The sequence below is a fragment of the Pseudomonas sp. TH41 genome, assembly GCF_016650695.1.
Lineage (GTDB): Bacteria > Pseudomonadota > Gammaproteobacteria > Pseudomonadales > Pseudomonadaceae > Aquipseudomonas.
Genome location: NZ_JAEKFH010000005.1, coordinates 1 through 57,671 on the forward strand (window position 1 = coordinate 1; position 57,671 = coordinate 57,671).

Annotated in this window: 47 protein-coding genes, 2 tRNA genes, 3 rRNA genes and 2 pseudogenes (1 of these 54 running past the window's edge); 23 read left to right on the forward strand and 31 right to left on the reverse strand. The window is 57.2% G+C overall.

What is annotated here, in order from left to right; genetic code table 11:
* Positions 1–51: 51 nt before the first annotated feature.
* From rrf to JFU37_RS18555, 7 genes are all read right to left on the reverse strand, one after another.
* Positions 52–167, reverse strand: a 5S ribosomal RNA gene (gene rrf / locus JFU37_RS18525).
* Positions 168–328: 161 nt separating this feature from the next.
* Positions 329–3,220: ribosomal RNA gene (locus JFU37_RS18530) — 23S ribosomal RNA — on the reverse strand.
* A 235-nt stretch (positions 3,221–3,455) separates the two neighbouring features.
* Positions 3,456–3,531, reverse strand: a tRNA-Ala gene (locus JFU37_RS18535).
* A gap of 30 nt (positions 3,532–3,561) precedes the next feature.
* A tRNA-Ile gene (locus tag JFU37_RS18540) sits at positions 3,562–3,638 on the reverse strand.
* A gap of 82 nt (positions 3,639–3,720) precedes the next feature.
* Positions 3,721–5,259, reverse strand: a 16S ribosomal RNA gene (locus JFU37_RS18545).
* Together the 16S, 23S and 5S rRNA genes with 2 tRNA genes alongside form the textbook arrangement of a ribosomal RNA operon.
* A gap of 677 nt (positions 5,260–5,936) precedes the next feature.
* On the reverse strand, positions 5,937–6,269 hold the full coding sequence (locus tag JFU37_RS18550) for a hypothetical protein (RefSeq protein WP_201117169.1): 333 nt from the start codon (positions 6,267–6,269) through the stop codon (positions 5,937–5,939).
* A gap of 142 nt (positions 6,270–6,411) precedes the next feature.
* The gene (locus JFU37_RS18555; protein ID WP_201117170.1) at positions 6,412–7,368 is read right to left on the reverse strand and encodes an AraC family transcriptional regulator; all 957 of its coding nucleotides are present in this window, start codon (positions 7,366–7,368) and stop codon (positions 6,412–6,414) included.
* A gap of 196 nt (positions 7,369–7,564) precedes the next feature.
* Here JFU37_RS18555 and JFU37_RS18560 point away from each other — a divergent pair, with 196 nt between their 5' ends.
* The 5 genes from JFU37_RS18560 (at position 7,565) to JFU37_RS18580 (ending at position 12,457) form a co-directional block, all read left to right on the forward strand.
* A complete protein-coding gene (locus JFU37_RS18560) occupies positions 7,565–8,518 on the forward strand; it encodes a diiron oxygenase (RefSeq protein WP_201117172.1) in 954 nt (317 codons plus the stop codon).
* A gap of 77 nt (positions 8,519–8,595) precedes the next feature.
* Positions 8,596–9,030, forward strand: a complete 435-nt coding sequence (locus tag JFU37_RS18565) for an MAPEG family protein (protein WP_201117174.1) — start codon at positions 8,596–8,598, stop codon at positions 9,028–9,030.
* 158 nt (positions 9,031–9,188) lie between these two features.
* Entirely contained in the window at positions 9,189–10,346 is a 1,158-nt protein-coding gene (locus JFU37_RS18570) for a M20 aminoacylase family protein (RefSeq protein ID WP_201117177.1), read from the forward strand.
* Positions 10,347–10,402: 56 nt separating this feature from the next.
* Positions 10,403–12,058, forward strand: coding sequence for a sodium:solute symporter family transporter (locus JFU37_RS18575; RefSeq protein WP_201117179.1), 1,656 nt, complete (start codon positions 10,403–10,405; stop codon positions 12,056–12,058).
* 27 nt (positions 12,059–12,085) lie between these two features.
* Positions 12,086–12,457, forward strand: coding sequence for a DUF485 domain-containing protein (locus JFU37_RS18580; protein WP_201117181.1), 372 nt, complete (start codon positions 12,086–12,088; stop codon positions 12,455–12,457).
* Here JFU37_RS18580 and JFU37_RS18585 read toward each other — a convergent pair.
* From JFU37_RS18585 to JFU37_RS18605, 5 genes are all read right to left on the reverse strand, one after another.
* Positions 12,415–13,347, reverse strand: a complete 933-nt coding sequence (locus JFU37_RS18585) for a LysR family transcriptional regulator (protein ID WP_201117183.1) — start codon at positions 13,345–13,347, stop codon at positions 12,415–12,417. The two genes, JFU37_RS18580 and JFU37_RS18585, sit on opposite strands and share 43 nt — an antisense overlap.
* Before the next feature lie 236 nt (positions 13,348–13,583).
* Entirely contained in the window at positions 13,584–14,456 is an 873-nt protein-coding gene (locus JFU37_RS18590; protein WP_201117185.1) for a DNA/RNA non-specific endonuclease, read from the reverse strand.
* Positions 14,457–14,834: 378 nt separating this feature from the next.
* Positions 14,835–15,983, reverse strand: coding sequence for an L-threonine dehydrogenase (gene yiaY / locus JFU37_RS18595; protein ID WP_201117187.1), 1,149 nt, complete (start codon positions 15,981–15,983; stop codon positions 14,835–14,837).
* A 432-nt stretch (positions 15,984–16,415) separates the two neighbouring features.
* Entirely contained in the window at positions 16,416–16,829 is a 414-nt protein-coding gene (locus JFU37_RS18600) for a cupin domain-containing protein (protein WP_201117189.1), read from the reverse strand.
* Between the two features lie 82 nt (positions 16,830–16,911).
* On the reverse strand, positions 16,912–17,673 hold the full coding sequence (locus JFU37_RS18605; RefSeq protein WP_201117200.1) for an SDR family oxidoreductase: 762 nt from the start codon (positions 17,671–17,673) through the stop codon (positions 16,912–16,914).
* A 259-nt stretch (positions 17,674–17,932) separates the two neighbouring features.
* On the opposite strand from JFU37_RS18605, the gene JFU37_RS18610 reads away from it, so the two are divergent.
* The gene (locus tag JFU37_RS18610; RefSeq protein WP_201117202.1) at positions 17,933–19,531 is read left to right on the forward strand and encodes a winged helix-turn-helix domain-containing tetratricopeptide repeat protein; all 1,599 of its coding nucleotides are present in this window, start codon (positions 17,933–17,935) and stop codon (positions 19,529–19,531) included.
* Between the two features lie 21 nt (positions 19,532–19,552).
* Here the strand turns inward: JFU37_RS18610 and JFU37_RS18615 are convergent, their stop codons facing one another.
* Both JFU37_RS18615 and JFU37_RS18620 read right to left on the reverse strand, forming a co-directional pair.
* A complete protein-coding gene (locus tag JFU37_RS18615) occupies positions 19,553–19,891 on the reverse strand; it encodes a GYD domain-containing protein (RefSeq protein ID WP_201117204.1) in 339 nt (112 codons plus the stop codon).
* Positions 19,888–20,562 (reverse strand): cysteine hydrolase family protein, encoded by a 675-nt coding sequence (locus tag JFU37_RS18620; RefSeq protein WP_201117214.1) that lies wholly within the window; start codon positions 20,560–20,562, stop codon positions 19,888–19,890. Before JFU37_RS18620 ends, JFU37_RS18615 begins: the two co-directional genes overlap by 4 nt.
* 118 nt (positions 20,563–20,680) lie before the next feature.
* Here JFU37_RS18620 and JFU37_RS18625 point away from each other — a divergent pair, with 118 nt between their 5' ends.
* The gene (locus JFU37_RS18625; RefSeq protein ID WP_201117215.1) at positions 20,681–21,574 is read left to right on the forward strand and encodes a LysR substrate-binding domain-containing protein; all 894 of its coding nucleotides are present in this window, start codon (positions 20,681–20,683) and stop codon (positions 21,572–21,574) included.
* 45 nt (positions 21,575–21,619) lie between these two features.
* Here JFU37_RS18625 and JFU37_RS18630 read toward each other — a convergent pair whose 3' ends face one another.
* Genes JFU37_RS18630 through JFU37_RS18645 form a run of 4 tightly spaced genes read right to left on the reverse strand, consistent with a single transcriptional unit; the run spans position 21,620 to position 24,686 of the window.
* Entirely contained in the window at positions 21,620–22,351 is a 732-nt protein-coding gene (locus tag JFU37_RS18630) for an MBL fold metallo-hydrolase (protein WP_201117216.1), read from the reverse strand.
* An 8-nt stretch (positions 22,352–22,359) separates the two neighbouring features.
* On the reverse strand, positions 22,360–23,136 hold the full coding sequence (locus JFU37_RS18635; RefSeq protein ID WP_201117217.1) for an amino acid ABC transporter ATP-binding protein: 777 nt from the start codon (positions 23,134–23,136) through the stop codon (positions 22,360–22,362).
* 33 nt (positions 23,137–23,169) lie between these two features.
* A complete protein-coding gene (locus JFU37_RS18640) occupies positions 23,170–23,850 on the reverse strand; it encodes an amino acid ABC transporter permease (RefSeq protein WP_201117218.1) in 681 nt (226 codons plus the stop codon).
* Positions 23,851–23,861: 11 nt separating this feature from the next.
* Entirely contained in the window at positions 23,862–24,686 is an 825-nt protein-coding gene (locus JFU37_RS18645) for an ABC transporter substrate-binding protein (RefSeq protein WP_201117219.1), read from the reverse strand.
* Between the two features lie 134 nt (positions 24,687–24,820).
* On the opposite strand from JFU37_RS18645, the gene JFU37_RS18650 reads away from it, so the two are divergent.
* Complete coding sequence (locus JFU37_RS18650) at positions 24,821–25,711, forward strand: LysR substrate-binding domain-containing protein (protein WP_242485778.1); 891 nt, start codon at positions 24,821–24,823, stop codon at positions 25,709–25,711.
* Positions 25,712–25,787: 76 nt separating this feature from the next.
* Here the strand turns inward: JFU37_RS18650 and JFU37_RS18655 are convergent, their stop codons facing one another.
* A complete protein-coding gene (locus JFU37_RS18655; protein WP_201117221.1) occupies positions 25,788–28,685 on the reverse strand; it encodes a sensor domain-containing phosphodiesterase in 2,898 nt (965 codons plus the stop codon).
* A 575-nt stretch (positions 28,686–29,260) separates the two neighbouring features.
* Here JFU37_RS18655 and JFU37_RS18660 point away from each other — a divergent pair.
* Positions 29,261–30,091, forward strand: coding sequence for an alpha/beta fold hydrolase (locus tag JFU37_RS18660; protein WP_201117223.1), 831 nt, complete (start codon positions 29,261–29,263; stop codon positions 30,089–30,091).
* A 390-nt stretch (positions 30,092–30,481) separates the two neighbouring features.
* A complete protein-coding gene (locus tag JFU37_RS18665) occupies positions 30,482–31,228 on the forward strand; it encodes a hypothetical protein (RefSeq protein ID WP_201117225.1) in 747 nt (248 codons plus the stop codon).
* Here the strand turns inward: JFU37_RS18665 and JFU37_RS18670 are convergent.
* The 7 genes and pseudogenes from JFU37_RS18670 to JFU37_RS18700 form a co-directional block, all read right to left on the reverse strand.
* Entirely contained in the window at positions 31,211–32,581 is a 1,371-nt protein-coding gene (locus JFU37_RS18670; RefSeq protein ID WP_201117227.1) for an LLM class flavin-dependent oxidoreductase, read from the reverse strand. The genes JFU37_RS18665 and JFU37_RS18670 overlap by 18 nt on opposite strands.
* Positions 32,582–32,682: 101 nt before the next feature.
* Positions 32,683–33,447: an ABC transporter ATP-binding protein gene (locus JFU37_RS18675; protein WP_201117229.1), complete on the reverse strand. Its 765-nt coding sequence runs from the start codon at positions 33,445–33,447 to the stop codon at positions 32,683–32,685.
* 25 nt (positions 33,448–33,472) lie between these two features.
* Positions 33,473–34,258: an ABC transporter permease gene (locus tag JFU37_RS18680; RefSeq protein WP_201117231.1), complete on the reverse strand. Its 786-nt coding sequence runs from the start codon at positions 34,256–34,258 to the stop codon at positions 33,473–33,475.
* Complete coding sequence (locus JFU37_RS18685; protein WP_201117233.1) at positions 34,255–35,160, reverse strand: ABC transporter permease; 906 nt, start codon at positions 35,158–35,160, stop codon at positions 34,255–34,257. The genes JFU37_RS18680 and JFU37_RS18685 overlap by 4 nt, the downstream gene beginning before the upstream one ends.
* A gap of 4 nt (positions 35,161–35,164) precedes the next feature.
* Positions 35,165–36,274 carry an ABC transporter substrate-binding protein gene (locus JFU37_RS18690; RefSeq protein ID WP_201117235.1) on the reverse strand — a complete coding sequence of 370 codons (1,110 nt, stop codon included), beginning with the start codon at positions 36,272–36,274 and terminating at the stop codon, positions 35,165–35,167.
* Between the two features lie 35 nt (positions 36,275–36,309).
* On the reverse strand, positions 36,310–37,221 hold the full coding sequence (locus JFU37_RS18695) for a TauD/TfdA dioxygenase family protein (RefSeq protein ID WP_201119470.1): 912 nt from the start codon (positions 37,219–37,221) through the stop codon (positions 36,310–36,312).
* A gap of 156 nt (positions 37,222–37,377) precedes the next feature.
* Positions 37,378–37,801: pseudogene (locus JFU37_RS18700) on the reverse strand (eCIS core domain-containing protein); the annotation flags it as partial.
* Between the two features lie 114 nt (positions 37,802–37,915).
* Here JFU37_RS18700 and JFU37_RS18705 point away from each other — a divergent pair.
* The gene (locus JFU37_RS18705) at positions 37,916–38,401 is read left to right on the forward strand and encodes a DUF6130 family protein (protein ID WP_201117238.1); all 486 of its coding nucleotides are present in this window, start codon (positions 37,916–37,918) and stop codon (positions 38,399–38,401) included.
* A gap of 113 nt (positions 38,402–38,514) precedes the next feature.
* On the forward strand, positions 38,515–39,255 hold the full coding sequence (locus JFU37_RS18710; protein ID WP_201117240.1) for a Mut7-C RNAse domain-containing protein: 741 nt from the start codon (positions 38,515–38,517) through the stop codon (positions 39,253–39,255).
* Between the two features lie 39 nt (positions 39,256–39,294).
* Here JFU37_RS18710 and JFU37_RS18715 read toward each other — a convergent pair whose 3' ends face one another.
* A complete protein-coding gene (locus tag JFU37_RS18715) occupies positions 39,295–39,510 on the reverse strand; it encodes a hypothetical protein (protein WP_201117242.1) in 216 nt (71 codons plus the stop codon).
* A 665-nt stretch (positions 39,511–40,175) separates the two neighbouring features.
* Here JFU37_RS18715 and JFU37_RS18720 point away from each other — a divergent pair.
* Entirely contained in the window at positions 40,176–40,334 is a 159-nt protein-coding gene (locus tag JFU37_RS18720) for a hypothetical protein (RefSeq protein WP_201117244.1), read from the forward strand.
* Between the two features lie 103 nt (positions 40,335–40,437).
* Here the strand turns inward: JFU37_RS18720 and JFU37_RS18725 are convergent, their stop codons facing one another.
* Positions 40,438–42,603 (reverse strand): methyl-accepting chemotaxis protein, encoded by a 2,166-nt coding sequence (locus JFU37_RS18725; RefSeq protein WP_201117246.1) that lies wholly within the window; start codon positions 42,601–42,603, stop codon positions 40,438–40,440.
* Positions 42,604–42,913: 310 nt separating this feature from the next.
* On the reverse strand, positions 42,914–43,765 hold the full coding sequence (locus JFU37_RS18730) for a class I SAM-dependent methyltransferase (RefSeq protein ID WP_201117248.1): 852 nt from the start codon (positions 43,763–43,765) through the stop codon (positions 42,914–42,916).
* Positions 43,766–44,708: 943 nt separating this feature from the next.
* Between JFU37_RS18730 and JFU37_RS18735 the strand changes: the two genes are divergently transcribed.
* From JFU37_RS18735 to JFU37_RS18750, 4 genes and pseudogenes are all read left to right on the forward strand, one after another.
* Positions 44,709–46,451, forward strand: coding sequence for an ABC transporter permease (locus JFU37_RS18735; protein WP_201117250.1), 1,743 nt, complete (start codon positions 44,709–44,711; stop codon positions 46,449–46,451).
* A gap of 14 nt (positions 46,452–46,465) precedes the next feature.
* Positions 46,466–47,788: an ABC transporter ATP-binding protein gene (locus JFU37_RS18740; protein ID WP_201117252.1), complete on the forward strand. Its 1,323-nt coding sequence runs from the start codon at positions 46,466–46,468 to the stop codon at positions 47,786–47,788.
* Positions 47,789–47,865: 77 nt separating this feature from the next.
* A pseudogene (locus JFU37_RS18745) lies at positions 47,866–48,009 on the forward strand (LysR family transcriptional regulator); the annotation flags it as partial.
* A 295-nt stretch (positions 48,010–48,304) separates the two neighbouring features.
* Complete coding sequence (locus tag JFU37_RS18750; protein ID WP_201117254.1) at positions 48,305–49,030, forward strand: alpha/beta fold hydrolase; 726 nt, start codon at positions 48,305–48,307, stop codon at positions 49,028–49,030.
* Positions 49,031–49,210: 180 nt separating this feature from the next.
* Here JFU37_RS18750 and JFU37_RS18755 read toward each other — a convergent pair whose 3' ends face one another.
* Together JFU37_RS18755 and JFU37_RS18760 are read right to left on the reverse strand one after the other, a co-directional pair.
* The gene (locus JFU37_RS18755; RefSeq protein ID WP_201117256.1) at positions 49,211–49,570 is read right to left on the reverse strand and encodes a DUF6124 family protein; all 360 of its coding nucleotides are present in this window, start codon (positions 49,568–49,570) and stop codon (positions 49,211–49,213) included.
* 542 nt (positions 49,571–50,112) lie between these two features.
* Positions 50,113–50,997, reverse strand: coding sequence for a LysR family transcriptional regulator (locus tag JFU37_RS18760; RefSeq protein ID WP_201117259.1), 885 nt, complete (start codon positions 50,995–50,997; stop codon positions 50,113–50,115).
* A 185-nt stretch (positions 50,998–51,182) separates the two neighbouring features.
* Here JFU37_RS18760 and JFU37_RS18765 point away from each other — a divergent pair, with 185 nt between their 5' ends.
* From JFU37_RS18765 to kdpD, 6 genes are all read left to right on the forward strand, one after another.
* Positions 51,183–52,181 (forward strand): NAD(P)H-quinone oxidoreductase, encoded by a 999-nt coding sequence (locus JFU37_RS18765; protein WP_201119471.1) that lies wholly within the window; start codon positions 51,183–51,185, stop codon positions 52,179–52,181.
* Positions 52,182–52,464: 283 nt separating this feature from the next.
* Complete coding sequence (kdpF, locus tag JFU37_RS18770; RefSeq protein WP_201117261.1) at positions 52,465–52,557, forward strand: K(+)-transporting ATPase subunit F; 93 nt, start codon at positions 52,465–52,467, stop codon at positions 52,555–52,557.
* Entirely contained in the window at positions 52,554–54,326 is a 1,773-nt protein-coding gene (gene kdpA / locus JFU37_RS18775) for a potassium-transporting ATPase subunit KdpA (protein WP_201117263.1), read from the forward strand. The genes kdpF and kdpA overlap by 4 nt, the downstream gene beginning before the upstream one ends.
* A 10-nt stretch (positions 54,327–54,336) precedes the next feature.
* Positions 54,337–56,415, forward strand: coding sequence for a potassium-transporting ATPase subunit KdpB (gene kdpB, locus JFU37_RS18780; protein WP_201117266.1), 2,079 nt, complete (start codon positions 54,337–54,339; stop codon positions 56,413–56,415).
* 12 nt (positions 56,416–56,427) lie between these two features.
* Complete coding sequence (gene kdpC, locus JFU37_RS18785) at positions 56,428–57,000, forward strand: potassium-transporting ATPase subunit KdpC (RefSeq protein ID WP_201117267.1); 573 nt, start codon at positions 56,428–56,430, stop codon at positions 56,998–57,000.
* A gap of 18 nt (positions 57,001–57,018) precedes the next feature.
* Positions 57,019–57,671: the 5' end (the start) of a two-component system sensor histidine kinase KdpD gene (gene kdpD, locus JFU37_RS18790; RefSeq protein WP_201117268.1), read on the forward strand. 2,047 nt of this gene lie beyond the right edge of the window; 653 of the gene's 2,700 nt are visible here — the first part of the coding sequence; its start codon is at positions 57,019–57,021; the stop codon falls past the right edge of the window.

The following is a 57,671-nucleotide window of genomic DNA, read 5'->3' on the forward strand; positions in this document are numbered from 1 at the left end:
GGCAAAACAAAACCCCTACCTGCATACGCAGATAGGGGTTTCGGAATTTAATCTTGACGATGACCTACTCTCACATGGGGAAACCCCACACTACCATCGGCGATGCATCGTTTCACTGCTGAGTTCGGGATGGGATCAGGTGGTTCCAATGCTCTATGGTCGTCAAGAAATTCGGGAGCCAGGTCGTTTTCTCTTGCGAGATCACGCTCCAGCGAATGGGTATGTGATAGATCTCGGTGTTTGTGAACAGCTCGAACTTTCGGTTCGTTTCGTCTTCACACACCGCAATCTGGTGCTCTCTCGAGCCTACAAATTGCTTGGGTGTTATATGGTCAAGCCTCACGGGCAATTAGTATTGGTTAGCTCAACGCCTCACAGCGCTTACACACCCAACCTATCAACGTCGTAGTCTTCGACGGCCCTTCAGGGGACTCAAGGTCCCAGTGAGATCTCATCTTGAGGCTAGTTTCCCGCTTAGATGCTTTCAGCGGTTATCTATTCCGAACATAGCTACCCGGCAATGCCACTGGCGTGACAACCGGAACACCAGAGGTTCGTCCACTCCGGTCCTCTCGTACTAGGAGCAGCCCCTCTCAAATCTCAAACGTCCACGGCAGATAGGGACCGAACTGTCTCACGACGTTCTAAACCCAGCTCGCGTACCACTTTAAATGGCGAACAGCCATACCCTTGGGACCGGCTTCAGCCCCAGGATGTGATGAGCCGACATCGAGGTGCCAAACACCGCCGTCGATATGAACTCTTGGGCGGTATCAGCCTGTTATCCCCGGAGTACCTTTTATCCGTTGAGCGATGGCCCTTCCATACAGAACCACCGGATCACTAAGACCTACTTTCGTACCTGCTCGACGTGTCTGTCTCGCAGTCAAGCGCGCTTTTGCCTTTATACTCTACGACCGATTTCCGACCGGTCTGAGCGCACCTTCGTACTCCTCCGTTACTCTTTAGGAGGAGACCGCCCCAGTCAAACTACCCACCATACACTGTCCTCGATCCGGATAACGGACCTGAGTTAGAACCTCAAAGTTGCCAGGGTGGTATTTCAAGGTTGGCTCCACGCGAACTGGCGTCCACGCTTCAAAGCCTCCCACCTATCCTACACAAGCAAATTCAAAGTCCAGTGCAAAGCTATAGTAAAGGTTCACGGGGTCTTTCCGTCTAGCCGCGGATACACTGCATCTTCACAGCGATTTCAATTTCACTGAGTCTCGGGTGGAGACAGCGCCGCCATCGTTACGCCATTCGTGCAGGTCGGAACTTACCCGACAAGGAATTTCGCTACCTTAGGACCGTTATAGTTACGGCCGCCGTTTACCGGGGCTTCGATCAAGAGCTTCGCGTTAGCTAACCCCATCAATTAACCTTCCGGCACCGGGCAGGCGTCACACCCTATACGTCCACTTTCGTGTTTGCAGAGTGCTGTGTTTTTAATAAACAGTCGCAGCGGCCTGGTATCTTCGACCGGCATGGGCTTACGCAGTAAATGCTTCACCCTCACCGGCGCACCTTCTCCCGAAGTTACGGTGCCATTTTGCCTAGTTCCTTCACCCGAGTTCTCTCAAGCGCCTTGGTATTCTCTACCCAACCACCTGTGTCGGTTTGGGGTACGGTTCCTGGTTACCTGAAGCTTAGAAGCTTTTCTTGGAAGCATGGCATCAACCACTTCGTCACCCAAAGGGTAACTCGTCATCAGCTCTCGGCCTTAGACTCCCGGATTTACCTAAGAGTCCAGCCTACCACCTTAAACTTGGACAACCAACGCCAAGCTGGCCTAGCCTTCTCCGTCCCTCCATCGCAATAACCAGAAGTACAGGAATATTAACCTGTTTTCCATCGACTACGCTTTTCAGCCTCGCCTTAGGGACCGACTAACCCTGCGTCGATTAACGTTGCGCAGGAAACCTTGGTCTTTCGGCGTGGGTGTTTTTCACACCCATTGTCGTTACTCATGTCAGCATTCGCACTTCTGATACCTCCAGCAAGCTTCTCAACTCACCTTCACAGGCTTACAGAACGCTCCTCTACCGCATCACCTAAGTGATACCCGTAGCTTCGGTGTATGGTTTGAGCCCCGTTACATCTTCCGCGCAGGCCGACTCGACTAGTGAGCTATTACGCTTTCTTTAAAGGGTGGCTGCTTCTAAGCCAACCTCCTAGCTGTCTAAGCCTTCCCACATCGTTTCCCACTTAACCATAACTTTGGGACCTTAGCTGACGGTCTGGGTTGTTTCCCTTTTCACGACGGACGTTAGCACCCGCCGTGTGTCTCCCATGCTCGGCACTTGTAGGTATTCGGAGTTTGCATCGGTTTGGTAAGTCGGGATGACCCCCTAGCCGAAACAGTGCTCTACCCCCTACAGTGATACATGAGGCGCTACCTAAATAGCTTTCGAGGAGAACCAGCTATCTCCGAGCTTGATTAGCCTTTCACTCCGATCCACAGGTCATCCGCTAACTTTTCAACGGTAGTCGGTTCGGTCCTCCAGTTAGTGTTACCCAACCTTCAACCTGCCCATGGATAGATCGCCCGGTTTCGGGTCTATTCCCAGCGACTAGACGCCCTATTAAGACTCGCTTTCGCTACGCCTCCCCTATTCGGTTAAGCTCGCCACTGAAAATAAGTCGCTGACCCATTATACAAAAGGTACGCAGTCACCCAACAAAGTGGGCTCCCACTGCTTGTACGCATACGGTTTCAGGATCTATTTCACTCCCCTCTCCGGGGTTCTTTTCGCCTTTCCCTCACGGTACTAGTTCACTATCGGTCAGTCAGTAGTATTTAGCCTTGGAGGATGGTCCCCCCATATTCAGACAAAGTTTCTCGTGCTCCGTCCTACTCGATTTCATGACTAAGAGATTTTCGCGTACAGGGCTATCACCCACTATGGCCGCACTTTCCAGAGCGTTCCGCTAATCTCAAAGCCACTTAAGGGCTAGTCCCCGTTCGCTCGCCACTACTAAGGGAATCTCGGTTGATTTCTTTTCCTCAGGGTACTTAGATGTTTCAGTTCCCCTGGTTCGCTTCTTAAGCCTATGTATTCAGCTTAAGATACCTAACTTATGTTAGGTGGGTTCCCCCATTCAGACATCTCCGGATCAAAGTCTGTTTGCCGACTCCCCGAAGCTTTTCGCAGGCTACCACGTCTTTCATCGCCTCTGACTGCCAAGGCATCCACCGTATGCGCTTCTTCACTTGACCATATAACCCCAAGCAATCTGGTTATACTGTGAAGACGACATTCGCCGAAAATTCGCAATTACTCACAAATTTTACCTTAGCCTGAGCCGTTACCAGTGAAAGTAACGTTCAGTCTATCTTTCTATCACATACCCAAATTTTTAAAGAACGATCTAATCTTAAAGATCAGAAATCAACATTCACCATCGTCACGATGGAATGCTCATTTCTAAGCTTTACAAGTCAGAAGCAGTAGTGGTGGAGCCAAACGGGATCGAACCGTTGACCTCCTGCGTGCAAGGCAGGCGCTCTCCCAGCTGAGCTATGGCCCCGTATTTCTACAGGCGTTTCCCACACAAAATTGGTGGGTCTGGGCAGATTCGAACTGCCGACCTCACCCTTATCAGGGGTGCGCTCTAACCAACTGAGCTACAGACCCAATTTCGGGCTGCTTCTTATCGTCTTCTTCAATGAATCAAGCAATTCGTGTGGGAACTTATGGAACAGCTGATGTCGTCGATTAAGGAGGTGATCCAGCCGCAGGTTCCCCTACGGCTACCTTGTTACGACTTCACCCCAGTCATGAATCACACCGTGGTAACCGTCCTCCCGAAGGTTAGACTAGCTACTTCTGGTGCAACCCACTCCCATGGTGTGACGGGCGGTGTGTACAAGGCCCGGGAACGTATTCACCGCGACATTCTGATTCGCGATTACTAGCGATTCCGACTTCACGCAGTCGAGTTGCAGACTGCGATCCGGACTACGATCGGTTTTCTGGGATTAGCTCCACCTCGCGGCTTGGCAACCCTCTGTACCGACCATTGTAGCACGTGTGTAGCCCAGGCCGTAAGGGCCATGATGACTTGACGTCATCCCCACCTTCCTCCGGTTTGTCACCGGCAGTCTCCTTAGAGTGCCCACCATTACGTGCTGGTAACTAAGGACAAGGGTTGCGCTCGTTACGGGACTTAACCCAACATCTCACGACACGAGCTGACGACAGCCATGCAGCACCTGTCTCAATGTTCCCGAAGGCACCAATCCATCTCTGGAAAGTTCATTGGATGTCAAGGCCTGGTAAGGTTCTTCGCGTTGCTTCGAATTAAACCACATGCTCCACCGCTTGTGCGGGCCCCCGTCAATTCATTTGAGTTTTAACCTTGCGGCCGTACTCCCCAGGCGGTCAACTTAATGCGTTAGCTGCGCCACTAAGAGCTCAAGGCTCCCAACGGCTAGTTGACATCGTTTACGGCGTGGACTACCAGGGTATCTAATCCTGTTTGCTCCCCACGCTTTCGCACCTCAGTGTCAGTATCAGTCCAGGTGGTCGCCTTCGCCACTGGTGTTCCTTCCTATATCTACGCATTTCACCGCTACACAGGAAATTCCACCACCCTCTACCATACTCTAGCTCGACAGTTTTGAATGCAGTTCCCAGGTTGAGCCCGGGGATTTCACATCCAACTTAACGAACCACCTACGCGCGCTTTACGCCCAGTAATTCCGATTAACGCTTGCACCCTCTGTATTACCGCGGCTGCTGGCACAGAGTTAGCCGGTGCTTATTCTGTCGGTAACGTCAAAACAATTACGTATTAGGTAACTGCCCTTCCTCCCAACTTAAAGTGCTTTACAATCCGAAGACCTTCTTCACACACGCGGCATGGCTGGATCAGGCTTTCGCCCATTGTCCAATATTCCCCACTGCTGCCTCCCGTAGGAGTCTGGACCGTGTCTCAGTTCCAGTGTGACTGATCATCCTCTCAGACCAGTTACGGATCGTCGCCTTGGTGAGCCATTACCTCACCAACTAGCTAATCCGACCTAGGCTCATCTGATAGCGCAAGGCCCGAAGGTCCCCTGCTTTCTCCCGTAGGACGTATGCGGTATTAGCGTCCGTTTCCGAGCGTTATCCCCCACTACCAGGCAGATTCCTAGGCATTACTCACCCGTCCGCCGCTCGCCACCAGGTACAAGTACCCGTGCTGCCGCTCGACTTGCATGTGTTAGGCCTGCCGCCAGCGTTCAATCTGAGCCATGATCAAACTCTTCAGTTCAAACATCTTTGGGTTTTTAAGAAACCCTAAACTTGGCTCAGCAATCGTTGGTTACATCTTTGATTTCTCGCGGAGTAACTTGTGATGCTGATAATCTTGTTGACTATCAGTCTGACTCCACAAGCACCCACACGAATTGCTTGATTCAGTTGTTAAAGAGCGGTTGGTTGAGTCTTTCGTCTCGACCGAGGCGCGCATTCTACAGCAGCCTCTGTTGCTGTCAAGCGGTTATTTTCCGAAGCTTTCAAAGTTTCCTTTGTAACTTCAACCACTTGCGCTTTCGATCTCTCGTTAGCGGGAGGCGAATTCTACAGCGTTACTCGCTGCTGTCAACACCTCTTTTTCAACTCCTTTCGCGCTTCGATGACCTGAAGCAACTTGCTGCCGAAAACTGCGTAACTCATTGTTTACCAAGGAGTTTTCCGTTTCGACTGCGCCGGAAGTGGGGCGAATTATAGACGTCTGGAATTAGTACAGTATTAAAATACGTGGTCAACCCCCGTTTAGAAATTCTTTTTCCATACCAAAGAACCCAGGTTGCCACTATGAAAGCTTCCAAGGTCCATATAAAGCATCAAGGAAGCAGAGAACCCAAACCACGCCGTCACTGAATCAACCTTTATTGCGTGGACGCTGACTAACCGCTTTTGCCGATGCCTGCCTGTCGCCACCGTCATTTACATCGACTTGACCGACACCACTTCCACAAACCTGAATTTTTTTCTGGCCGCCTTAGTAGCTTCTTGCTCTGCAACCAGGGAGCTCAGTGTATCGGCCTCATGTACCATTTCGTGCATCTTGCCTTCAAATTCATTTCCCACCCGCAGCGTGACTCTCAGCCTGGGCGTGAAGCCTTTTGAGACTTTCTTTTTCTTCGCTGCTTTTACCGGTTGCACGATCACGACATCCGGGACGGATTCTTGTACGTGTGAGTTGATTGCTGGCGCAGGGGGCTCAGAATCACCGAATAGCGCCCGGCGCATCTCTTCTTCCGTCAATTCTGTATTCATACCATTTCTCAGAAGGGCGTTATGTATAACCTGACCGATTCTATCAGCATGGCCGGATTCTGTAGTAAAGCGTCGCCGGGTCAGACCTGAAGCGGTGAAGGCGTTCTTTATCGAGTTGGGCCTCGAGCTTGAGGGCCCCTTCTCATGCTGATTGTCTGCGCCAAGTGCCGGGTGATGTGCCGAACTGGCGTTTGAATGCGCGACTGAACGCTGCTTCGGATTCGTAGCCAACTGCAAAGCCGATTTGCGCCACATTGCCGCGGCCTTCGCGCAGGTGTTGAGCCGCCACGTGCATACGCCAGAGTGTCAGGTATTGCATCGGTGGCTGTCCGACCAAGGTCGTGAATCGCTCCGCGAATACCGAGCGCGACATGCCCACTTCTAGAGCCAGGGCTTCTGCAGTCCAGGCCTCGGTGGGACGAGCATGCAGCAGCGCCAGTGCGCGGCCAACATGCGGATCTCGCAAACCCGCCAGCCACCCGCGACGCTCAGCCGGGAGGCTGGCGACATACTGGCTGACGGCTTCGACGAATAGCAATTCGGATAGCTTGGCGATGACCGTTGTCGAGCCGACGCGCCCCGCCGCAATCTCACTGACAGCGAACCGGAATGAGCTTTCAATCCAGGCTCCCGACGCCGTCGCGCGTACGTCTAATTTCAATAAGGAGGGCAGCGACGAAAGTAACGGACTGAATGGGGTGTCAGAGCCGAGGAATCCGCACAACAGCTGCGTGGCCTCGCCTCCCCCGCCGTACTTGATTCGTGCAATGCCGCCGACTTCTGGCGGTTGAACAACGTCGCTCGCCGGCATGGGCGCAATGCTTAGGTCGCTGCCAAAAGAATGAGCGTCATTGCGCGGAAGCAGAATGAGTTCGCCTGCCCGCACGTCAATGATGGCACCACCGTCGATTCGTAATTGCATGTGCCCCGCGGCGACAAAATGCGACGCGATGATATGTCGCGGTGCCGCCAGGAACGGTTTGCAATCGTCCGCAGAGATTCTTCCGTTGATGCACCAGGGCGCAGTGAATTCCGCCTCGAGGAAGACCCCTCCAGACAACCGAATCACACGCAGGACATCAGAAAGCGCATCCAACAATTGCCAGCCCCTCTTCCGGAGTCCGGAGCATGTAATCAGGCGGACTGGTCATTCATCGCCTGAACTGCGAGGCCTAGATTAGCACCAACGCGGACTCAGTGATCGAGACTTCCCCAGAGGCTTCACCGATGGTCATTGGCGTCGACGTTAACCGTAATTGCCCCGTCCAACTCGACCACGGAAGCAGGAAACCAATATGAACACCGTCGCTACCCTACCCAGTTCAGATTCGGACAACGCCGCCCGTTATGCTCAAATTGTCAGATCATCGAAGAAAGCTGAATGGCAGATCGATCGCGATTTGCTACAGGACCGGAATTTCGATTTCTCGCGAAAATTCTTGCCCGACGGACTATCGCGAATCGACCGCCTGACCTTTCTCGCCGCGGACGAGGCGCGCCTGCTCAGTCAGATTCAGGGCCGAACCTATGCGTATCTCTTTGGCTTGGTCGAGCGTTTTATCAGTGCCAAAATGCTCGATCAAGGTCGTGCCCATGTATTTGACGATCAGCTCGCACTCGAAGCGCTGGTGCGCTTTTCTAACGACGAGATCAAGCACCAGGAACTGTTCCGGCGCATAGAGACGATGATGGGCTTGCAATTGCCCGCGGGATATCGCCAAGTTGCCGATCCAAACGATGTGGCGCGCGCGGTACTCGCGGCCAGCACCTGGTCGGTGCTGGCACTGACCTGTCATATCGAGCTGTTTGTTCAAACGCACTACGCGCAAAGCATCGCCCCGCACGAGGAGTTGTGCCCACTCTTCAAGGATGTCTTCAAATTTCACTGGAAGGATGAAAGCCGGCACGTCGTACTCGATGAACTGGAGTGGAAGGCGGAGCACGCGAAACTCTCGCCAGCCGAGCGCGACCAGGCAGTGAACGATCTGATTACGCTGGTGGCGGCCGTCGACGCAATCCTGCAGGCACAATCGGCCTCCGATGCCGACTACTTTATTCGGAATGTTTCACGATCGTTCAGTGTCGATGAGACAGCGCACATCAAAGCCTCCGTGCTGAGCGCCTACCGCTGGCAATACATTATTTCGGGTGTGCAGCATCCACACTTTGGCCGGCTGCTTGCGCGCATGACAACACCCGCACAGATGTCCAGGATTCAGACCGCACTGGCACCCATCTTGAGCAATTGATCGACAGGGCGCGACCGACCACGCGTCGGCCGCGCGGTTGTGGAATGACGGGCTGAGAATGATTGAGGATGGCAGCCATGACGACACCGATGTGGATGTTGCTCGGATTCGCGACCTGGACTTTGCTGCTGTTGATGGCCACCGTCGGGGTGTATCGCTGGTTCGGAATCCTGTTCTCGAATGTTCCGATTGCCTCGTTCCGAAGCGATCGGCTCGAAGGCGAAGATTGGTATCGGCGCGGAACAAGAGCACACGCGAACTGCGTGGAAAATCTGCCGGTCTTTGCCGCCATCGTGTGGGTGATTTCAACTCTGGGTGTCGACGACCCGGCAGTGAGCTACTTGTCCATAATCGTCCTGATCGCTCGCGTGTGCCAGTCTCTGGTTCACGTATCCCATGTGCAAACCAATACGTTCGTGGCGGTTCGGTTTACCTTCTTTTGCGTTCAGTTGGTCTGTTTTTTCGCGCTCATCGTTATAGCCGCTTGTTACGGCTTAGGAATAGTCAAATAGAGGGATGAACCGCCGATGACTACAGGATGCATCGGCTATGCAATGTACGCATAGCGACGCCTGAAGTTTGCATTGGTCCAAGGCATTTACGGTGCGGCATGATGCGGGCAACAGTTGGCCAGCTCTCCTCTCAGCCTCCAAATCCAGGTTCCATTCATATGTCTATTTGCCCTGAAATCCAAGCCCTGGCCACCGATATGCGCGTCTGGCGCCAACAGCTTCACAGCCAGCCGGAAATCGCCTTCAAGGAACACAGGACCGCTAACTTCGTCGCCACGCATCTGCGCTCATGGGATATCGAAACCCATACCGGTATCGGCCAGACAGGCGTCGTTGGGGTGATCCACGGCAGCCTTGGCCCTGGGCCGAGTATCGCCTTTCGCGCCGACATGGATGCGTTGCCCATCGTCGAGGAAGGTCAGCCCTCCTACCGCTCCCAGCATCAGGGAATATTCCATGGCTGCGGTCACGATGGCCATACCGCCATCCTGCTGGGCACGGCCCGGTTCCTGGCTCAGAAGCGGAATTTTCGCGGCAAGGTGGTGCTGATTTTCCAACCCGCCGAGGAGATTATCCAAGGCAGTCTGGCGATGCTTGAGGATGGTTTGCTGCAACGTTTTCCCTTCGACGAAGTCTATTCCCTGCACAACCACCCTGCGCTGGCTGCGGGCACCATCGGCGTGCGCACCGGAGGCCTGATGGCCTCGGTGGACTTTTTCTCGATCCGCATCACGGGCGTGGGCAGCCACGGCGGTATGCCGCACCTGAGCGTTGACCCGATCGTCATCGGCTCAAGCCTGGTCGGAGCCCTGCAAAGCATCGTCAGTCGTAACGTCGATCCAGTGGAAAGCTCAGTCATCAGTGTCTGCCGCTTCCAGGCGGGAGAGACCAACAACGTCATCCCGGAGTTCGCCCAGCTCGATGGCACCGTTCGCACCCTGTCCACCCGCGTTCGTCAGCAGGTCATTGAGCGCATGCGCGAGGTCTGCCAGGGACTGGCACTGAGTTACAAGTGCAAAATTGATATGACGCTGTCCAACAACACGCCGCCAGTGGTCAACAGTGCAGAACATACCCAGTACGTGATTAGCGCCGCGCACAGTGTGGTTGGAGCCGACAACCTGGTCGACAACGTTGCCCCGATCATGGCGGGCGATGATGTCGCGGTGTTTCTCCAGGAGCGTCCCGGCTGTCACTTCCTGTTAGGGCAGGACGGCCATATGTGTCACCACCCCCACTATGACTTCAATGATGAGGTGGCGAGCATCGGCGTCGCCATGTTCGAGCAATTGGTGCGCTTGCGACTCGGCGCCTGACGCGACAACAACAACAACAACAACAACAACAACAACACACTAGCCTGGAGCCCGGCATGACACCCAGAACGTTGCCTGCTTGTCTTTCACTACTGCTCTTGCTGCTTTCGAACCCCGCCAGTGCGGCTACTGGCAGTAGTTACACCGCCAACTGGCATACGCTGGTGCCCTTTTTCCTGCTGATTACGCTGACCCTTGGCATCACCCGCTGGGCCAGCCGTCGTAACGGCAGCGCCGCTGACTACTACAACGCTGGCGGCGGCATCACCCCCTTGCAAAACGGCTTCGCCTTGGCTGGCGACTATATGTCGGCCTCGACCTTCCTCGGCGCTGTGGCCATGCAGGCCCTGTACGGCTATGACAGCCTGATCTATGGGGTCGGCACCCTGGTCGGCTGGCCGATCCTGCTGTTTTTGGTGGCCGAACCCTTGCGCAATCTTGGTCATTACACCCTGTCGGACGTGGTCTCGTTCCGCCTGCAAAAGCGCCCGGTGCACCTGCTGACCGCCGCCAATTCCCTGGTCATCGTACTGTTCTACCTGGTGGTGCAGATGGTCGGTGCCGGCAAACTGATCCAACTGCTGTTCGGCACCCCCTACCTGTTCTCGGTGGGCATGGTCGGCCTTCTGGTGCTGTTTTATGTGCTTGTCGGGGGCATGCTGGCCACCACCTGGGTGCAAATCATCAAGGCCCTGTTGATTCTGGCGATCGGCAGCTTCCTGTGTTTCATGGTGCTGAAAAGTGTGGGCTTCAGTGGCAACCAGTTACTCGACAGAGTGGTCCATGCCTATCCCCAGGGCTTGGCCGTGCTGGCCCCCAGCAAGTTGATCGCCGACCCGATAGATGCCATTTCCCTGGGCGTCTCACTGATCTTCGGCATGGTCGGCCTGCCCCACATCCTGATCCGATTCTTCACCGTCAAGAATGGCGCCGCCGCCCGCCAGTCGGCCTTCTACGCCACTTGCATCATTGCCTACTTCTACACCTTGCTGGTGGTGATCGGTGCGGGGGCGGCGATCTTCGTCATAGGCAACCCTGCGTTTCTCGACGCCGGCAGCCAGGTCCTGATCGGTGGTAACAATATGGCGGCCATGCACCTGGGCACGTTCTTCGGCGGCGAGCTGTTCCTGGGGGTGATGTCCGCCGTGGCCTTCGCCACCATCCTCGCGGTCGTCGCCGGCCTGACCATCTCCGGTGCTTCGGCGGTCAGCCACGATATCTACACCCACCTGTTCAACCTGCAAAAAAACGATCCCAAACGGGAGCTGAAAATTTTCCGCAGTGCCAGCATCATCCTGATCTTCGTCGCCCTGTTGCTCTCGCAACTGGTGCAGAACCTGAACATCAGCTTCCTCGCCGGCCTGGTGTTTGCGATTGCCGCGAGTACCAACTTTCCGATGCTGATCCTGTCCATCTTCTGGCGCGGCCTGACCACCCGCGGAGTGGTCGCCGCCTGCCTGTGCGGGCTCGTCACCTCAGTGGGCCTGTTGATACTGGGGCCGACAATCTGGGTCGGGGTACTGGGTCACGATACGGCGATCTTCCCCTATTCCAACCCGGCGCTGTTCTCCATGAGCCTGGCCTTTTTCGCCGCGTGGGTCGCCTCGGTCACCGACCGCAGCCCATCGGCCCAAGCCGAACGCGCCAGGTTCGATGCCCAGCACTACCGCTCGCTGACCGGTATTAACGCCAGCAATGCCGTGGCTCACTAACCCCCAACTGCAAACGAGGTCTCTACCATGCCAGCCCTGCCCATTGCCCCAGACAGCGACGCGCCTCTGGCCAACCTGAAAAAGGTCCGACTCCGGTTAAGCCTGGGTCTGACCCTGTTGACACTGAGCGCCTACTTCGGCTTTATCCTGTTGGTGGCATTTGACCCTCATTGGCTGACCCTGCCGCTGTCGACAGAGTCGCGAATGACCACCGGCATCGTAATGGGGATTGGCCTGTACTGGTTCTGTGTCGCCGTTACCGGTTTCTACACCTGGTACGCCAACCACCACATCGATCCGCTGTTGCGTGAGATGCAGCAGGCGACCGACGCTGACGGCACTCGGGCCCAGGTTGATCAACCGTCAACTGCGGGCGCCACGGCCAGCAGTTCGGCGTAACGTGCGAATATCTGATGGGCCAACGTCTTGGCCCCCTTCACCGAGGGGGCCAAAGTGCGTCCCGCAAGACTGACCGAGCCGAAACGCGCGCTTCGTTGCAGCGGCGGACTCAAGGGGATTTCCAGCAACCGACCGCTGCCCAGCGCCTGCCAAAAGGCCGGACGGCTGCCAAAGACCACCGTGTTCCCGGCCAGGGCCAAAACCTCCAGGTCTGCCAGTACATCGGTCTGAAAATGAATGGCAGACTCGATTGAGCCCTGGAAATACGCCTCCAGGTCAGTCATGGCCCAGTCCGACAACTTGATGCAGCCCAAGGGGTAATCCAACAACTCGGTCGCAGAGACCTGGCTTCTTTGCGCCAGCGGATGACTGGCGGCACAAAAGAAACCGCTGCGCCAACAGGGCAGCGTATCGACCTGCAAATCCTGACGATAGGACAGCAGCGCCACATCGCCGAAAAAGATGTCGATCTTCTCCTCCAGCAGCAACCTCAACAACTCTTCATAAGTACCGCCCTTAACGGTCAGCCGCACCTGCGGTGCATTCACGGCAAAATGTTCCAGCAGTGGCGTCTTGAGCAACGCGGCCGCCGTCGGCCCGAAACCCAGGGCAATCTCGCCATACTCGCCACGCCGCACCAACTCGATGTCCCGGCGCAGTTCATTGAGTTCGGCCAGCACCTTGCGCGCCCGCTCAGTAAACACCTCGCCGTAGGGTGTCAGCTCAACGCCGGTTGGCCCACGATCAAACAACCGAACCCCAAGTTCGGCTTCGATCGACTGAATGCTCCGAGACAGGGCCGGCTGACTCAGGTTGACCTCGATACTGGCTCGAGTGAATGTCAGGTGCTCTACCAGCCCCAGAACGTGACGTAGTTTCCTGGTATCCATTTTTCTCTTTCTTGGCGGTCGGATTTACGAAACATTGCCAAGGACGATCCTACAAAAGCCCACCCGCGTCCATATCGATCTGAGCAGGGCGAGGCCAGGATGGGGAGGCGCGCCATCGACAGGTCGCCCTGGTTGTGGCGAGGCAGGAACTTTTGAACCGTTGATATTTTTCCATCAATGACTCACCCCATCGGTTGCCTCCAACCTTTGGGGTGCAGTCCATTAAGTGGCAGCCATCAAGTGCGACCCACGGAACCTGTGACCGGTAGATTGCCCAGCAACTTGAGCCCCGTAGTTTTCACGAAAGCGTCGTAGTCCATCGGTTTCTCAATACGGGTTTCTGCGTTGGGTAATACGTAAGCCCAGGCCCGTTTGGACGATGCGTCGTAAACCAGCTTGAACAGGCGCGTCGGCACCCAGACCTTGTTGTCGCCAATAGTGGTGTGGCCTGAGTCAAAGAGCGGGCCGGTAAAGACAAAAACATTGCCATCGGCTCGTTTGGCAAACTTCCTGACATCAGACTCGACCTTGCTCCAGATCTTCCGGTTGTTGGTGGGGTCTTGCGGCACCATGTTCGACAGCGCAAAGGATTGGGCCATTGCATTGGGGCTCGGTGCATCGGCTGCCGGGGATTGATGACCACGGTCCACGGCCGGATGCTGGCTACGGTAGTCGCTCAACTCTGCCCGCCCACCCTTGGGGATGCGTGGGTCCGGATAGAACTGGTTGGTGCGCTCCTCCCCTTTTGCATCCTGAAGCTGGGCTGCATTCAGACGCTCTACCACCACCAGCGGTGTCTTGCTGGTTTGCGAGTACAGCACCGCGAAGTTGTCGGAACACAGGGCCAAGGGGTTCATGGTTGCAGGCACAGTGGCCATGTTGATCGGTTTGGCTGCCGGGAACAGATCTGCACAGCCGTCGAATGATGCCTGTTTCTGTTTGTTTGAATAGAGGTCCAGCGCCGCGTTCTGGCTGATCGAGCCCGAGCGGGACACTTGCTCCTGATGCTGGGTAGGCGGCTTGAGGAGATCCAGCAGGCTGCGGGCTTCTGCCCCGGTTGAGAGCAAAACAAGGGCCGACAGCCCAACTGCAATTTTGCGTAGGTACATGCTTTAGTTCTTCGAATGGGATTGAGGGATAAGGTACGGCGAGCCCCGATTCATGGGGCCAAGTGGAGGCGGTTGCTGATTATGTTGCGGTGAGCATGCGTTCACTGTCCTTGAACAAAATACCGATGGAATCCGGTCGGCTCCGAGCAGTACGACCGCTGTCGGTCGTGCGGGATTTATTGACCACCACAAATCACATTAGTGCTGAGCAGCGTTCGCATTCTACCCGCCCATTCGCGTCGAAGAAGCGAAAGGAATGGCGAGCTCCTCAGGGCATGCCGGGGTTCAAAGTCGAGTAACCCGTGAAGAACCAAAAAAAAGCCCCGCACTTCAACCGAAGGCGGGGCTTTTGATCTGGCTGGCGTCACTTCATATCGGTTACATCGCCGTATGGAAAATCTGCTCGATCTCGTCCTGATTGGCAGGACGCGGATTGGTAAAGCCGCAGGCATCCTTCATGGCATTGGTTGCCAGGATCGGGATATCGTCGGCCTTGGCGCCCAGTTCGGCGAGGCCGCTCGGAATACCGACATCCGAAGACAGTTTACGGATGGCGGTGATGGCCGCGGCGGCGCCTTTTTCCTCATCCAGATGCTGGGTGTCGACACCCATTGCGTTGGCGATGTCTTTAAACCGGGCCGGGCATACGCTGGCGTTGAAGCTGGCGACATGGGGCAGCAGGATCGCATTACAGACGCCGTGGGGCAGGTCGTAGTACCCGCCCAGTTGGTGCGCCATGGCGTGGACATAGCCCAGCGAAGCATTGTTGAAGGCCATGCCGGCAAGAAATTGCGCGTAGGCCATATTTTCCCGGGCGGTCATGTCGTCACCCTGGGCAACGGCAGTGCGCAGGTTGGCCGAGATCAATTCCACGGCCTTGAGTGCACAGGCATCGGTGATCGGCGTTGCCGCAGTCGACACGTAGGCTTCGATAGCGTGGGTCAGCGCGTCCATACCGGTGGCGGCCGTCAGGCCTTTGGGCATGCCTGCCATCAGCGAAGGATCGTTGACCGACAACAGTGGGGTGACGTTACGGTCGACGATGGCCATTTTCACGTGCCGGACTTCGTCGGTAATGATGCAGAAACGGGTCATTTCACTCGCCGTGCCGGCGGTGGTATTGATCGCGATCAACGGCATCTGCGGCTTGGCGGATTGATCCACGCCTTCGTAATCACTGATGTGCCCGCCGTTGGCGGCGCACAGGGCAATGCCCTTGGCGCAGTCATGGGGTGAACCACCGCCCAGGGAAATAATGAAATCACAGTCGCTGCGACCAAGCAGCTCGAGGCCTTTCTCGACATTGCTGACCGTCGGATTCGGTTTGGCGCCATCAAACAGGGTCGAGTTGATGTCCTGCTGGGCCAGAAGGCTGGCAACCTTGGCGGCCACGCCGGCTTTGGCCAGGCCTGCATCAGTGACGATCAAGGCTTTACGGAAGCCATATTTGCGGATTGCGAGCATCGCTTCGTCGAGACTGCCAATGCCCATCATGTTCACGGATGGAATGAAGAAGGTGCTGCTCATGATAAATCCTCTTTTATTCTGGAAACCCGGTAATCGGGTGAGGTTTTCTATTCATATCGCAGGCTGTGAGGCTCGTCGGATAGTCATCATTGACGAAGTTCAGCGGTGGAGGTGTGCTGCATCAAGTGTTCAGGCGAACAGTGTTTTAAGATGCAGAGATTGATGGGCCATCGCAGCCGGTATCTTTTGATCATGGGATTTAGCCTAAACCTATGACGCCAGACTGGAATGGTCCTTTAGCTTTCATTGGCACCTCCTTTAGTACTGGGAGGTAATGCGCCCCGACAAGGCCGGCGCGAGACCTGTGGCGAGGGAGCTTGCTCCCGTCGGGGCGCGCAGCGGCCTTAAAAAAACCTATTCAATGATTATTCCCCCCAAGTGCCCAGTGCAATTTGAAATCACTGAGCAGCATTTATGAGCGCGTTGATCGGCTCACTTTTTAATAGGTGTGACGAGCGTCTTTTCGTCGGTGTCGAGGACGAACACGGCCAACAGGCGTGCAGGTTCGGTGTCGCTGGCGTTGGCGCTGACTTCGTGCACGGAACCCGGCTCCTCTACAAAGTTTTCGCCGGCGTGGTAGATCTTTTCCGGCTGGCCTTTGACTTTGATGCGAAACGCGCCCTCCAGGACCGTTGCATAGATGAAGGCCGTTTTCGGATGGGTGTGGGACGGCGACGCGGCGCCCGGCCCATACTCGACGACCACACCCTTCATGCTCTTGCCAGGGATGTTGGGAATGGGACGGTCAAACACGACTGTCACCTTGCCGGCGGGCGGCTCAGCGGCCGACGCTGCGCTGATCGACAGTGCTGCGAAAGCAGCGGCCAAGAGAAATCGGGTAACCATGGCAATACTCCTTCGTGGTTAGGTGTTATGACGGCGCGCCCCATTACCGGGGCGACGCCTTCCTGAGATGTCCCTGGAGGACTCAGCGGCCCGCTTCGGCCATTGACTGACTGAGCCAGTCTTCGAAACGGATCACACCCAGGCGCGGGTTCTTGCCGGGTGTCAGCGATTGATCGTCAAGCACGGCGCCGTAGTAGCGCGCGTGTACGTCCGGTACGACCCGGCGAGTATCCTGAGTGGCCCGCAGAAAGCGCCTGATCAGCTCGTCGAGCGGCATGGCCTCGGGCCCCGCCACTTCGACCGTGCCATTGACCGGCGCTGCCAGCACGACGTCGGTGAGCGCCGCCACCACGTCATCGGACGCCAACGGCTGGATCAGCGCTGGCGAAACGCAAAGCTCTTCGCCGACGGTAAACGAATGGGCAATGCCGCCGACAAATTCGAAGAACTGCGTGGCACGCAAAATGGAGTAAGGAATGCCGGATGCCTTGATCAGGTTTTCCTGTGCGACCTTGGCCCGGAAATAGCCGTTCTCGGGAAGCCGTTCGCTCCCGACAATCGACAGGGCAACGTGATGGCGAACCCCGGCGGCCGCTTCGGCGGCCAGCAGGTTACGGCTCGACGTTTCGAAAAACTCGAGGACGGCCTGGTCCTCCCACGACGGAGCGTTCGCCACGTCGATGACGATGTCAGCACCATCCATCGCCTGGGCCAGGCCCTCGCGGGTGATGCTGTTTACGCCCGTGCTGGGGCTGGCTGCGAGCACGTCATGGCCGCGCTCGCGGAGGTTCTTCACAAGTTTCGATCCAATGAGGCCTGAGCCTCCGATGACGACGATTTTCATGGGCTTTCTCCACGTGTCGACTGCAACCATTGCGTCGGTGTAAGGGGAGATTGCCTGCGCGGGTGAACGAAGTCCTTGTGCCTGCTGTGGGTTTCCCTCCACGAAAGCTTGGTTTTACGTCCAAAGACGCCGCAGTCCGGCGTCGTCTCTGCCGCGGACGGTGCGGCGGGTTTAGCGCTGCCGTATCATCAATTTCAAATACTAATCGTCAGTCGCCTGGGACACGGAGTTGAGGGCGCTTCGCCAGGAGAACCTCACTTTGCCATTCGTGTTTGAAGACTACCTGCTCGATGAGGAGCGTCGGGAACTCACCTTGCGCGGGCACGTCGTGGCCGTCGGGCCGCAGGTTTTCGATCTATTACTGCTGTTCGTCAACAACCCCGATCGCGTCGTCAGCAAAGACGACCTGCTCAAGGCGGTGTGGAACGGCCGGATCGTCTCGGAGTCGACGATCACCAGCCACATCAATGCGGTGCGCAAGGCCATTGGCGATACCGGTGAGGAACAGCGCCTGGTGCGCACCGTCGCCCGCAAGGGTTACCGCTTCGTCGGCCAGATCAAGGTCGGCGGGATCGGCGAAGCGCAGCAGACTGACCGGCCTGTCATTTACAAACGCTCGCCCGCAGACTCGAAGGGAATGCCCTCCTCGTCGCTCGTCCTCCCGGACAAACCCTCGATTACCGTCTTGCCCTTCCAAAACTTGAGCGGCGATCCGGAGCAGGACTATTTCGCTGACGGCATCGTGGAAGACATCATCGCTGCCTTGTCGCGTATCCGCTGGCTGTTCGTCATCGCGCGCAATTCGAGCTTCACCTACAAGGGGCGGACGGTGGACGCCAAGGGCGTCAGCCAGGAGCTGGGCGTTCGCTACGTGCTGGAAGGCAGTGTGCGCAAGTCTGGGAACAAGGTACGCATCACCGGGCAGCTCATCGACGCGACGGGCGGGACGCATATCTGGGCGGAGCGCTTCGAAGGCGCGCTCAACGACATCTTCGAGCTGCAGGATCAAATCACCGAAAGCGTCGTCGGTGCCATTGCGCCGCAACTCGAACGGGCAGAAATCGAACGCGCCAAACGCAAACCGACGGAAAGCCTGGACGCCTACGACTACTATCTGCGCGCAATGGAAAAACTGCACAACGGCACCCGTGAAGCCCTCGACCAGGCGCTGCCATTGTTCTACAAGGCTATCGATCTCGATCCGGAATATGCATCGGCCTATGGCATGGCGGCCTGGTGTCACTTCTGGCGCAAGCTGAATGGCTGGATGAGCGATCAGACGCAAGAGATCGCTGAGGGCATACGGCTTGCGCGTTTGGCGGTGACGCTTGGCCGGGATGATGCGGTCGCGTTGACGCGAGGTGGACATGCATTAAGTCATCTCGCCGGTGATGTTGACGGCGGCATTGCCTTGCTCGACAGGGCACGCCTGCTTAATCCCAACCTCGCCCCTGCCTGGTTCCTGGGCGGTATCCTGCGCGCACTGCGCGGTGAAACGGACGCCGCCATCGAGCATCTGAGCCATGCCGTTCGCTTGAGTCCGCTGGATCCGGAAATGTTCAGGATGCAGGTCGGAATGGCGCTCGCGCATTTCTTCGCCGGGCGCTTCGATCTCGCGACGGACTGGGCGGAAAAGGGGTTGGGCAACCTGCCCAGTTTCCTGCCCCCGGTGGCCCTGGTGGCGGCCAGTCATGCCCTCAGCGGACGAATGGATAAAGCGAGGTTGGCGATGCAGCGACTACGCGAGCTGGATCCCTCGTTGCGCCTCTCCAACCTGAAAGACTGGCTGCCGATCCAACGGCCCGAGGATTTCGCGCGCTTCGTCGATGGACTGCGGTTGGCCGGGTTGCCTGAGTGACCGTGGAGCGGTTCCATCCGATCAAGCCAGGACGGCCAGGCTCGCCAGGATTCGGTCAAAGTCTTCATGACTGAACGCCGGAAGCACCAGGGGCTCGACATAGCCATCGCGGCGTGCGGTGAGCACGTACTGCATCATTGCCTGATTATTGGGCATCTCGAATACCTGGACAAAGTCGTACTCCCCAAGGGTTGCGTAAAATGCCAGAGAACGCCCTCCTCGCTCGGCTACACGACGCTCACTCATTGCCCGCCGCGATGGGCTGTCATGTAGCTCGGCCAAGCCTTTGGGCGTGAGCTTCATCAGCGATATATAGCATTGCGAAACACCCTCATCGGTGAGCGGGTCTGAGCACTTCATAGCGTCTGTCCATCGAGTCGAGCCAGTCCTTCCAGCACGGCGGCAGCATCAGTGAGTGCGCCGAAAATTCCGTTCTCCACAGTCACCATGTGCAACGCGGCATCGTGGGCGTACTGGTCACCGCTGGCACAAGCGTCAGAAATAGTCAGGCACTGGAAGTTGCGATCACACGCTTCTCGCAAGGTCGTGTGCACACAGACATCGGTTGTGCAGCCGCTGAATAGCAAATGGGTAATGCCTCGCGCACGCAGAATGTGTTCAAGCTCGGTGTAGGTGAAGGCACTGTTGCAGGTTTTGTCAACGATGATGTCATCGCCCCCCACATCCAGTTCGGCTACCAATTGAAAGCCCGGACTGGAGCGTAGTAACACGTCAGTCCCTTCTAGCCCGGCCTGTCGCCGTCGCCATTTTTCGTAGGGCGTCATGTCAGCCAGGTCCCCCCGATAACCCTGCCGTGTGTGAATGACCTGTATGCCCACTGATCGGGCCTTTCGGATCAACTGGTTTACCGTGGGGAGAATTGCCCTTAAAGGCGTCGGATCGTATCCGCTTCTAGCGAAATAGCCCGTGTTGGACAGGAAGTCCTCCTGAAGATCAATCACCAGCAATGCCGTTGCCGCAGGCACCAATTTGCCGTCGTAGGGATAATTGAAAGGCTGAGCAGTAATCATGGTGTCCTCCAAGGTTTCAATCCAGCCTAGCAATCAGGTATCGTGAGTTAAAGCGATTAATCCTGCACATTATTGTTTTCTTTAGCTAATCAATTGCTACCTGCGCAGAGCCTTTTCAGTGACCAACAAACTGGCGTTTCTTCCCTACCTGCGGGCCTTCGAAGCGGTATCCAGGCTCGGCACGCTGCGCGGTGCCGCAGACGAACTCCATCTCAGCCCAAGCGCGATCTCATTGCAGCTAAAGAAACTGAGCGCAATCACTGGCGTCCAGCTATTCGCGCGTGCTGGCAGGAATGTGACACTGACTGAAACCGGGCATGAGTTTTATCAGTCTGTCTCGGAAGCCCTAGGCACCTTGGCAGACTTGGTACGAGTTGCGGTTGAGCGGGAAGGCGAGCCTAAGGAGCGCTCACTGTCGATATCACTTCCGCCCTCTATCGGCATCGCTTGGCTGACTGCCGCGATTGTCGAATTTGCGATCAGCCGCAATATGACCAACCTGTCGATTAACCAGGCTGTTAACTGTGCAGAAGTAGATTGGCACTCCAATGATATTGCCGTCGTCTACGACCAGCCGCCATTCCCCGGCAGGCGCTGGGAGCTGCTCAGTGAAGTCCGGCTCTGCGCGGTGTGCTCCCCCACCCTGCTCGGTCGAATGGATTTGTACAGCCGGGATCGCAAGCTCCATGGCTTCGCGCTTTTGCATGAAGATGGTGGCGAACAGTGGAGCAGATGGTCACTGGCTGCACGGGTAAAGCTCTCCGACAACATCCGGGTAAAAGTACCTTCCGCTGCCCATGCGATAGCGGCAGCTGTCCAGGGGAAAGGCATTGCCTTGCTCTCTGACGTGGTCACGCAAGCTCACTTGGCCGAGGGCAGTCTGGTTCGGCCATTCGCAACGACGTTAGAGGCAACCAACGCTTACTTTCTCGTGTGGAAGGTAGAAAGCAGTGCCGCCGAACTCACCACGGCGCTCGCCGAATATCTCCAGGGATACCTGAAAAAAAGCTAGAGAAAGCTGACACCGGGGCTGCCTGATCGGCTACGACCCACCCGATTAGATCGTCGCCTTGGCCGAGGTGCCCTGTAGATATTGCCTGGCAATTTCTTTCATCTGCGTTGCCGACATGGCCGGGCCATGCCCACCGTAAACGCAATTCACCTCCATATCGATCAACCGTTGCATGGTGTGGCGGTAGAGGGCCCGATCGGAACACGGAAGGTCATCGACCAATCCGCCGACATAGATAACATCACCACTGAACAGTAGGCCGGCCTCCTCGTCGAGCAGACCGATAGAACCGTGGGAGTGGCCCGGCAAATGAAGTACCCGCAGCCGCTTGTCCCCCAAGTCGATAACGTCCCCCTCGTCCACGGTCTGAGTCAAAGGGGCTGGCCTTATATGATGGTGTTCAGGCGACCAGCTCAGGCACGGTGCTTGCGACACCGCACCGGACAAACCGCGGAATACGTCGGCCAGCGTGTCTTGATCCGCCATCCGGGCGAAAGCCGCCTCCTCGGCGGCATGCCCAAGGCGGGTTTCGAACTCATGGAAACCGCCGACATGATCGGCATGTATATGAGTTGCTACCGCGATAACCGGCTTGTTCACTTCCAAGTCGAGACACGGCCGTAACGGACGCAAGCCCATGCCAAAATCGATCACCAGATCGGCATCCCTCCCTCGCAGGTGAAAGAAGTTGGCCGCAAAGTAGCGATGCACATGAGGCTCACTCAAACAGGTGAGGTCCTTGCCCACCTGCTGTCTTTCATACCAGTCATCCCCCATGCGACACCTCAATGCAGTAATTGGCCAAGAAAGCGCTGGGTTCGCTCATGACTCGGTTGGGTAAATATTTGCTCCGGCGTGCCGTATTCGACGATCTGCCCTGCGTCCATGAAGATGACTTTGTCAGCGACCTTGCGAGCGAATCCCATCTCGTGAGTCACGCACACCATGGTCATCCCCTCTTCAGCCAGTTGAACCATGGTGTCGAGCACCTCTTTGATCATTTCAGGGTCTAGGGCCGAGGTCGGCTCGTCGAACAGCATAACCCGCGGGTTCATGCACAAGGCTCGTGCGATAGCGACGCGCTGCTGCTGGCCACCGGATAATTTCGCGGGGTAACAGTGGGCTTTGTCGGGTATACGCACGCGCTCCAGGTAATGCATCGCCAGCTCGTCAGCTTCCCGACGAGACATCTTTCGCACCCAACGTGGGGCCAGGGTGCAGTTCTCGAGAATGGTGAGGTGGGGGAACAGATTGAAGTGCTGGAACACCATACCCACCTCACTCCTGACCCGGTCGATGCGCTTGAGTTGGCCGGTCAGTTCCACGCCGTCGACCACTATGCGTCCTTCCTGATGTTCCTCCAGCCGATTGATGCAGCGGATCAGGCTCGACTTGCCGGAGCCGGACGGCCCGCAGATCACCACACGCTCGCCCTGATGGACATCCAGATCAATATTTTTGAGTACTTGAAAAGCACCGTACCACTTGCCAAGACCGCGGATTTGCACCGCTGTAGGCCGGGCCTCGGCAGGTTCGGCTGGTATTTCAATGGACAGTTTCATGAGTGTGTCTCCTGTATTGCCCCGTAGCGGCCCTTAGCGGTAACCACTGGAAAGAACGCGCTCGACACGCATCTGAAGTCCCGTCAATACCGACACCAGCACCATGTAATAGACCAGCGCAGCGCTGTACCACTCCAGGAACTGGAAGCTGGTGGCGATCGCAAACTGGGTGGTGGTCATCAGTTCATTCAGGGAGATGATGGTCGCCAAAGAAGTCGCCTTGAGCAGTGAGATGAACTCGTTGACCAAGGCGGGTAGCGCAACGCGAAGGGCTTGCGGCAAAACCACCAGCATGAACACTTGCCAGCGGTGCAGGCCCAATGCCGCTGCCCCTTCACGCTGGCCGCTACCCACGGCAGCGAAAGCGCTGCGGAATATCTCGGTCAGGTAGGCAATCTGAATCAGCGTCAGGGCAATGAATGCGGCCAGGAAGGGCGTGAACCAGCCGCCTCGAAAACTCGGGAACAGTTGCGGTAATCCATTCCAGATAAACAGTAAAACCAGCAACGCCGGCGCACCGCGAAACAGCCAGACATAACCTGCCATCGACCAGCGGATTCCGCGCCGTGGCGACGTCGAAAAGGAGCCGGTGAATAGCGATACACCCATCGACAGCGCCATGACACCAAACGACAACACCATGGTCAGCAGTGCCCCTTTGGCAAGAGGCCAGCCGAATACAGCATCCAGGAACAGCGAAGAATCAAACACCATGACGCTCATCCTTACTGCTGGGCCAGTTGGACGTCTGTCGACATGGCCGGCAGATTCCATTTGGTGAGCAGGGCCTTGAGTTCACCGCTCTGCTGCAAAGCACCCAGTGCCCCCTTGAGTGCCTGTAGATCGGCAGCGTCCTTGCGCAGGTAAAGCCCAAAGAGCTCCGCGTCGGGATAGGTGTAGGTAATTTGTAATTGTCCGGGCAGTTGGCTGCTGCGATAGGCTGCGGTCGTATCCTGGGTGATAGTGGCTGCCGCGCGCCCCACCAGCACCTGCTGAATGACCGCAGAAGCCGACGGATAAGTCTGCATGCTGATGGGCTGGCGGCCATTTTCTACCAGCTGTTTGTTGAGAGCGGTCACCGTGCCCTCATAGGTGGTGCCGGCTTCGATGGCGATAACCTTACCGCTCAGATCTTCCGGAGTTCGCGTGTGCTCATCCCGTGTCGACGTCACCATAACCTTGGCGGACTTGAAGTAGCCGACGCCGTCGTAGCGCTTCAGGCGATCGGTAGTAATCGTCATGCCGCTGGCAACCAGGTCACAACGTTTTGAGTCGAGCGACGGTAACAAACCTTTGAAATCGCCCACCACCAACTGGGTAGCCACTCCCCAGTGTCTGGCCAGTGCATTCATCACATCAACTTCGAAGCCGACCATCTGAGTGTCACCAGGCTTGGCGTAGAACTCCATCGGAGGAAACTCGCCGGCAGTACAGACCTTGAGCGTATCGCCCTGGATGAACGAGGGTTTCATGCTGGCAATGTCGGCCGCGCCAGCCATGCAACTGGCAAGCCCCAGGCTCAGAAAAATTGCTCCCGCTACGTACTTCATGACGTTTCTCCGATTTATTGTTGGTGGTTTGGAGGAAGTATTCAGTGTTGGTGCGGGAATGTTGCTGGTCGCCAAGCGACCAAACAAGCTAAACTTTTTCCATGGTTATAGTTTAGAAAAACTACAGTATAGGTATGCCCTTGGTTCTTCCTCCGCTCCATAGTTTTCGGGTGTTCGAAAGTGTCGCAAGACTGGGCAACATTGCCGCCGCCGCAGTGGAGCTACACGTGACGACTGGCGCGATCAGTCAACAGTTGCGCAGTCTGCAAAACGGTCTGGGTATCGAACTGTTTGAAAAGCGCGGCCGACAGTTGGCCCTGACGGACAATGGCCGGCTGCTGCAACGACGGGTAGCGAGAGCGATGGGCGAAATTGCCGAAGGCGTACGAGAGCTATCAAGTGCTCAACAGGGCGAACGACAGAAAATCGAACTGACCTTGTCCATTCCAAGCGTGCATGGCGTGACCTGGCTCGCCACTAAACTGTTCGCCTTCATGGAAGAAAACCAACACATCAAACTGAACGTGATCAGCTCGAGCCATTTCAACAAAATCGACTGGCGGCGCGCCGATCTGGCCGTGATCTATGGCGTTCCACCCTGGCCTGGCTTCTTCTGGCGATTGCTGCACGGAATCCGCATGACGCCGGTGTGCAGCCCTCAGCTATTGCGCGGCCCCAAGGCCATTCGCAACGTTGCCGACCTGGCCCACTATCGCTTGCTGCATGAAGATGATGGCGCGCAATGGCGGCGCTGGCTGTCCGAGGCACGCAGCGTCCTGCCAGGTGATTCCGATATTTACTTCGATGACTTCGGCATGGTCCTGCAAGCAGCCCGCGATGGTTACGGCGTGGCACTCAGCGATGAGGTGGTGTCCGCCCGCGACTTGGACGAGGGGCGCCTGGTACAACCGCTGGCCCTGGCCGTGCCTGCCTTGCAAAACTATTACTGCGTTTGCAGCGAAGGCAATCGCGATCGTGAGGAAGTGAACAGCTTCATCGAGTGGTTGATTACGAAAACAAGCTGATGCCTGCACGGCTTTTGCCGAGGGCATCAGAATGATCACTGGCCGGACCGCCTCGGTCTCGAAACGTCAACAAACCCTAGCGACTGACCAGCGAACTCGCCAACAACGCCTGCAACCCCAACGGCTTGGCAAAGTAATAACCCTGGGCCTGCCCAGCGCCCATTTCGCGCAGCAAGTCCAGTGTCGCTTCATCCTCGACACCTTCAGCCACCACACTCAGGTCCAGCGATTCGGCCATCCGCACAATCGCCCGGACGATCGCGCGACTGCGGGAACTGGTGGTCAGTTCGAGGATGAACGACTTATCAATCTTCAAGCCGCTGAAACGGTATTGATGCACATAGCTCAGGGATGAAAACCCTGCACCGAAGTCATCGAGCACCACCGACATGCCGTTGTCGGCCAATTGCTGCATGGTCAGTCGGGCAATCGCCGGCTCAGCTACCAGCGCACCTTCGGTCAACTCCAGGCAGATCCGCGACGGCGAGACCCGGTGCTGCGCCAACAGTGCAAGCACATCACTGGCGAAGTCCGGACGCGTCATGCTGTAGCTGGAGCAATTGACGTGCACCGGCGGCCAATTGGCGTGCTGGGGTTGTGCGAGGATCACTGCAATGCTGGTGAGCATGTACAGGTCCAGTCGACCGATCAGGCGCAAACCCTCGACATCCGGCAAAAACTCGCCCGGCGCGATCACCCGACCGCCCGGCTGATGCCAGCGGATCAGCGCTTCAAGGGCTAACAGTTCGCCGCTTTCAACGCTGACAATCGGCTGGAAATACGGCAGCAGTTCGTCGGTACGTTTGAGCGCATTGCGCAAGGCCCCTTCACGCTCAACCTGGTCCGAGACTTCACGGCGCACTTCCTGGTTGAACACCGCGTAGCTGTCGCGCCCGGCACTTTTGACCCGGTACATCGCCGCATCGGCATCGCGCAGCAAGTCGGCTGGCTCGTGATGGAACTGACTGTCGGCGCTGACAATACCGATACTGCAGGACGAAAAAACTTCATGGCCATTGATGAAAAACGGCCGATCAAACGCCAGCAGAATCCGTTCGGCGATTTCGATCACCACGTCCAGCGGTGCCTCGGGAGCGAGCACCGAAAACTCATCACCGCCCAGGCGCGCCAGCATGTCGGTGTCGCGCAGACAACCGCGTAAACGGTGGGCGGCCTGCATCAACAGCAGGTCGCCAAAATGGTGACCGAGGCTGTCATTGACCATCTTGAAACGGTCGAGGTCGATGAACATCACCGCCAGGTGCCCGCCTTCGCTGCCGAACCGCGACCAGGCCAGATTGAGGCGCTGTTGCAGGTAGGTACGATTCGGTAGCCCGGTCAGCGCGTCGTGGGAGTTTTCGTGTTGCAACTTGGCATTGGCGTGATCGAGCTCGCGGGTGCGGTTCTGCACTCGGGCTTCCAGCTTGAGGTTGGCGGCATGGATCGCTTCGGCAGCCGTGCGTCGCGACAGCGCTGTGTCAATGTGACGCGACACGAACGTCAGCAGCTCCTGGTCACGCAGGGTATACCGCACCTGCGAGGTATAGCTTTGCACCGCAAGTACGCCACGCACCACATCGCCATCAAACAACGGAATGCCCAGCCAGGAGTGGGATCGGACCGCCTCACAGGCAATCTCGATTTCACCGTGCGCAGACAATCGGGCCGCCTCGTCGGCGTCAATCAGGCAAGGTCGACGCTGACGGATAACGTACTCAGTCAAGCCCCGGCTCCCACTCCGTGCTACTGGGCGGGTCTTCTGCCGCTCATCGACATAATACGGAAAGGTCACTTCACTGATCGCGTCGTCGAACAGCGCGATGTAGAAGTTCTGGGCGAACAGCAGATCACCGACGATCCCATGCAAGGTTTTAAACAACTCAGTCATGTCGCCAGGCTGGCTCGACAGTTCAGCAATCTGGAACAGCGCGCTCTGCAGATGTTCGGCGCGCTCTCGGTCTGCCACTTCCTGCCTCAATGCGTCGTTGAGTGCCGAAAGCTCCAGGGTGCGCCGCATCACCGTCTCTTCCAAGTCCTCGCGGTGCAGAATCCGGTCCAGCGCCATGGCCACGTGGCGGACCACCACCAGAAACAGCGCGCGGTCTTCAGCGCTGTAGGTACGAGAAACGTCGTAGACCTGCATGGCAAGCATGCCAAACACTTCATCCGAGGCATTTTTCAGCGGTGCGCCCATCCAGAACTCAGGACGATCACCCACGCAGTAGAAACGGCCCTCGGCCTGAGCCGCGCGAATGCCGGCGGCGTCGATCAGCAACGGCTGGCCAGTGGTCAACACCTGGCCGGTTAACGACAGGTGCGAAGGGTCAAGGTATTCGTAGTTTTCGGACTCCAGGGCATCAACGTCGATAATGTCGACGTAATACGGGTAGTCAATCTTGCCTGTGTGCGGGTCATACAGCGCGAGATAGAAGTTCTCGGCGTCGATCAGGCTAGCCAGCAGCCGGTGAACCCCCACCAGAAACACTGACCGGTCACGGGTCGAACTGGCCAGGTAGGTAATTTCATACAGCACTCGCTGAGTTATCTGCGCACGGGCCAGGGTATTGGTCTGTAGCTGAATGCCCAAGCGCAGGGCAAACTCGGCGAGCGCTGTTTGCGCTGCATCGTTGACGGGTGCGAGTAGCCAACCCAGCACGCTTTCGCCTCTACCGGTAGGCCAGCGGTGCAAACGCCAGGTCGTGCAAAAAGCTTCGAACTCTTCATTTGCCACGCTTGATGGCCATTGCACCCGTGGGTCGCCCTGCCCGACCAAATGCATTTGTTCACCGGCGCGGTAAACCACCCATGCAGTGGTATGGGCCCAGTTGCGCGCTGAGTCCAGCAATTGCTCGATCGTTTCCTCGTTGCCAGCGTATGCCATGCCGACTTTTTCCGAGTTCCCTTTCAGTTGAGATGCGGCCACGTCGCAGTCTTTCGATTGCCGCGGAGAGTCGGTCAATGGGCGAAAACTCATCAGCGCTCCCTGAGCCAAAAACGGCGGTACTCACTTATTGTTTGCTAGCAATATGCCAGCGATCTTCTCATTTAAAGCTTATAGATGTGTTTTTCAATCGTTTTATTCCCTTTAGTGCCAGCTATGGGACGGACAACCCTTTCTACAGTGCTGTGTTCGATAGCCCCAAATGACGCGACCGCAACGAAGCTATCGGCACGCCGGCAACGTTATTTAATCTGCAGCCTACACTGATCTGGCAGCGTGGGTTGTCCCACCAAGCCACCTGCCTTTTTGGCGCAAACAGGCTGGCGTTAAATAAAGATAAAAGCATTCTCTATCTCAACACCGTTGGAGACGGGCGACCATTTATGTGTCGCTTCCAATCACTCCGATGCAATGGTCGCGCTTGATGAGCATGGACAAGTCAGAGCGCGCGTCGCGAGATAAATCTCCAGCGTCGGGCCATATGGACAAGTTCAGCAGTAATGGCCGCACGTTTGTTGGTAACGCTTTCCAGCTTTTCCGAGTTGACGCAGGCCGCCAATAAGCACTCTGCAACACATCACAAACCAGATCACGCGGGGATACACGCCATGAACTCAATTACGACCAAAGACGGCACAAAGATTTTCTACAAGGATTGGGGTCCGAAAGACGCGACGCCCATCGTGTTTCACCACGGCTGGCCATTGAGCGCGGACGACTGGGACAACCAGATGATGTTTTTCTTGCTCAAAGGCTACCGGGTGATCGCGCACGACCGCCGCGGTCACGGGCGCTCGACCCAAACCTGGGAGGGCAACGAAATGGACACCTATACCGCTGACGTCATCGAGCTGACCGATGCGCTCGACCTTAAGGGTGCGATCCATGTTGGCCATTCGACCGGTGGTGGTGAAGTAGCGCGCTACGCCGCTCGAGCCAAACCGGGACGCGTTGCCAAGGCCGTACTGATCAGCGCGGTTCCCCCCATCATGGTTAAGTCGGATAAGAACCCCGGCGGTTTACCGCTGGAAGTGTTCGACGGGTTCCGTTCGGCATTGGTCGCCAGCCGCGCGCAGTTTTACGTGGACGTACCGTCGGGGCCGTTCTACGGTTTCAATCGACCCGGGGCCAAGGTGTCACAAGGCGTCATCGACAACTGGTGGCGTCAAGGAATGATGGGCGGTGCCAAAGCTCATTACGACTGCATCAAAGCGTTTTCCGAGACCGACTTCACCGAAGATCTGAAGGCGATTCAGGTGCCAACACTGGTCATGCATGGAGAGGATGATCAGATTGTGCCGTTTGCCGACTCTGCGCCGCTGTCGGCCAAACTATTGAAGCACTCCACTCTCAAGACGTACCCGGGCTTTCCTCACGGTATGCCGACTACCAATGCGGATCAGATCAACGCCGATTTGTTGGCATTCATTCTCGGTTGAGCATCTATCTGACTTTACAGATGACTTTAAATTCTCATTGCTCGCCAGAGACGCTCCGGCGTCTCTGGAAGCATTCCTTTTTACTGCGCGTTGAAACGAGAGCAAAGCCTCATCTGAGTGGACCATGCGCCTACGACAGGCTCGCCCTAAGCTCATCAAAGCCCAGGTTGTACCGGTTGCGCGCAAATGGCTCGGCTTCCGCCCCTCCCTGCCCGACTCGTTGCCGGTCATTGGCCCTTCGCCGAACGAACCACGCGGACCACCTATAAAACGGACGACTTGATGTATCCACTGATTCATCGAGGGGTGATAGCGATCTAACATTAAAAAAACAGCTATCGTCATGAGTGTCGGTCTATCCGAGACCCGTAGCGTACTGATGGAGTTCTTATGCAAAGGACCAATCTTACTGCTGTTTTCACCACCCTTCTCGCGGGAACCCTCCCAACAATTTCTAGCGCTGCACCTCCTACAGATCCGGTTTTTACCTTTGGCTTGCTGGGAAGCTATAGCGTTCTCGAATTCACAGGTCACAGAAGCTCGAACACCGAACACATGCCGGAAGGAGGATTATTTCTCAACTTTGGCAACAAAATGACGGCTCAAACCGGCTTTGTCTATCAGGCAGAAATAAGTGGGCAGTACTCTGAAAAACAGAACCAGAGAGTAAAGGATGGCCAAGCCGACCTGGATCTTGGCTGGCGGACTGAGTTGAATGCGCGCAACTCAATAGATCTATTGCTGGGCGGAGGATACAAATGGAATCAATTTCAACCGGAGTCTAACAAGTACGACATTGACCTCACCAGCCGCACTTCTTTCGCCAAAATCGCTGCGGGCTACAATTATCGGTTCAACACCGCAACACTGCGTTTTGAAGCGGGCATTCGAAGGGTCATAAATGGTGATTCTCAGCTAAAGCTCCATGGAATCAACAGCGAGAGTCTTGATTTAAAAGATAACAACAACCCTTTTGCCGAGCTGAGTTTTCTGTTTAATCAACAAGGGTCGATTCCGGTCATAGCATCCCTATACTACAACCGCTTCAAATATGACCTGGATGGTCAATTTGCAGTGACCGACCTCGACAAACAAACCAGGGATGAATATGGCCTAAAATTAGGCTTGGTCTTCTAACGCAACGATGGATCTTTCCGAGGGTCCGGACTTCAGGGCAAAACGCGAAACCGGGCGACTCAGACCATAATGCTCGCGCAGCGTACTACCCGCATATTCACTGCGAAACAGGCCACGCTTGCGCAGAATCGGCAGCACTTCATCGAGGAACACTTCAAAGCCCTCGGGGAACGCTGGCGGCATCACGTTGAAGCCATCGGCAGCGCCACTGCGGAACCACTGCTCAATCAGGTCGGCAATCTGCACCGGCGTACCTACCGGCACCCAATGCCCGCGAGCACCGGCCAGGCGATTGATCAGCTGGCGCAGCGTCGGTTTCTCGCGGTCGACAATGTCGATGATCAGCTTGAAGCGACTGGACTGGCTCTCGCTGCTGTCGAAGTTGATCAAGTGGCGCGGGAATGGCGCATCCAGATCGTGACCGGACAGGTCGACACCCAACAGGCGGCGTAGCTGGCCTAGTGAGACGTGCGGCAGCACCAGTTCGTTGAGCTCGTCGAACTTGCGCTGGGCTTCGGCTTCGGTGCTGCCAATGTACGGGCTTATGCCCGGGAGAATTTTCAGCTGACGAGGGTCGCGCCCCACCGCCCGCGCCCGAGTACGGATATCGTTGGCGAATTCGGTCGCGCTTTGCAGGGTCTGGTGCGCGGTGAAAATCGCTTCGGCATGCCTGGAGGCGAAATCACGGCCATCCTCGGAAGAGCCGGCCTGCACCTGCACCGGTCGACCCTGTGGGGAGCGTGGCGAGTTGAATGGGCCTTTGACTTGGTAGTGAGTGCCCACGTGGTTGATCGAATGCACCTTGTCACTGTTGGCAAACACCCCGGAAGTCTTGTCCAGCACCAGCGCATCGTCCTCCCAGCTGTCCCACAGGTCACCGACCACCTGCACGAATTCTTCGGCCTGGGCATAGCGGTCAAAGGCAGACGGATGTTGGTCCAGGCCAAAATTGGCGGCTGCTGCAGCCATGGAAGTGGTGACGATGTTCCAACCGGCGCGGCCCTTGCTGAGGTGGTCCAACGCACTGAACGAGCGGGCCAGATTGTAGGGCTCGCTGTAGGTCGTGCTGGCCGTGGCGATCAGGCCTATGCGTTGGGTCACCGCGGCAATTGCCGCCAGCCAGGTAATGGGTTCGAAACGAATACGCAGACCTTCACGCCCGCTTTCAGCCAGTGACGGCGAATCAGCGAAGAAAATCGCATCAAGCTTCTCGCGTTCAGCGCGTAGCGCCAATTGCTGGTAATAGCCGATATCCATGGAAAATTCCGGCACCGACTGCGGGTGACGCCAGGCGGCTTCGTGATGGCCGTTCGGGTAGATGAACAGGTTGAGGTTGAGCTGGCGTTCGGACATTTCCGTTCCCTGAAAAAAGTGTGAGCCTGAAAAATACAAGACTGCGCGCGGCGTCAGGCGTAAGCCCACGCGAGGGGAAAATAGAAACAGAGCGCAGAGGCTCAGTGCAGCTCGGCGAAATCGCTCAGCACATCGTCGCGCAGGGCGATGAAGCGGCTGTCACTGCGGTTGCGCGAGCGCGGCAGATCGATGTTGAGAATGCGCCGGATGCGGCCGGGGTTGGGTTGCATCACCACCACGCGATCACCCAGGAATACCGCCTCATCAACATCGTGGGTGACCAGGATCATTGTGATTTTTTCCTTGACCCAGATGTTTTGCAGCTCGCCCTGCAGGCGTGCACGGGTCAAGGCATCGAGGGCACCCAGCGGTTCATCCAGCAACAGCACGCTCGGTCGATTGACCAGGCCGCGGGCTATAGCCACGCGTTGCGCCATGCCGCCGGATATCTGATGCGGGAAGGCTTCGGTAAAGTCTTGCAAGCCGACCAGTTCGATGTGCTCGCGCACGGTGTCGCGTTTCTGCCCGGCGCTCAGGGGTGAATTCTTGAGGCCAACAGCGACGTTCTGCTCGACGTTGAGCCAAGGGAACAAGCGGTGATCCTGAAATACGATGCCGCGCTCCAGGCCAGTGCCTTCGATGGGTTTGCCATCCAGCAGGATGCGCCCGTCGTATTCTTCGTCCAGGCCAAGAATCAGTCGCAGCAGCGTGGATTTGCCGCAGCCGCTGGCGCCGACAATGCTGATGAACTCGCCAGGAGCAATGTCGAGCTGGATGTTGTCGAGTACTTGCAATTGAGTCGAACTACCCGGTCGGGAAGCGAATCGCTTGCTGATGTTTTCCAGGGTCAGGCTGTTACTGAGCATGTTGCGATCCTTTTGAAAGAGCCAATCAACGAGGAGCGATGCCATATAGGCGCTGCATCCGCCGCTCAAGTGTCCGGGCCAATGCGTTGAGGCCCCAGCCCACCAGGCCGATAATCACCATTCCAAACAACACCAGGTCCATCATGAAATGTTCGCTGCCATCAATAAGCGTGTTACCGATCCCCTCCCCCGATACCAGCAGGTATTCGGCGCCGATGGTCGCCAGCCAGGAATAGACCAGCGCCAGGTAAATCCCCGTGAAAATCGACGGCAACGCGGCGGGCAGCATCACCCCGACGATGGTTTGCCAACGGGTGAAGCCGTACACCCGCGCCACTTCCAACAGGTTGGGCGGGACGTTGCGCAAACCGTCACAGGTATTCACCACCACAGGCACCAGTGCTGCCAATGACAGGAACACCACCTTGGCCACATCGCCCAGGCCGAACCACACCGAGATCAACGGGATCCAGGCGAACAGAGAGATTTGCTTGAAGGTATTGAAGCTCGGCCCGACCAGGCGTTCGAAGTAACGTGACAGGCCCAACAGACAACCCAGTACCAGGCCCAGCGTGGTACCGATAAAAAAGCCACTGAGGTTGCGCGCCAGGCTGGCAGAAATTGCCCGCCAGAATTTGCCCGAAGCCATTTGATCCCAGGCCGTTGCGGCGACTTTTTCTGGCGAAACGAACAACCCCGATTGGCTCCAGCCCTGGTTCGAAGCCAGCCACCACACGGCAATGACGGCAATTGGCAAGACCCAACCGCGATATCGGCGGCTACCGCTACCTGTTGACATGATCGCACTCATGACAGGCGCCCCCCGGCCGTTGGCCGACCACGATTGAGGCGTCTCTCCAGGTATTCGAAACCGCGGTCTATCAACAGACCGAGCGCACCCACCACCACAACGGCCGCCATCACCAAGTCCAGTTGAAATAGCTGGCGCCCGTAGACAATCAGGTAACCCAACCCCTCACTCGATGCCACCAACTCGACCACTACCAGCGATAACCAGGCTTTGGTGAAGCCCAGACGCAAACCGGTAAACAGCGTCGGGATAGCCGCCGGCAAGACGATGGAGGTGACGCTTTGCCAACGACTGAAACCGTAGGCCCGGCCGACTTCCAACAACCCTTTGGGCGCTTGGCGGAAAGCCTGCAAGGTGCACAGAGTGATCGGCACCAGGGCCGCCTTGGCAATCAGCACATACTTGAGCGTCTCGCCGATGCCGAACAGCAGCAAGGCAAACGGTAGCCAGCCAAGTACCGGTATTTGCACCAGTGCGTTGAAGGTGGGTAAGAGATAATCCTCCAGAGTCCTGGAAAGTCCCATGGCCAGGCCCAGAGCCATGCCGATGAAGGCGCCCAATGTAAATCCGACGACAACCCGCTGCAGGCTGGCGGATGCGTTCAGCCAGAGATCACCGCTGGTAACCAGGTCTGACAAGGTCTGGTAAACGTAGACTGGCGGTGGTAGCACCTGCTCTGAAAGCCAGCCGCGTTCAACCCCCAAGTACCATAAGCCAAGCAGCACCAGCGGCAACAGCCAGGGTAAGGCCAGGTCACCCAGACTGAAGGGCCAGGCTGACCTGCGCGGCACCTCGACCTTGCGTACTGGGCGGGCCGGTGACGGTGGAAAACGTTTGACGTTATCGCTCGGTATTGCCGACGCCGCGTACTGCTCCAGTCTGACGGTCTGTGCCCTGGCCATGTGCCTAGCTCCCTTGCTTGCTGGTCGCGACCGCTACTGCATTACCAGCCGGCTGTTTGCCATCCGGACCGTAGGGCGTCCAGTAGTTTTCGAGCCCCTTGGTTTTGAGGGATTTTTGCAAATAGCTGGTCTCGAACCAGCCATCGATACTGACCGGGCGACGGATGAGCTTTTCTGCCTTGGCTTGATCCGCCACGGCCTGATAGCGGCTAAGCAGGAAGTTGTCGACCAGAGGCGAGGCTCTGTCCCTGATGCTTACCCCGGTAAAGTCGGCGCGTAGTGATTCAACGGGATCATTACTCTTGGCCCACTCAGTGAAGACAGCGTCTCGATGGCTGTCTTCCGAGGTCCATTTCGCCGCATCAACCAGCGTATCAACGACCTTTTGCACATTGTCCGGATGTTCTTTTTCATAGGTACCCCGAACCACCAGTGCAGTCTGGCGGGTGTAACGCACATCCTGAGTGGGATTGTCGTAGACGATGTCGATCAGGCCTTGATCACGCAGCTTGAACAACTCGCGCCCGCCGAATGCGGCATCTACCCCATTGGATACCAGTGCAGCCTGAGTGCTGCCGGTATCGAGGTTGATGACCTTGATATCGCGTTCTGTCAGACCATGCTCCGCCAGGAGGTTGATCGACACTAGGTGGCCGTTGGTTCCACGAAACAGCGCCACCTTTTTCCCTTTCAGGTCATCAATGCTTTTGACATCAGATCCCTTGGGAACGGCCAGGTAAAGATTGGCACGTACGCCCAGTGCGGCCAGCAGTTTGGTGTCCAGCCCGTTGGAGCGCCCGACGACTGCGGGCAGATCGCCCTGGTAGGCGAAGTCAAGTTGCTGGTTCGACAAGGCTTCGTTTACCGCGGGGCCAGCCCCCTTGAAAAAGAACCATTGAACTTCGGTCCCGGTTCCAGCGAAGGCCTTTTCCAGCAGTTGCTGATTGCGCACGATGCCCAGGGTCGACCCACTGAACGTCACCGGGTCACCGCCGCCAGCTGTCGCTACACCAATACGCAATACATCGGCCTGGGCCAGGGGGATGGCAAGAACCGTAGCCAGTGCTGCAGCGATGCTGCATTTGAGAAACAGGGGAATACCGTTGAGTTCCATGTACAAGCCTTCCTTGTGTCAATGAGACTCGCTTGTCAGGCGGCGAGATGTTTTTTGTCAGCTTCGGTTTTCGGCGAGCGAGTATCCGGGCTTGGCTTGAGTGCTTGGCTCAAGCGACCATCCACCCCGACCGGCACATCACCATCGATGGTGGTCCGGCGCACGATGCGCTGCGCATCTCCGTAGTCGTTGATCGCGATGTGCTGGGTGGCGCGGTTGTCCCAGATCACCACATCGCCCTCCTGCCAGCGCCAGCGCACGGTGTTGTCAACATGGGTAATACGGTCGTGGAACAGGCGAATCAGTTGTTTCGAATCGCTATTGCTTACGCCCTGTATCTGTTTGACAAAGTGCCCCAACAACAAACTTCTTTCACCCGACTCCGGATGCACCCGCACCAAAGGATGTTCAGTCTCGTAGACTTCAGCGGTAAACTGTTCGCGGTAACGTTTGATACCCGATTCATCGGTATTACGCGGCGCCGCATAGTCATATAAGTTGGTGTGCAACGCGCGTAGATTATCTGCCAGTTGCTTCAATGGCTCGGGCAAGTCGGCGTAGGCCGCCGCGGTATTGGCCCACACCGTGTCGCCGCCATAAGGCGGAATAACCACACCGCGCAAGATGGATATCTTCGGGTAATTGGCAACAAAGGTCACATCGGTGTGCCAGGAATTGGCTCGGGTTTCCTTGGCGTCCAGGTGCAGAATGGCGGCGCTTTGTTCAGCAGAACGCACGGTCGGATGCGGCACCTGATCACCGAAGCGCCGGGAAAAAGCTTCGTGCTCGGCGTCATTCAGATGTTGGTCGCGAAAGAACAGCACTTTATATTTCAGCAGTGCCTGATTTATAAAATCGAATGTCTCAGCACTGATGTGTCCACCTAATTTCACGCCTTCCAGTTGCGCGCCAATTCGACCAGCGACCGGTTTAATTTGAATTGTCATCGAGCTACCTCCTGTCTCACGAGTTGTTGTAAGACCAATCATAAAGACATAAAAGCAGCTACGACCAATCACAATTTAATATAAAGATATAAGTACGCCTATATAACTAAGCCTTTATCAAACTTAGCGAAAAGCTATAAGCGGGTGGTTATTAGCTCATAACGTTTTAGTTGGTTGTATGGCATAAGCCGGCGCCTCCACAGCATTGAAATCTTGTGTATACCGCTGGGCAAACCCTTCTACCCCCCCACTCCTGATACTGCTGCACATGCTTTAGTTCGTGAGAGCAGAGCGCGATGTTCTGTTCTGCGGTTTGAGCGTCCCGGAAGACGATAATGTCGATCAGCGTCACGGCACCGACATCGGGGTTTTGCAGCATGGCAGTGGCGGCGTTGAATTGGCCGTTGTCGCTAACTTTGTAGCGCGCGGTATCGAGGACGCTGGGGTCGTACCAGCGCAGCAACTGTTCCCGGATGTGCGGCGGAATGGGTTGGATGCCGGCGCTGGCCGCGTCAGCGCGGGCTTGGGTCAGCCACAGCGCCAGGGCCGGTGCCGCGATCTGGTAGATGCCATCAGGCACAACAGCGGTCAGTCAGTGTCGATGAAATAAGTGTGCAATTCTGATTTTAAATAAACACTGGGCAATACTCGGTTTGATCTAGGCTTGAATAAAATCACGCGGGAGAAAAACACCATGTCCCTCGCTCCCGGAAATCTATTCGCCCTTGCTTTGGGTGTCTTCTTTTGCACAGCAGCGTGCGGTCAAGGGGCAGCAGACACCAATCACCCACCGGCAATACTTCCATTGGAATCTGAGACGGCGCCAACACTCATTGCCTATCCGCCGCTCGCCGAGCCGCTCGCTCGCGGAGTCGTCATTATCCAATATCGAACAGAGCACGCCAGGATCATGCCGGTATTTGGTAAAGCGGCGTCTGATGTATCACCACGTCTCGGCCACCTTCACGTGACCGTCGACGACTGGAAAGGTACCTGGGCGCACACCAGTGAAGATCCAATTATCTTGGTCGGGCTGACGCCTGGCACTCACAAGGTTCTTCTTGAAGTGGCCGACCCGACTCACAAAATCCTCACCAGTACGATAGTGAGTTTCATAGTTCCGGAGAAGAAACCAACGGACGTCCCTCACATTGACGATGGTCACGCAGTAAAACCATAACTGTTGAGTGTTTATAGCGAACGGCTGTGGTGTGGATAGCCCCAGATATCGCTCAATGGCATAGATGTCCGGACTAGACCCGGTCATCTTGCAGCCCTGCCATACTGTTCAACATGACCACTGCAACCTTCCGCTTCTACGAGGAGCTCAACGATTTCCTGCCCGCTGAACGGCGGCGGCAGTCATTCACCTGTGAGTGCGCGCGCGGGGCGACGGTCAAGCACATGATCGAGGCGCTCGGGATACCGCACACCGAGGTCGAACTGGTGCTGCTCAACGGCGAGTCGGTGGGCTTCGAGCGGGTGATCCTGGACAGTGACCGGCTGGCGGTGTATCCCAAGTTCGAAGCGCTGGACATCAGCCCGCTGCTAAAGATTCGTGCGCAACCTTTACGGGTGCTGCGCTTCGTCGCTGACGCGCACCTGGGCGGGCTGGCCAGCCTGCTGCGCATGAGCGGCTTCGACACCCTCTACGACAATGGCTTCGAGGATGGCGAGATCGCCGAGATCGCTGCGCAGCAAGGACGCATCGTGCTAACCCGTGACCGCGACCTGCTCAAGCGGCGGATCATCAGCCACGGCTGTTACGTGCATGCCCTGAAACCGTCGCTGCAGCTGCGCGAATTGTACGAGCGCCTCGACCTGGCGCGTAGCGCGCGACCCTTCAGCCTGTGCCTTCATTGCAACCTGCCGCTGCGCGAGATCAGCCCGGAACTGGCCCGGCCGCAGGTGCCCCCACGCGTTAGCGCCCTCTATTCGCACTTCCTGCACTGCGACGCCTGCCAACGGGTTTACTGGGAGGGTTCGCACTGGCGTGGCATGTGTGCACTGCTGGCGCCTCTGCTGGACCGATAGCCGGGCACATCAGGCCGGCTGCGTTGAACCGGCGGCCGGTCACGCTAATTTGATGGCGCCGCCCTGGATGTCGTCGCGCGCCAATCGCAAGTCAATGGCGTCCTGATTGAGCCGGTGAATCAGGTTGAGCAACCGCTGGCGCAACACCTCGTCCTCGAGCTGCTCTGCTGCGCGCATTACATCCAGCGCCGCGACCTCGTTGTTGGTGGCGACTGAGTCGAGCAACTTGCGCATGCTTCGTGATGGCCGATTCATTTCTGACACCTTCGGTTTCCGTGATGCGGATCATACGGCTCGAATGTTTCGCCAGTGTTTCATTTGCAAAGAGAGTGTTTTGCGCCATCGGCGCCGGCTGAATGACCGCTTGGAAGTCCGAAACCACGGGTTCCAGATACTGTTTTTTCAACGATCTGCCGGGCCCCAAGCTCTTCAACCTCCCGAATCACGCTGCCAAGAATGCCGATCCCTTCATGAATCTACTGTGCTGTCAGGCCGGCATAGCCCAAAATGAGTCCTGCCAATCGCTCGTACTCTGCCGACGCGGGTTCGGCAAACAGCGGCGAGAGCGCCTTGGAGAACGTTCCGACATAAATGACACGAGCATCCACGTCCATCGATTGCAGCGCGTCGATGGGACGCTGGCCATAGCGAAACTCGCCGCCGTAATCGTCCTCAATAATCCAAGCGCGCTGTCGACTCGCTCAACTCAGCAGTTCGAGGCGACGAGCGACAGGAAGCACCGCCCCCATGGGAAACTGGTGCGACGGTGTGACAAAGGCCAAGCGCACGCGATCATCTTCGGGCAGGGCGCTGGTATCCAGTCCAGATACGTCTACGGATATTGGACCGAGCTTCCAGCTTCCGCGGGAGCAACTCATGGATAACATCGGGCCGCCGCATCAACAGCAAAAGGTTTGCAGATGAAAATCACGTTTGGCTGCAAGGTCTGGCTTGGCGAAACTGCAATCTTGTTTCCCAATCTGGAAGACGCTAAAGCTTACATTGCCCAGCTCGAAGAGCGGATAGAGGCAGCCTCTCATACATTTACTCAAGATGCTGTAAACGCGGAGGGAAGATAAAGCATCTCGTCAAAGGTCATCTATGAGGCCAGCTTACCGCTCGAAAGGGACTGTCGAATCGAAACACTACACCTGAGTGCGACATGCCCCCTCTCATACAGATTCAAGCCGCCGCCACTCGTTCGACGTTGCTACTCACCTCAAACTGCCCCACTAATTTTTGCAGTTTATTGGCATTGAGCCTCACTGTTTCCGCACTGTTTTGCAGCACGACTACCGTCTGGCGCATCTCTGTGGAAGAGTGATCGACCTTCTTTATCGTCTTGCCGTAGTCGAGGCTACGCTTATTGAGTTGCTGAATAATCGCAAACATACTTTCCACCGCTTGATGCAACTGCACGTTTTCCGAGGATGCATCTTCGGCCAGGCGCAGGTTGTTATCGACGTCCTTGACGCCCTCCTCCATGAAGCTGACGGCTTTTTGCGTTTCGTTCTGCAAGCCTTCGACCATCTGCCGAATGTCGTCGGCAGCTCGCGACGTGCGTGAGGCTAGACTGCGTACCTCGTCGGCGACTACCGCGAAGCCTCGCCCATGTTCGCCCGCGCGTGCGGCCTCAATGGCCGCATTGAGTGCCAGCAGATTAGTCTGGTTCGTGATGTCGCTAATCAGGCCGGTGATGTTGCCGATCTGAGTCATCCTGCTGTCGAGTAACTGCACGCTCGAAGAAGAGCGCTCAACCACATCCCGAATGGACTGCGTCCCTTCCTGCACGGCGAGAAATTGCTCGCGGGCACGGGTGACGACTTCATCCATCGCCTGCTTCATTTGTTCAGCGCTCGCAGAGGCTTGCTGGATCTCGCCCAATTGGTCTTCGACGATAATCATCATGCGATGCACCGCTTCGGCGACCTCGGTGGAGGTGATGCTGGCTTCCTGGCTGCGCCCCAGCATCATTTGATTGGTGGTGCCGACGTTGCGGCTGGCCTTCACTACTTGCCCGACAACCGAGTCCAGGTGGTCGATGAAACTGTTTATCCAGCGCCCCATGTCACCCGTCTCATCGTTGGCCATTCGCTTGATATCCAGACGCTGACGAAGGTTGCCCTCGCCTTCGGCGATGGTCCTGATCACACTCGTCATCTCACTCAACCTAGCCGCGAGACGTTTGGGCCCGAGCAAGCTGAACAGGGCCGTGGCGCATACCATGCTCAAGACTTCGACGGTATCGATCAGGTTCTGCGCCAGACCGCTGTAGTGCTGGACCATGAAATTGCAGGCAAAGAGTCCGGTCATGGTCGCGATGTAAGGTTTCATCAAACCGTAGCTGAGCGAGCGCCGACGGTAGACCTCCTCCAGATCAGCCTCACACATCATGCCCCAGCGGTCCTGTGATCCTGGCAATTGGAACGTCACGCCTTTACCGACCACTGGAATGTGCCGGTAGTCCGAGTAACCGGGATACGTCACGTACAGATTGGAGCCGCAGCGGATGGTTTCTCGTACGCCTGGGTGCAGTTGCTGTGTCGCCGGGTCGGTAAAGCGCAATTCCAGTTCGGTATGTCGTTGGATCTGCACCGTCTTCCAGGGTGTGTGTACGCCACTTTTCAGATTTTCACCGTGGGTGAACGTACCGTCCTCGAAACGTGAACGCGACAACGCAGTCCCCGGTTCGATAGCGGGATCAAAGCGTGATTGCGCCATGAACAGATAGTTATCGCCCGACTCGGCAAAAATGTGCCCGGCCTCACGCTGAATAAGATCGCCCAGCACATCGTTTGGTACGCGACCGCAGAGGCAGCCAAGGACTTTGTTATCTGCCTTCAGGGGGTGATAGAACATCAATGTAACTTCATCGTGGAAGCGCGAAGACGATGGGCCGATTTGCAAGGTCAGTGGATCGCTGTAAGGGCCATGGAGAAACGGCGCTTTCAATCCTTCGGCCAATGCACGCGTGTTTTCAAGCTGACGTTTGCCGCGTCCGTTCCAAGTCGAGGCGATGACGGTGCCGCTGACATCAATGACAAACAACTCCGAAAAATCGTCTGCCTGGATGAGCGTGTCCATCAATGAACTGCTGTCGAGATGGTCGAAATCACGACCGAGGTTTACCGCCAGTTCAGCCAGGTGCTCCCATTGCTCACGCGTCCAGTTTTGCAGCAACTGCACCCGGGTTTCAGCGACGGCTTCGAACGTTTGTTCGATCACCGGGTAAGCCGATTGATTGAGCCAGCACGACCAGCCCATCATTATTTTTCCAGTCTTGCCGAACCAGGGTAGCCAGCGCTTCTCGCTAGAGGACAACAGCATGAAATTACTTGATAGCGACATCCACTTCACTCACTGCGACATTCGGATGCCAATTCGATAGCAAATACCAAGCCAGCTCGTAAGCCCGCTAACCAGTGTAGGTAGGGAGGTCATTCTGGAGAGGGACCGCTCCGCAGGCTCTTGCTCGTAAGGCTGGAATGCGAGACTTGATGCTTCAACTCAGTGCGCCAGCCCCGGCACGCTCTATTAAAGGGCTGTTTTCAGATAAGTTGTCGATTGGCGTGCAGGCGCTCGCCGCACGTTACCGTATTTGCTCAGCACACTCAGCTGAGCTGCTGCAGCGGCCGTAATCAAGTGTGCAGACAGCAAGCTATGGTTTTATCAAAAGTCCCTGTCCTGTAGGCAGGCTGGCGATCGCAATATCCCTTTTTGCAGCCCATTGATCCATCCCGTCCTTTTGCGGCTGATAGCCAAAGTACGCGTAGTCATCCAGTAAAATGACCGCTCCCGAAACCAATCGATCCCATAGAAACTCAATGGCAGCCACTTCTGGCTGCACGCAATTCATATCGATGTGCAAGTAAGCAATCTGTGTCGAGTCGATCTGAGTCAGCGTTTCAGGAATTGAGCCTTGAATGATATTTACATTTGACCATTCCGAGAAATTTTCTCTTACCGCGCCAATGTTTGATGTGTAAGTTCCGTCGTCAATCCACTTTTGGCTTTTACCAGAGACACCGCCCTCTTTCTCTTTATCAGATAAATACCGGTCATCGATGCCCGAGTAAGTGTCCAGAAGATGGAACATTTTGCCGGTGCTGTCCCAGTCCAGGTCTTTCATGATCGCTGAACTTAAAAAGCCGTAATTGACACCACATTCGACAAAATCACCTTGGCGTTTCGCTGCGGTCCGTGCTGCCCAAAGCCCTAGATGAACGCGCCAGTACCATTGATAGTCGGAGCCTGAGGCCTCTACGCCCCGGTCATACGCAACGATGTAACGCGGATCACTCATGAAGTCGTGATTGTGCACCGTCCTCAATCCATCCGAATTGAATTCTCCCTTTACTTTAGGAAGTAGAGGGTCTGAATTCGGTTTATAAGGACGACCTTCTCGAACCCCCCAGCTCAGGTAGTGAACTGCAGGATCGATACCTGCCAATCTTACGTCAGGGTGTAGATACAGGTATTGCTCAGCAGAAAAATCTATAGGCAAACTCATTCCATATCCTTGTTAGCCATTAAACAGCTCCATTTCCGATGCGCAATGCAAGGGTAAATACCACTCAGCATTCATAAACCGGCGCGGGGCGATACTACATTAACGGCGCATCACCCTCCATGCAGAAAGCCAACAGGTAACGGTTCTAACGTACATGCCCGAACGTAGGAAATTAATAGCCTTCGACCAGGTGTTAAATGTCTGCTTTCGGGAGGCAGAAACTTCCGCTTTGGGTCCAGGTTGTGTGAAAACGCCAGTGATTGTCTAACCTTCTGATCGTCGGCATGCAGCAGATCGAACAGAGCATTGATCAATATCTGTCGGCAATGGATTCGGCAGATCGAGCAACGCCCGAAGTGGCCGAGGCCGAAGCAGATCGGCTGGTTGGCCACCGGCATGAGCTTCGAGTTCAAGCGTCCTGTGTACGATGCGGAGCACCAACCACTACACAAGAAATGTGAATTTTTAAACCTTCAAAAGTTACGTTAATTTCATCTCGTGCAACATTTTGATACGTATACTTTCCCCCGGAAAGCGATGCGTGACAGCTAGATCATGGCGGTGGCAACTCACAGGCTGACGGTTTGATAGCGTTACAGCCGGGGGTTATCACTTCGCTTTTCCAGCCCAGAACCCCATTTCAACCCACCAAAGGAGCGTCCGGCCATGGACCCTGCCCATTCTCGGTGGGTCATGCATACAGAAGCCAAGCGCTATAAAGCCGTGCGTAGCGTTTACGCGGCAATGTCCCTTGCTGATTAAACGTGCCGTTTCTGCTTCTGCCTTCAGCGTTCGTTTGCGTGACCTCACTCCGCTGTTTTACCAACCCTCAAGAGTGTGCTGTGCTTTGACTGCGTACTGAGCAGATTTAGACGCGTGCGCTCAAAAAAGTGTTGGCTTGTGGTCATGAACCTTACTCAGAACGCTGTTGGAATCACTGAATATGAACAAGATATTCCGTCATTACATCCCGGCCACGACCCTGCGATTACTGCCTAACCGCTGGGATCTGGTCGCCCTGCCGCTGGTGATCGGCTTCTTGCTGTTTTTCTCGATAGCCGCACGGGAAACCTGGGCACCGATGTCCACCTTGCAAGGTGAAGTCATCTCACTCGACCCGGCCAGCCTGCCCGAATATGCGATGCGCACCACCCTGCGCATGCTTGCGGCGATGGCTGCGTCCCTGGTGTTCACCCTGCTTTATGGCACATTGGCTGCCAAAAGCCGACGGGCCGAAAAACTTCTGGTACCGGTGCTGGATATCCTGCAATCGGTGCCCGTGCTGGGCTACATCTCGTTCACCGTGACGTTTTTTCTGTTGTTGTTTCCAGGGCGGGTGCTCGGCGCTGAGTTCGCCGCCATTTTTGCCATCTTCACCAGTCAGGCCTGGAACATGACGTTCAGTTTCTACCAGTCATTGCGCATGCTGCCCCGTGACCTGGAAGAAGTGTCCAGCAACCTTCAACTCTCCGGCTGGCAAAAGTTCTGGAAGCTCGACGTGCCATTCGCCATTCCGGGACTGGTCTGGAACATGATGATGAGCATGTCCGGTGGCTGGTTTTTCGTGGTGGCCTCCGAAGCCATCACCGTCGGTGACAAGTCCGTGATGCTACCGGGCGTGGGTTCGTACCTGGCCGTCGCCATCCAGCAGCAAAACCTGCATGCCGTGGGTTACGTGATCCTGGCGATGATCGCGGTCATCCTGATTTACGACCAGTTCCTGTTCCGGCCACTGGTGGCCTGGGCCGATAAATTCCGCATGGAAAACACCGCCTCCCAGGCCGGCGCGCCGGAATCATGGGTGTTGAAACTGATCCAGCGCACCCGCATGGTCCAGCGCATTTTGCGCCCCATCACCCGCACCATCGGCCGAATCGGCAACCGTCGCTTCAGCCTGCCACGCTCAACCCGTAGCGCTACGCTATCGAACCCGGCCACTTCACGGCTGATCGATTGGGTGTGGGGCACGCTGATTGCCGTGTTGACCCTCTACACGCTGTACCACATCGCCCTCTACATGAGCAGCGAAGTGACACTCGGCGAGGTCGGTCACGTGCTGGGCATGGGCCTGATTACCCTGCTGCGTGTGGTGTTGTTGATTACCGTGGCCTCGCTGATCTGGGTGCCGCTGGGCGTGATGATCGGTTTGCGCCCGCACCTGGCAGAAAAAATCCAACCGCTGGCGCAGTTCCTCGCGGCCTTCCCCGCCAACTTGCTGTTCCCGGTATTTGTCATCGTGATTCTGCGTTACCAGTTGAACCCGGATATCTGGCTGAGCCCGCTGATCGTGCTGGGTACGCAGTGGTACATCTTGTTCAACGTTATCGCCGGCGCCAGTGCATTCCCGAACGACTTTCGCGAGGCAGCGACCAACTTCCGCATTCGCGGCTGGCTGTGGTGGCGCAAAGTTATGCTGCCGGGCATCTTCCCGTATTACGTGACCGGAGCAATTACTGCCTCGGGCGGCGCGTGGAACGCCAGTATCGTTTCCGAATTCGTTTCATGGGGACAGGACAAGGTCGTGGCACACGGTCTGGGCGCTTACATCGCCCAGAACACGGCCGCCGGTGACTTCCCTAAAATCACCTTGGGCGTGGTGGTGATGTCGCTCTTTGTCGTGGCCTTCAATCGTGCGGTATGGCGGCCGATGTACGCCATTGCTGAAAACAAACTCCGTCTCAATTAACGGGATTCGATGTCATGAATACCTTTACAGAACACACACAGGCATCCCCCGAAATCTACGCGCTGAACAACGTGAGCCGGGCGTTTGGTAAGGGCAAGGACGAGTTGCAAGTGCTCAGCGATGTTGACCTGACCCTGCGCGAAGGCGAAATCGTCGGCATGCTGGGCCGCTCCGGATCGGGCAAATCCACGTTGCTGCGCATCATTGCCGGCCTGATACCGCCGTCGTCGGGAGAGGTCCGGTACAATGGCGCCTTGCTCACCGGGCCGGCCGAAGGTGTTGCGATGGTCTTTCAGACCTTTGCGTTGTTCCCTTGGCTGACCGTACTCGAAAACGTAGAAGCCGGCCTTCAAGCACTACAGGTTGAACGCAAGGCCGCCCGCAAGCGCGCACTGGCGGCAATTGACCTGATCGGCCTCGATGGTTTCGAAAACGCCTATCCGCGTGAATTGTCCGGCGGCATGCGGCAGCGGGTCGGCTTTGCCCGCGCCCTGGTGGTCAACCCAACCCTGCTGTTGATGGATGAGCCATTTTCCGCACTGGACGTGCTGACTGCCGAAACACTGCGCACCGACCTGCTGGACTTGTGGAGCGGTGAACAACTGCCCATCAAATCCATCCTGATCGTGACCCACAACATCGAAGAAGCCGTTTTGATGTGCGACCGCATCCTGGTCTTGTCATCAAACCCCGGGCGCGTCGTCGCCGAAATCAAAGTGCCTTTCGAGCATCCGCGCAACCGGCTGGACCCGACCTTTCGGCAAATGGTCGACGACATCTATGCCTTGATGACAGACCGCCGCAGCGCCGACGCCAGCAGCGGAAAAGCCGAACTGAAAATGGGCAGCCCGCTACCGGAAGTCTCCACTAACCTCATCGCCGGCCTGATCGAAACCCTGGCGGCCGAGCCCTATAACGGTGAGGCAGGCCTGCCCGACGTCGCAGAACGGCGCTTGCTGGAAGTGGACGACCTGTTCCCGGTCGCTGAAATGCTGGAACACCTGGGCTTCGCCGAACTCAAGGGCGCCGACATCTCCCTTACCGAGGCCGGCAAGCTATTCGCTGACTACGGCACCCAAGAACGCAAAACCCTGTTTGCCGAACATCTGGTCAAACACGTGCCACTGGCCGCCCGCATTCGGCAGGTCTTGCAAGAACGAAACGGCCACCGCGCGCCGCGGGTACGTTTTGAGCAAGAATTGGAGGACTCACTGACCGATGCGTTTGTGGAAAAAACATTGGAGAGCGTGATCACCTGGGGGCGATACGCTGAAATTTTCTCCTATGACGACCACACCGAGACGTTCAGTCTGGAAGATGTTGAAGGCAGCCTATAGCCCTTTACGCGGCGGGTCTCGGGGTTGCGAGTTGCGAGGAGCTCACTTCAAATTATGAACGAAGAGGCTAATACAGCATGAAGCCCCTGGATCTGACGCGTTTCGATCTCAACCTTCTGGTTGTACTTGAGGCGCTATGGACCGAAAAGCACGTCGGCCGCGCGGCTGAAAGATTGCATTTGTCCCAGTCCGCAACCAGCCACGCCTTATCGAGGCTCCGTACAGCGGGTCGCATTGCAGATGCAGGAGACCGCGCAGCTGAGCCTTTTTGAGCTGCCGTTGGTGCTATCCACTTGGGAGGTACTCGTTATTCGAGCACGAGGGCGCGCCAACGAGCCCGCCGTTGAGTGGATTACGAACATGATGATTGCCGACTGAACATCGGCGCTGGCTTGCCGTGGCCGGAGCAACCCGGCGCCATGAATCTCGTGCATCGACAGGGTGTGTAAATGCCATTGGATCGAATGCCTCGGTCCTCCTAGAGTTCGGTCGTCGTTTACCCGCCAGGAGTCCCTCATGAAAACCGAGCCGACGTTGGTCATGGTCCCTTGCTTCGCAGGGGCCCCGTGGCAACTTGACCCGTTGACCCACTTGCAGAGCCGCGCCATGCGTACCCTTCGTTTGCCGGACGACGTATGCGAGCTGGAAACATTGGCCGACTTCATCGCTGACCAGGTGAAGGACCTCGAGAGCTATGTGTTGGTTGGCGATTCGTACGGCGCGGTATCCTCGATCGCGGTTGCGACACGGCAGCCGAAGGGCCTTAAGGGCCTGGTGCTCTCTGGGGGTTTTGCCAAGAGCCCGATTACGTCGCCCCTGCTCAAGACGCTGGCAGCGCTTGTACCGTTCTTTCCCGGGCCCTTTTACCGACAGACGACCCTTCGGGTCCACGCAGCGCAGTTGGCTTCGTCGTTTGACAAGGAGGGGGAGATCCCCTGGTCAACCGGAAAGAGCCGCGCCTTCTTCGTCAAGGAGACGCCCCACAAAGCCTACGTCAACCGCATGCGCTCGATCGAGAAGGTGAACTATACGGCCCTGCTGAAGAAGATCGACGTTCCGACGCTGATCCTGACTCCCGAGGAAGACAAGCTGATCGGCGAAGAAGCCGCGGGGATCCTCCTGAAAGGCATAAAGGGTTCGCAGGAAGTCATCATGCCGCGCACCGGCCACATGTTCAGGTTCTCGCATCCTGGCGCCTACTCTCTCGAAATCAGGAAGTTTCTGGAGCGGGCATCGCTTTAAGCAGATTCACTGCGAGCAACGACGATTAACGCTGCTTATCAGAACTTTGAAGAAAAGGAACGTGGCTCGAATGTAGGAGCGAGCTTGCTCGCGAAGAATTTGAAAGCAACGCGTTCATTCAGGACGAACGCGTTATCGTTAACGTCCTTCGCGAGCAAGCTCGCTCCTACAAGTGCGTGTCTATTCAGGCGGGTCGATTTGATCCAGCACACGGTTCGCGGTGATCTCTGCCAGCATCACGCTGTTTGAAATACCCAGCAGGGCATTGCGCGAGCCGCCTTCCAGCTGATCCACCAGGTAATGGACCATGACATCGACCGAGGCCAGCGTCTCGACCAGGTAAACCATCAGGGTTTCGGTCGTGACCTCTGGGTCCACAGTAAACAGGCTGCTGGGTGTGCGCGGGGTGGCCTTGATGTCGGCCGTCGAGGGGAAGTGAAAATCCAGGGCGCGTTCAGCGGCCTCGTTGAGTTTTTTTGAATCGGGTTCGTACGGGGATGCCGGATCGGTGTCTGGCGGGTTCGGAGTAGGTTTGAACATAGATGCTTCCCTTTGGTAGTAGGGCTGCAACCATCTCGCGACTAAACGAAAGGGTGGCAGCTGTGCGCAAGTTAGTCGACCGGCAAGGAAACACAAAAATCCGGCGCGTCCGAGGACGCCATGCGCACAGCTACCATCAAGCGCAGGCGAATACCTGACTGATGATGCTTGTACGACCGCATTACCTTAGCCGGGCGACTAAACCCGATCACTGATGGTCAGTGACGGGAATCAAGTTACCGAGCGAGCCCAAGGCGCACAAGCCGGCGGATTCTGGCGTAACCGTAGGCAACGGCGCAAGGTTTTGTAGCTTTCAGGAAGTAAGCTTGAGGGCGCTTAAACAAACTCCCTCCGGCAATGTTTATTGGTCTGACACACACCTCCTACACGAGATGAATCTTGAGCATTGAGGAAGGTTCGGCAATGGCGGCAATACGGATGGAAGCGTCACCGTGACCTGGCGCAAGTTGCTCAGGCCACGGTAGCGAACAGCTTGCTTGATGCGCCCCTAGCCAGCGCTGATGTTGCCGCAGAAAAGAGGACTATTTCGTGTGGGTTGTGTGGGTTTCGAACGCGGCGACGATGGCATCAATCATTGCCGCGATGCGCGCGGTATGCCGGAGGTCTTGATGCGTGACGAGCCAGACTTCATAGACCGCCCCACGTGCGGGTTCCGGCCCTATCTGCACAAGGCCGTCGTGTTCAGCGAGATGGATCGGAAGCTCACCAATGCCGAGGCCGGCCTTTACCGCAGCACGCAGCATGAGGCTGGAATTGAAGGTCGATACGATTCGCCCCGCGTGTATCGGTTCGCCAGCAAGCGTCGGTGCTCGATTGCCGGTCCAGCTTCCCTGATAGAGGACCAGATCGTGGCCCGCAAATGCGGCGCCAGCGGTGGGCTTGCCGTGCTGCTCGAGATAGGCATTCGAGGCAAAGAGCGCCATGGGCCAGCGAGCAAGGCGCCGCGCGACAAGATCGGGGTTGTCCGGTCTGACTGACCGGACCGCGATATCCGCTTCACGCTTTGCCAGATTCAGCATGCGCGTCGAGGTGTCCAGCAGGACGCGCACTTCGGGATGCGCAGCATGCAGGCGTTCGATGGCGGGAAGCAGGAATTCGAGCGCGGTCGAGTCGGTACTGGTCACTCTTACGTCCCCCGCGAGCCGCGTGTCCGTGCCTTGAGTTTGTCTGACCAGTTCGTGTGCGGAGTGCTCCATTTTTTCCGCTGACCTCAGCGCGACCTCGCCTGCGGTGGTCAACGCGTAGCCTTCAGAGGTGCGCAGAAAGAGCGTTGCACGTAGCGCGTGCTCGAGTGCCGCAATCCGTCTGCCAACCGTCGCCTGATCGAGATTGAGCGCCCTGCCCGCTCCACGGAGCGTTTTTTCGCGCTCCACCGCTAGAAACACTCTCGCATCATCCCAATTCATCACGCCTCCTTCTGATGCAAATTTGCATCCCACCACATGAATATTGCTGCACGCCAGCATCAGTGCCGAAATCTATACTGCGCCGACTTGGGGGCCAAGCTCAATGATCCGCACGGATCAATCGAACATCATCTTTTGAAGGAGTGGTAGCTATGTCTGCTTCAACTTATCGCGTTCCGGCGTCCATGACGGCCATTGAAATTACACAGCCCGGCGGACCTGAGGTCCTGGTGCCGACGACGCGTTCGGTGCCGACGCCAACCGCCGATCAGGTGCTGATCCGCATCCACGCCGCTGCCGTAAATGGCCCAGACGTGTTCCAGCGCAAAGGGTTGTATGACCCACCCGCTGGCGTTACTGACATTCCAGGGCTGGAAGTGTCAGGTCAAGTCGTCGCCGTTGGCGCCAACGTGTCCAACTTCGAGATCGGTGAGTTGGTGTGTGCTTTGATTCCCGGCGGTGGTTACGCAGAATTTGCAGTCGCGGATGCCTGCAACACGATGCATATCCCCAAAGGCCTGACGTTGGTGGAAGCGGGGGCCATGCCCGAAACGTTCATGACGGTATGGCTGAACGTTTTCCAGCGCGGCAAGCTGGTTGCGGGTGAATCGGTGTTGATCCATGGCGGTGCGTCAGGGATCGGTACCACGGCGACCATGCTGGCGAAGGCATTCGGCGCTTCGAACATCATCACGACAGTGGGCTCGCAGTCTCATCGCGAGGCCAGCCTGGCGCTAGGCGCAGACCTCGCGATCAATTACCTCGAGGCAGATTTCGTCACCGAAACCAAGCAGTCCACCGATGGAAAAGGCGTCGATGTGATCCTCGATATCATTGCCGGTGACTACGTGCAGAGAAACTATGACGCCGCCGCCATGGACGGCCGGATCCTCCAGGTGGGTGTGATCAAGGGCCCGGCGAAGGACCTCGACGTCGTACCGATGATGATGAAACGTCTGACGCATATGGGCTCAACATTGCGATCGCGCACATCCGCGGAAAAGGCAACCATCATGGATGAACTCGAGCAGCAGGTCTGGCCGCACATCGAGAGCGGCAAGATCAAGCCGGTTATCTACCAGACCTTTGCGCTTGCCGACGCTCGTGGCGCTCACGAGCTGATCGATTCCGGCACACACTTTGGAAAAATTGTCCTGACGACAGGTGCCGAACTGATTGGCTGAAACCTGGCTCGTTGCGAAATCGGCAAGGCGCTTGCCGGTTTCGTGGTGGACTTGAAGTACAAGCGTGACGGGTGCGGCGCCAGCCGTACTCGAGCGGGGGCCTTTATAAGATCTTTATGCTCTTGCCCCTAATCCTTTTACCAACTTACCAAACGTCCATTTAGGCTTTCCTCATCGCGGGAGGAAATGCCATGGACTTCATCTTTTTGGTACTCGGTGCCCTGTTTTTCATCACCCTGGTCGGCCTGGCGTGCGGCTGTGCGGCGCTCGACAGGAGACGGTCATGACAGGCTTCTATCTGTTTGGCAGCATCATTGCTGTCGGGTTGCTGGTTTACCTGGTTGCCGCGCTGCTGTTTCCGGAGGACTTCCTATGACGACTCAAGCCTGGGTCCTCCTTGGGGCCTTTCTGCTGGCGCTGGGTCTGTTGGCCTGGCCACTGGGGTATTGGCTGACCACCGTGATGGAGGGCCGGTTTGCCTTCGGCTCGCGGATCGAATCGCCGCTTTATCGCCTGGCCGGCGTCAAACCTGAAACGCAAATGGGTTGGCTTCAGTACGCCTTGGCCCTGATCCTCTTCAACGCGCTAGGGTTACTGGCCGTCTACGCATTACAACGACTACAGGGTGTTCTGCCCTTCAACCCTCAGGGATTTGGCGCCGTGACGCCGGACTCTTCGTTCAATACCGCCGCCAGTTTCGTCACCAACACCGACTGGCAAGCCTATAGCGGCGAGTCGACGATGAGTTACCTGACCCAGATGCTCGCGCTGACGGTGCAGAACTTCCTGTCAGCCGCCACCGGCATCGTGGTGGCCGTGGCGCTGATTCGCGGGTTCGCCCGCCACAGCGCAACCCATATTGGCAATGCATGGACTGACCTCACGCGCATCACGTTATGGGTGCTGCTACCGCTGTCGCTGATCTTTGCGCTGTTCCTGGTCAGCCAGGGCGCGATCCAAAATCTTGACCCCTATAAGGACGTCACGACACTGGAGGTCATGCAATACCAGGCCCCTGTGCTCAATGATGCCGGGCAGCCTACCCTCGATACCCAGGGCAACCCGGTGACCAAGGCCGCCAGCACTGACAAGCAGACGATTGCCATGGGGCCGGTGGCGTCGCAAGAAGCAATCAAGATGCTGGGCACCAATGGCGGTGGTTTCTTCAACGCCAACTCGGCGCACCCCTATGAGAACCCGACTGCCGTCACGAACTTCTTCCAGTTACTCGCGATTTTCCTGATCCCGACCGCGCTGTGTTTCGTCTTTGGCCACATCGTCGGTGACATACGCCAGGGCTGGGCGCTGCTGGCGGCGATGACGGTCATCTTCGTGATTGCCGTCGTTGCTGTTACCCACTACGAACAACTGGGCAACCCACAGTTTTCCGCGATGGGCATCGACACGGCAGCGGGCAACATGGAGGGCAAGGAGCTGCGCTTCGGCATCAGCGCATCAAGCCTGTTCGCAGCCGTGACCACGGCGGCTTCATGCGGCGCGGTCAACGCGATGCATGACTCGTTCACCCCGTTGGGCGGCGCGGTGCCCTTGGTGCTGATGCAACTGGGCGAGGTGGTGTTTGGCGGTACCGGTTCGGGTCTGTACGGCATGCTGGTGTTTGCCATCCTCGCTGTGTTTATCGCCGGACTGATGATCGGGCGTACACCTGAATACCTGGGCAAGAAGATCGAAGCCTACGAGATGAAAATGGTCGCCATTGCGATTTTGGTGACGCCGTTGCTGGTGCTGTTCGGCACCGCCATCGCGGTCATGGCCGAGGCCGGCAGGCTGGGGATTGCCAACCCCGGTGCCCATGGGTTCTCGGAAATCCTCTACGCCTTCACCTCGGCGGCCAACAACAATGGCAGCGCCTTCGCCGGCCTGTCGGCCAACACCCCGTTCTACAACACGATGCTGGCGATCGCCTCCTGGTTCGGTCGCTTCGGCGTGATCGTGCCGGTGCTCGCTGTCGCCGGCAGCCTGGCCGCGAAGAAACGCCTGGCCGTCACCGGCGGCACGATGCCCACCCACGGAATGCTGTTCGTGGTGCTGTTGATCGGCACGGTGTTGCTGGTCGGCTTGCTGAACTACGTGCCGGCGCTCGCGTTGGGGCCCGTCGTCGAACACCTCATATTGATCAAGTGAGACCACGAACATGACACGCCAAGCGTTCTCCTTGTTCGACCCGAAACTGATTGCACCGGCCATGGTCGAGTCCGCGCACAAACTCGACCCCAGGATCCAGTGGCGCAATCCGGTGATGTTTGTCGTCTACATCGGCGCGATCATCACCAGCGCCCTGTGGGTCCAGGCCCTGCGTGGCCAGGGCGAAGCCAGCGCCGGGTTTATCCTCGCGATTGCCTTGTGGCTGTGGTTCACCGTGCTGTTCGCCAACTTTGCCGAAGCCCTGGCCGAGGGCCGCAGCAAGGCTCAGGCGGCTTCGCTGCGGGACCTGAAAAAGGAAACCTGGGCCAAGAAATTGCGCGAACCGCACTACGGCTCCGAGTGGCAATTGGCGCAATCGAGCGGTCTGTGCAAAGGCGATGTAGTGGTGGTCGAGGCCGGCGACCTCGGGGACTCGATCATCCCTGCCGACGGCGAAGTGATCGGAGGCGCGGCCTCGGTGGACGAGTCCGCCATCACCGGTGAATCGGCCCCGGTGATCCGCGAATGTGGCGGTGATTTCTCGGCGGTCACCGGCGGTACCCGGGTGCTCTCGGACTGGATCGTCGTGCGAGTGACCACCAACCCGGGCGAAACCTTCGTCGACCGTATGATCGCCATGGTCGAGAACGCCAAACGGCAAAAAACCCCGAATGAAATCGCCCTGTCGATCCTGTTGGTGGCGCTGACGATCGTGTTCCTCGGGGTGACGGTGACGCTGCTGCCCTTCTCGCTGTTCGGGGTTGCGGTGGCCCATTCCGGGGCGCCCGTCTCGATCACCGTCCTCATCTCGTTGCTGGTCTGCCTGATTCCCACCACCATTGCCGGTTTGCTCTCAGCGGTCGGAGTGGCGGGCATGAGCCGCATGATGGAAGCCAACGTCATCGCAACGTCCGGCCGTGCGGTGGAGGCTGCCGGTGACGTGGACGTTTTGCTGCTCGACAAAACCGGGACCATCACCTTGGGCAACCGTCACGCCTCGGCATTCTTGCCGGCGCCTGGGGTCAAGGAAGCAGAGCTGGTGGACGTGGCGCAACTCGCCTCCCTGGCCGACGAAACCCCCGAAGGCCGCAGCATCGTGGTGCTGGCCAAACAACGCTTCAACCTGCGTGAACGCGACATTGCCGCGCTCGACGCCCACTTCGTGCACTTTTCCGCGCTGACCCGCATGAGCGGCGTCGACATGGGCAGCCGCCAAGTGCGCAAGGGCGCCGGCGAAGCGATCCTGCGGCATGTCCAAAGCCTGGGCGGCCACTTCCCGGACGCCGTGCAAACCATCGTTGAAGAGGTGGCGCGCCGGGGCAGCACCCCGCTGGTGGTGGCCGACGGGGCCAAAGTGCTGGGCGTGATCGAACTCAAGGACATCGTCAAAGGCGGGATCAAGGAGCGTTTTGTCGAACTGCGGCGCATGGGGATCAAGACCGTCATGGTCACGGGTGACAACCGGGTCACCGCCGCCGCCATCGCCGCCGAAGCCGGTGTCGATGACTTTCTGGCCGAGGCCACACCGGAACAAAAACTGGAACTGATCCGTAGCTACCAGGCCGAAGGCCGGTTGGTGGCCATGACCGGCGACGGCACCAACGACGCCCCGGCACTGGCTCAGGCAGATGTCGCCGTGGCGATGAACTCGGGGACTCAGGCCGCCAAGGAGGCCGGCAACATGGTGGACCTGGACAGCAACCCGACAAAGCTGATCGAGGTGGTGGAAACCGGCAAACAGATGCTGATGACGCGTGGCTCGCTGACCACCTTCTCGATTGCAAACGACATCGCCAAGTATTTCGCGATTGTACCGGCCGCCTTTGTCAGCACGTATCCACAGCTGGCGGCACTCAACATCATGGGCCTGACCAGCCCGAACTCCGCGGTGCTGTCAGCGGTGATTTTCAACGCGCTGATCATCATTTTCCTGATTCCCCTGGCGCTCAAAGGCGTGAAGTACCGCCCTGTCGGTGCCGCCCTGCTGCTGCGGCGCAACCTGTTGATCTACGGACTGGGTGGGGTGATCGTTCCATTCATTGGCATCAAAGTGATCGACATGGCGTTGTCCGCCGTCGGTCTGGTTTGAGGGAGCACTGTCATGGCATCTCTGCTGCGTCCGGCGTTGACCTTGCTGATTGTATTTTCACTGGTCACCGGCCTGGCCTATCCACTGCTCACCACCGGGATCGCCCGGCTGGTCTTTCCCCAACAGGCCGCGGGCAGCCTGATCGAAAGAGACGGCAAAACCGTGGGCTCGCTGTTGATCGGCCAGGGTTTCAGCGATCCGAAATACTTCTGGAGCCGCCCTTCCGCCACCAGCCCCATGCCCTACAACCCGCTGGCCTCGAGCGGCTCGAACCTGGGCCCGTTGAACCCGGCATTGGCGGACGCGATCAAGGGGCGGATCGCCGCCCTACACGCGGCGGATCCAGGCAATACCGCCACGGTGCCCGCCGACCTGGTCTACAGTTCCGCCAGTGGTCTTGATCCGCATATCAGCATTGCAGCAGCGCTGTACCAGGCCGGCCGGGTTGCACGGGTGCGCAACCTGCCCGTCGAGCGGGTTCAGCAGCTGATCAGCGAGTATTCTGAAGGCATGCTGCTCGGGTTTCTTGGCGAGCCCCGGGTCAACGTACTGGCACTGAACCTGGCACTCGATGCAGCCCATTGAGTACACACGGTGAGCTTGATGGCCGAACAACGTCCCGACCCGGACCAGCTACTGGCCCAGATTCGCGAAGAAGAAGCGCAAGCCAAACGCGGTCGGCTGAAGCTTTTTTTCGGTGCCAGCGCCGGTGTCGGTAAAACCTACGCGATGCTGGCAGCCGCCCAAACCGCGAAACTGCAGGACATCCGCGTGCTGATCGGCGTGATCGAGACCCATGGTCGCGCCGAAACCCAGGCGTTGACAGTGGGCCTCGAACAGCTGCCCCTCAAGCAAGTCGTCGACAAGAACCGCACACTGACCGAGTTCGATCTGGACGCCGCGCTGTTGCGCAAACCGCAGCTGATCCTGATCGACGAACTGGCTCATTCCAACATCATCGGCTCCCGGCATCCAAAGCGCTGGCAGGACGTGGAGGAACTGCGTGGCGCCGGTATCGACGTCTGGTCGACCATGAACGTCCAGCACCTGGAAAGCCTGAACGACATTGTCGGTGGCATCACCGGTATTCAGGTCTGGGAAACGGTACCAGACCATGTTTTCGACACGGCCGATGAAGTGGTCATCGTCGACTTGCCACCCGATGACCTGCTGCAGCGTTTGAAGGAAGGCAAGGTCTATCTGGCGCAACAGGCTGAGCGCGCGGTGCAGAATTTCTTTCGCAAGGGCAACCTGAT

Bases quoted from the DNA above. Each gene is read 5' to 3' on its own strand.
- JFU37_RS18730 (WP_201117248.1), bottom strand. From the start codon at position 43,765: ATGAGTTTGCCTATAGATTTTTCTGCTGAGCAATACCTGTATCTACAC.
- JFU37_RS18565 (WP_201117174.1), top strand. From the start codon at position 8,596: ATGACGACACCGATGTGGATGTTGCTCGGATTCGCGACCTGGACTTTG.
- kdpA (WP_201117263.1), top strand. From the start codon at position 52,554: ATGACGACTCAAGCCTGGGTCCTCCTTGGGGCCTTTCTGCTGGCGCTG.
- kdpB (WP_201117266.1), top strand. From the start codon at position 54,337: ATGACACGCCAAGCGTTCTCCTTGTTCGACCCGAAACTGATTGCACCG.
- JFU37_RS18585 (WP_201117183.1), bottom strand. From the start codon at position 13,347: ATGGATACCAGGAAACTACGTCACGTTCTGGGGCTGGTAGAGCACCTG.
- JFU37_RS18605 (WP_201117200.1), bottom strand. From the start codon at position 17,673: ATGAAAATCGTCGTCATCGGAGGCTCAGGCCTCATTGGATCGAAACTT.
- JFU37_RS18570 (WP_201117177.1), top strand. From the start codon at position 9,189: ATGTCTATTTGCCCTGAAATCCAAGCCCTGGCCACCGATATGCGCGTC.
- JFU37_RS18650 (WP_242485778.1), top strand. From the start codon at position 24,821: ATGCCCTTGGTTCTTCCTCCGCTCCATAGTTTTCGGGTGTTCGAAAGT.
- JFU37_RS18655 (WP_201117221.1), bottom strand. From the start codon at position 28,685: ATGAGTTTTCGCCCATTGACCGACTCTCCGCGGCAATCGAAAGACTGC.
- JFU37_RS18715 (WP_201117242.1), bottom strand. From the start codon at position 39,510: ATGAATCGGCCATCACGAAGCATGCGCAAGTTGCTCGACTCAGTCGCC.
- JFU37_RS18720 (WP_201117244.1), top strand. From the start codon at position 40,176: ATGAAAATCACGTTTGGCTGCAAGGTCTGGCTTGGCGAAACTGCAATC.
- JFU37_RS18690 (WP_201117235.1), bottom strand. From the start codon at position 36,274: ATGGAACTCAACGGTATTCCCCTGTTTCTCAAATGCAGCATCGCTGCA.
- JFU37_RS18740 (WP_201117252.1), top strand. From the start codon at position 46,466: ATGAATACCTTTACAGAACACACACAGGCATCCCCCGAAATCTACGCG.
- JFU37_RS18670 (WP_201117227.1), bottom strand. From the start codon at position 32,581: ATGTCCGAACGCCAGCTCAACCTCAACCTGTTCATCTACCCGAACGGC.
- JFU37_RS18710 (WP_201117240.1), top strand. From the start codon at position 38,515: ATGACCACTGCAACCTTCCGCTTCTACGAGGAGCTCAACGATTTCCTG.
- JFU37_RS18685 (WP_201117233.1), bottom strand. From the start codon at position 35,160: ATGGCCAGGGCACAGACCGTCAGACTGGAGCAGTACGCGGCGTCGGCA.
- JFU37_RS18550 (WP_201117169.1), bottom strand. From the start codon at position 6,269: ATGAATACAGAATTGACGGAAGAAGAGATGCGCCGGGCGCTATTCGGT.
- JFU37_RS18590 (WP_201117185.1), bottom strand. From the start codon at position 14,456: ATGTACCTACGCAAAATTGCAGTTGGGCTGTCGGCCCTTGTTTTGCTC.
- JFU37_RS18725 (WP_201117246.1), bottom strand. From the start codon at position 42,603: ATGTCGCTATCAAGTAATTTCATGCTGTTGTCCTCTAGCGAGAAGCGC.
- JFU37_RS18620 (WP_201117214.1), bottom strand. From the start codon at position 20,562: ATGATTACTGCTCAGCCTTTCAATTATCCCTACGACGGCAAATTGGTG.
- JFU37_RS18675 (WP_201117229.1), bottom strand. From the start codon at position 33,447: ATGCTCAGTAACAGCCTGACCCTGGAAAACATCAGCAAGCGATTCGCT.
- yiaY (WP_201117187.1), bottom strand. From the start codon at position 15,983: ATGAGCAGCACCTTCTTCATTCCATCCGTGAACATGATGGGCATTGGC.
- JFU37_RS18755 (WP_201117256.1), bottom strand. From the start codon at position 49,570: ATGTTCAAACCTACTCCGAACCCGCCAGACACCGATCCGGCATCCCCG.
- JFU37_RS18750 (WP_201117254.1), top strand. From the start codon at position 48,305: ATGAAAACCGAGCCGACGTTGGTCATGGTCCCTTGCTTCGCAGGGGCC.
- JFU37_RS18735 (WP_201117250.1), top strand. From the start codon at position 44,709: ATGAACAAGATATTCCGTCATTACATCCCGGCCACGACCCTGCGATTA.
- JFU37_RS18560 (WP_201117172.1), top strand. From the start codon at position 7,565: ATGAACACCGTCGCTACCCTACCCAGTTCAGATTCGGACAACGCCGCC.
- JFU37_RS18640 (WP_201117218.1), bottom strand. From the start codon at position 23,850: ATGGTGTTTGATTCTTCGCTGTTCCTGGATGCTGTATTCGGCTGGCCT.
- kdpF (WP_201117261.1), top strand. From the start codon at position 52,465: ATGACAGGCTTCTATCTGTTTGGCAGCATCATTGCTGTCGGGTTGCTG.
- JFU37_RS18580 (WP_201117181.1), top strand. From the start codon at position 12,086: ATGCCAGCCCTGCCCATTGCCCCAGACAGCGACGCGCCTCTGGCCAAC.
- JFU37_RS18760 (WP_201117259.1), bottom strand. From the start codon at position 50,997: ATGAATTGGGATGATGCGAGAGTGTTTCTAGCGGTGGAGCGCGAAAAA.
- JFU37_RS18630 (WP_201117216.1), bottom strand. From the start codon at position 22,351: ATGGGGGATGACTGGTATGAAAGACAGCAGGTGGGCAAGGACCTCACC.
- JFU37_RS18660 (WP_201117223.1), top strand. From the start codon at position 29,261: ATGAACTCAATTACGACCAAAGACGGCACAAAGATTTTCTACAAGGAT.
- JFU37_RS18695 (WP_201119470.1), bottom strand. From the start codon at position 37,221: ATGACAATTCAAATTAAACCGGTCGCTGGTCGAATTGGCGCGCAACTG.
- JFU37_RS18765 (WP_201119471.1), top strand. From the start codon at position 51,183: ATGACGGCCATTGAAATTACACAGCCCGGCGGACCTGAGGTCCTGGTG.
- JFU37_RS18645 (WP_201117219.1), bottom strand. From the start codon at position 24,686: ATGAAGTACGTAGCGGGAGCAATTTTTCTGAGCCTGGGGCTTGCCAGT.
- JFU37_RS18705 (WP_201117238.1), top strand. From the start codon at position 37,916: ATGTCCCTCGCTCCCGGAAATCTATTCGCCCTTGCTTTGGGTGTCTTC.
- kdpC (WP_201117267.1), top strand. From the start codon at position 56,428: ATGGCATCTCTGCTGCGTCCGGCGTTGACCTTGCTGATTGTATTTTCA.
- JFU37_RS18635 (WP_201117217.1), bottom strand. From the start codon at position 23,136: ATGAAACTGTCCATTGAAATACCAGCCGAACCTGCCGAGGCCCGGCCT.
- JFU37_RS18600 (WP_201117189.1), bottom strand. From the start codon at position 16,829: ATGGTTACCCGATTTCTCTTGGCCGCTGCTTTCGCAGCACTGTCGATC.
- JFU37_RS18615 (WP_201117204.1), bottom strand. From the start codon at position 19,891: ATGAAGTGCTCAGACCCGCTCACCGATGAGGGTGTTTCGCAATGCTAT.
- JFU37_RS18680 (WP_201117231.1), bottom strand. From the start codon at position 34,258: ATGAGTGCGATCATGTCAACAGGTAGCGGTAGCCGCCGATATCGCGGT.
- JFU37_RS18665 (WP_201117225.1), top strand. From the start codon at position 30,482: ATGCAAAGGACCAATCTTACTGCTGTTTTCACCACCCTTCTCGCGGGA.
- JFU37_RS18575 (WP_201117179.1), top strand. From the start codon at position 10,403: ATGACACCCAGAACGTTGCCTGCTTGTCTTTCACTACTGCTCTTGCTG.